This window comes from Streptomyces sp. TSRI0281 (assembly GCF_001905125.1).
Taxonomy (GTDB): Bacteria; Actinomycetota; Actinomycetes; order Streptomycetales; family Streptomycetaceae; genus Streptomyces.
On sequence record NZ_LWLE01000033.1, the window covers coordinates 295,579 to 353,249 of the forward strand.

Annotated in this window: 44 protein-coding genes (2 of these 44 only partly in view); 23 read left to right on the top strand and 21 right to left on the bottom strand. The window is 71.1% G+C overall.

Going from position 1 to position 57,671, the window contains the following annotated elements; genetic code table 11:
* Positions 1-133 carry the 5' end (the start) of a site-2 protease family protein gene (locus tag A6A29_RS30560; protein WP_073725001.1) on the bottom strand. Its footprint begins 677 nt before the window's first position, so 133 of the gene's 810 nt are visible here — the first part of the coding sequence; its start codon is at positions 131-133; its stop codon lies off the left edge, out of view.
* Between the two features lie 414 nt (positions 134-547).
* Between A6A29_RS30560 and A6A29_RS30565 the strand changes: the two genes are divergently transcribed.
* Positions 548-3,970, top strand: a complete 3,423-nt coding sequence (locus A6A29_RS30565) for an AfsR/SARP family transcriptional regulator (protein WP_073725477.1) — start codon at positions 548-550, stop codon at positions 3,968-3,970.
* Positions 3,971-4,115: 145 nt separating this feature from the next.
* On the opposite strand, the gene A6A29_RS30570 is transcribed toward A6A29_RS30565, so the two are convergent.
* The 3 genes from A6A29_RS30570 to panB form a co-directional block, all read right to left on the bottom strand.
* Positions 4,116-4,964, bottom strand: coding sequence for an ABC transporter permease (locus A6A29_RS30570; protein WP_073725003.1), 849 nt, complete (start codon positions 4,962-4,964; stop codon positions 4,116-4,118).
* Positions 4,961-5,974, bottom strand: a complete 1,014-nt coding sequence (locus tag A6A29_RS30575) for an ATP-binding cassette domain-containing protein (RefSeq protein WP_073725005.1) — start codon at positions 5,972-5,974, stop codon at positions 4,961-4,963. The genes A6A29_RS30570 and A6A29_RS30575 overlap by 4 nt, the downstream gene beginning before the upstream one ends.
* A gap of 121 nt (positions 5,975-6,095) precedes the next feature.
* The gene (gene panB, locus A6A29_RS30580; protein WP_073725007.1) at positions 6,096-6,983 is read right to left on the bottom strand and encodes a 3-methyl-2-oxobutanoate hydroxymethyltransferase; all 888 of its coding nucleotides are present in this window, start codon (positions 6,981-6,983) and stop codon (positions 6,096-6,098) included.
* A gap of 171 nt (positions 6,984-7,154) precedes the next feature.
* Here panB and A6A29_RS30585 point away from each other — a divergent pair, with 171 nt between their 5' ends.
* The 4 genes from A6A29_RS30585 to A6A29_RS30605 all read left to right on the top strand — a co-directional run bounded on the left by A6A29_RS30585 (position 7,155) and on the right by A6A29_RS30605 (position 12,437).
* Positions 7,155-8,780, top strand: a complete 1,626-nt coding sequence (locus A6A29_RS30585; RefSeq protein WP_073725009.1) for a DHA2 family efflux MFS transporter permease subunit — start codon at positions 7,155-7,157, stop codon at positions 8,778-8,780.
* A gap of 284 nt (positions 8,781-9,064) precedes the next feature.
* Complete coding sequence (locus tag A6A29_RS30595; protein WP_073725013.1) at positions 9,065-9,721, top strand: TetR/AcrR family transcriptional regulator; 657 nt, start codon at positions 9,065-9,067, stop codon at positions 9,719-9,721.
* Positions 9,722-10,017: 296 nt separating this feature from the next.
* Entirely contained in the window at positions 10,018-10,935 is a 918-nt protein-coding gene (locus A6A29_RS30600) for an endonuclease/exonuclease/phosphatase family protein (RefSeq protein ID WP_073725479.1), read from the top strand.
* Between the two features lie 263 nt (positions 10,936-11,198).
* Positions 11,199-12,437 carry an MFS transporter gene (locus tag A6A29_RS30605; protein ID WP_073725015.1) on the top strand — a complete coding sequence of 413 codons (1,239 nt, stop codon included), beginning with the start codon at positions 11,199-11,201 and terminating at the stop codon, positions 12,435-12,437.
* A 63-nt stretch (positions 12,438-12,500) separates the two neighbouring features.
* Here A6A29_RS30605 and A6A29_RS30610 read toward each other — a convergent pair whose 3' ends face one another.
* The 6 genes from A6A29_RS30610 to A6A29_RS30635 all read right to left on the bottom strand — a co-directional run bounded on the left by A6A29_RS30610 (position 12,501) and on the right by A6A29_RS30635 (position 18,757).
* Positions 12,501-14,255 carry an NAD+ synthase gene (locus A6A29_RS30610; protein WP_073725017.1) on the bottom strand — a complete coding sequence of 585 codons (1,755 nt, stop codon included), beginning with the start codon at positions 14,253-14,255 and terminating at the stop codon, positions 12,501-12,503.
* Between the two features lie 80 nt (positions 14,256-14,335).
* Positions 14,336-15,955: a multicopper oxidase family protein gene (locus A6A29_RS30615; protein ID WP_073725019.1), complete on the bottom strand. Its 1,620-nt coding sequence runs from the start codon at positions 15,953-15,955 to the stop codon at positions 14,336-14,338.
* A 64-nt stretch (positions 15,956-16,019) separates the two neighbouring features.
* Positions 16,020-16,706: a hypothetical protein gene (locus A6A29_RS48260; protein WP_385729616.1), complete on the bottom strand. Its 687-nt coding sequence runs from the start codon at positions 16,704-16,706 to the stop codon at positions 16,020-16,022.
* Positions 16,707-16,809: 103 nt separating this feature from the next.
* Complete coding sequence (locus A6A29_RS30625) at positions 16,810-17,235, bottom strand: CBS domain-containing protein (protein WP_073725021.1); 426 nt, start codon at positions 17,233-17,235, stop codon at positions 16,810-16,812.
* A 125-nt stretch (positions 17,236-17,360) separates the two neighbouring features.
* The gene (locus tag A6A29_RS30630) at positions 17,361-18,080 is read right to left on the bottom strand and encodes a DUF305 domain-containing protein (RefSeq protein WP_073725023.1); all 720 of its coding nucleotides are present in this window, start codon (positions 18,078-18,080) and stop codon (positions 17,361-17,363) included.
* Positions 18,077-18,757, bottom strand: a complete 681-nt coding sequence (locus A6A29_RS30635) for a DUF3105 domain-containing protein (protein WP_073725025.1) — start codon at positions 18,755-18,757, stop codon at positions 18,077-18,079. The genes A6A29_RS30630 and A6A29_RS30635 overlap by 4 nt, the downstream gene beginning before the upstream one ends.
* 243 nt (positions 18,758-19,000) lie before the next feature.
* On the opposite strand from A6A29_RS30635, the gene glnA reads away from it, so the two are divergent.
* The 3 genes from glnA (at position 19,001) to A6A29_RS30650 (ending at position 22,666) form a co-directional block, all read left to right on the top strand.
* On the top strand, positions 19,001-20,362 hold the full coding sequence (gene glnA, locus A6A29_RS30640; RefSeq protein WP_073725027.1) for a type I glutamate--ammonia ligase: 1,362 nt from the start codon (positions 19,001-19,003) through the stop codon (positions 20,360-20,362).
* A gap of 176 nt (positions 20,363-20,538) precedes the next feature.
* A complete protein-coding gene (locus A6A29_RS30645) occupies positions 20,539-21,246 on the top strand; it encodes a histone deacetylase (protein WP_073725029.1) in 708 nt (235 codons plus the stop codon).
* A 64-nt stretch (positions 21,247-21,310) separates the two neighbouring features.
* The gene (locus A6A29_RS30650) at positions 21,311-22,666 is read left to right on the top strand and encodes a hypothetical protein (protein ID WP_073725030.1); all 1,356 of its coding nucleotides are present in this window, start codon (positions 21,311-21,313) and stop codon (positions 22,664-22,666) included.
* Between the two features lie 28 nt (positions 22,667-22,694).
* Here A6A29_RS30650 and A6A29_RS30655 read toward each other — a convergent pair whose 3' ends face one another.
* The 4 genes from A6A29_RS30655 to A6A29_RS30670 all read right to left on the bottom strand — a co-directional run bounded on the left by A6A29_RS30655 (position 22,695) and on the right by A6A29_RS30670 (position 25,689).
* A complete protein-coding gene (locus A6A29_RS30655; protein ID WP_073725031.1) occupies positions 22,695-23,264 on the bottom strand; it encodes a DinB family protein in 570 nt (189 codons plus the stop codon).
* 166 nt (positions 23,265-23,430) lie between these two features.
* Positions 23,431-24,378, bottom strand: coding sequence for a hypothetical protein (locus A6A29_RS30660; RefSeq protein ID WP_073725032.1), 948 nt, complete (start codon positions 24,376-24,378; stop codon positions 23,431-23,433).
* Positions 24,379-24,514: 136 nt separating this feature from the next.
* On the bottom strand, positions 24,515-24,925 hold the full coding sequence (locus A6A29_RS30665; RefSeq protein ID WP_073725033.1) for a hypothetical protein: 411 nt from the start codon (positions 24,923-24,925) through the stop codon (positions 24,515-24,517).
* 173 nt (positions 24,926-25,098) lie between these two features.
* Positions 25,099-25,689 carry an acyl-CoA-like ligand-binding transcription factor gene (locus tag A6A29_RS30670; protein WP_073725034.1) on the bottom strand — a complete coding sequence of 197 codons (591 nt, stop codon included), beginning with the start codon at positions 25,687-25,689 and terminating at the stop codon, positions 25,099-25,101.
* A 147-nt stretch (positions 25,690-25,836) separates the two neighbouring features.
* On the opposite strand from A6A29_RS30670, the gene A6A29_RS30675 reads away from it, so the two are divergent.
* From A6A29_RS30675 to A6A29_RS30685, 3 genes are all read left to right on the top strand, one after another.
* Positions 25,837-27,336 carry an MDR family MFS transporter gene (locus A6A29_RS30675; RefSeq protein WP_079183108.1) on the top strand — a complete coding sequence of 500 codons (1,500 nt, stop codon included), beginning with the start codon at positions 25,837-25,839 and terminating at the stop codon, positions 27,334-27,336.
* A 168-nt stretch (positions 27,337-27,504) separates the two neighbouring features.
* A complete protein-coding gene (locus tag A6A29_RS30680; protein WP_073725036.1) occupies positions 27,505-27,720 on the top strand; it encodes a hypothetical protein in 216 nt (71 codons plus the stop codon).
* Between the two features lie 314 nt (positions 27,721-28,034).
* Positions 28,035-28,823 carry a putative protein N(5)-glutamine methyltransferase gene (locus A6A29_RS30685; RefSeq protein ID WP_073725037.1) on the top strand — a complete coding sequence of 263 codons (789 nt, stop codon included), beginning with the start codon at positions 28,035-28,037 and terminating at the stop codon, positions 28,821-28,823.
* A 94-nt stretch (positions 28,824-28,917) separates the two neighbouring features.
* On the opposite strand, the gene A6A29_RS30690 is transcribed toward A6A29_RS30685, so the two are convergent.
* Positions 28,918-29,445, bottom strand: a complete 528-nt coding sequence (locus A6A29_RS30690) for a pyridoxamine 5'-phosphate oxidase family protein (protein ID WP_241838730.1) — start codon at positions 29,443-29,445, stop codon at positions 28,918-28,920.
* Between the two features lie 110 nt (positions 29,446-29,555).
* Here A6A29_RS30690 and A6A29_RS30695 point away from each other — a divergent pair, with 110 nt between their 5' ends.
* A complete protein-coding gene (locus tag A6A29_RS30695; RefSeq protein ID WP_073725038.1) occupies positions 29,556-32,549 on the top strand; it encodes a bifunctional [glutamine synthetase] adenylyltransferase/[glutamine synthetase]-adenylyl-L-tyrosine phosphorylase in 2,994 nt (997 codons plus the stop codon).
* A gap of 74 nt (positions 32,550-32,623) precedes the next feature.
* Here the strand turns inward: A6A29_RS30695 and A6A29_RS30700 are convergent, their stop codons facing one another.
* Together A6A29_RS30700 and A6A29_RS30705 are read right to left on the bottom strand one after the other, a co-directional pair.
* Positions 32,624-33,553: a phosphatase PAP2 family protein gene (locus tag A6A29_RS30700; protein WP_073725039.1), complete on the bottom strand. Its 930-nt coding sequence runs from the start codon at positions 33,551-33,553 to the stop codon at positions 32,624-32,626.
* A 76-nt stretch (positions 33,554-33,629) separates the two neighbouring features.
* Positions 33,630-34,673, bottom strand: coding sequence for a LacI family DNA-binding transcriptional regulator (locus A6A29_RS30705; protein WP_073725040.1), 1,044 nt, complete (start codon positions 34,671-34,673; stop codon positions 33,630-33,632).
* 370 nt (positions 34,674-35,043) lie between these two features.
* Here A6A29_RS30705 and A6A29_RS30710 point away from each other — a divergent pair, with 370 nt between their 5' ends.
* The 9 genes from A6A29_RS30710 (at position 35,044) to A6A29_RS30750 (ending at position 51,554) form a co-directional block, all read left to right on the top strand.
* Entirely contained in the window at positions 35,044-36,315 is a 1,272-nt protein-coding gene (locus A6A29_RS30710) for an extracellular solute-binding protein (protein ID WP_073725041.1), read from the top strand.
* Between the two features lie 19 nt (positions 36,316-36,334).
* Positions 36,335-37,351: a carbohydrate ABC transporter permease gene (locus A6A29_RS30715; protein WP_073725042.1), complete on the top strand. Its 1,017-nt coding sequence runs from the start codon at positions 36,335-36,337 to the stop codon at positions 37,349-37,351.
* On the top strand, positions 37,348-38,226 hold the full coding sequence (locus A6A29_RS30720) for a sugar ABC transporter permease (RefSeq protein ID WP_073725043.1): 879 nt from the start codon (positions 37,348-37,350) through the stop codon (positions 38,224-38,226). The genes A6A29_RS30715 and A6A29_RS30720 overlap by 4 nt, the downstream gene beginning before the upstream one ends.
* Positions 38,227-38,360: 134 nt before the next feature.
* The gene (locus A6A29_RS30725; RefSeq protein WP_073725044.1) at positions 38,361-40,037 is read left to right on the top strand and encodes a glycoside hydrolase family 13 protein; all 1,677 of its coding nucleotides are present in this window, start codon (positions 38,361-38,363) and stop codon (positions 40,035-40,037) included.
* A complete protein-coding gene (locus A6A29_RS30730; RefSeq protein ID WP_073725045.1) occupies positions 40,022-41,083 on the top strand; it encodes a LacI family DNA-binding transcriptional regulator in 1,062 nt (353 codons plus the stop codon). Before A6A29_RS30725 ends, A6A29_RS30730 begins: the two co-directional genes overlap by 16 nt.
* Before the next feature lie 516 nt (positions 41,084-41,599).
* Positions 41,600-43,327, top strand: a complete 1,728-nt coding sequence (locus A6A29_RS30735; protein WP_073725046.1) for a carbohydrate-binding module family 20 domain-containing protein — start codon at positions 41,600-41,602, stop codon at positions 43,325-43,327.
* 118 nt (positions 43,328-43,445) lie between these two features.
* On the top strand, positions 43,446-48,761 hold the full coding sequence (gene pulA, locus A6A29_RS30740) for a pullulanase-type alpha-1,6-glucosidase (RefSeq protein ID WP_073725048.1): 5,316 nt from the start codon (positions 43,446-43,448) through the stop codon (positions 48,759-48,761).
* A gap of 219 nt (positions 48,762-48,980) precedes the next feature.
* Positions 48,981-51,014 carry an ATP-binding protein gene (locus tag A6A29_RS30745; RefSeq protein WP_073725050.1) on the top strand — a complete coding sequence of 678 codons (2,034 nt, stop codon included), beginning with the start codon at positions 48,981-48,983 and terminating at the stop codon, positions 51,012-51,014.
* A 189-nt stretch (positions 51,015-51,203) separates the two neighbouring features.
* A complete protein-coding gene (locus tag A6A29_RS30750) occupies positions 51,204-51,554 on the top strand; it encodes a 5-carboxymethyl-2-hydroxymuconate Delta-isomerase (RefSeq protein WP_073725052.1) in 351 nt (116 codons plus the stop codon).
* 12 nt (positions 51,555-51,566) lie between these two features.
* Here A6A29_RS30750 and A6A29_RS30755 read toward each other — a convergent pair whose 3' ends face one another.
* The 3 genes from A6A29_RS30755 to A6A29_RS30765 all read right to left on the bottom strand — a co-directional run bounded on the left by A6A29_RS30755 (position 51,567) and on the right by A6A29_RS30765 (position 54,336).
* Entirely contained in the window at positions 51,567-52,289 is a 723-nt protein-coding gene (locus tag A6A29_RS30755) for a TetR/AcrR family transcriptional regulator (protein WP_073725054.1), read from the bottom strand.
* 61 nt (positions 52,290-52,350) lie between these two features.
* On the bottom strand, positions 52,351-53,427 hold the full coding sequence (locus tag A6A29_RS30760; protein ID WP_073725056.1) for a PDR/VanB family oxidoreductase: 1,077 nt from the start codon (positions 53,425-53,427) through the stop codon (positions 52,351-52,353).
* 3 nt (positions 53,428-53,430) lie between these two features.
* Positions 53,431-54,336, bottom strand: a complete 906-nt coding sequence (locus A6A29_RS30765) for a metal-dependent hydrolase (RefSeq protein ID WP_073725058.1) — start codon at positions 54,334-54,336, stop codon at positions 53,431-53,433.
* A 122-nt stretch (positions 54,337-54,458) separates the two neighbouring features.
* On the opposite strand from A6A29_RS30765, the gene A6A29_RS30770 reads away from it, so the two are divergent.
* Together A6A29_RS30770 and A6A29_RS30775 are read left to right on the top strand one after the other, a co-directional pair.
* On the top strand, positions 54,459-55,205 hold the full coding sequence (locus A6A29_RS30770) for a class I SAM-dependent methyltransferase (RefSeq protein ID WP_073725060.1): 747 nt from the start codon (positions 54,459-54,461) through the stop codon (positions 55,203-55,205).
* A 165-nt stretch (positions 55,206-55,370) separates the two neighbouring features.
* Complete coding sequence (locus A6A29_RS30775) at positions 55,371-57,137, top strand: alpha-L-fucosidase (protein WP_198953397.1); 1,767 nt, start codon at positions 55,371-55,373, stop codon at positions 57,135-57,137.
* Here A6A29_RS30775 and A6A29_RS30780 read toward each other — a convergent pair.
* Positions 57,113-57,671, bottom strand: partial view of a response regulator transcription factor gene (locus A6A29_RS30780; protein WP_073725064.1) — the 3' portion only. The gene runs 95 nt beyond the window's last position; only the last 559 of its 654 coding nucleotides appear in the window; its start codon lies off the right edge, out of view — the gene reads right to left on this strand; its stop codon occupies positions 57,113-57,115. The genes A6A29_RS30775 and A6A29_RS30780 overlap by 25 nt on opposite strands.

Consider the following 57,671-nt stretch of genomic DNA (forward strand, 5'->3'; position numbering starts at 1 on the left):
AGAGGAAGACCGCGAAACCGGTCTGCTCGGCGAAGTCCGTCCACACCGCCCAGCCCGAGACCGCGGTGACGGCGACGATCCCGAGGAAGACCGGGCTGATCCTCCGGTCGCTGCGCTTGGCTGCGGTGGTCATCGGCACACAACTCCTGGTGACTGGGCGAGGGCCTTCGACAGTACGGGCGTTGAGGGCAGTAGGGGCGGTACGACCGGAACATCGTGAGCCGGGGCGGTAGTTCCCCCTACGCGCACGGGCGGTGGGTGCCGGGTGACCGGGCGCGGGTGCCGTGCGCGGTGCGGGGTGACCGGGCGCGGTGTGGTGCGGTGCGCGGTCACCGGGCGTGGCGCGGTGCGGTGCCGGGTGACCGGGCGCGGCGCGGTGCGGGGTCACCTGGCGCGGTGCGGGATCGCCGGACGCCGGACCGGCCGGGCTCAGAACCCCCACCCCGGACCCGGCGGCGGACCGGGCGTGGACCCGCTCCGCGGCGCCCGGCGACGCGCGGTGCCGGGCGGCGTGCTCTTCGAGGGGTCCGTCGCGGACAATGGGCCCGTGCGCTACTGCATCCTCGGCACCACCCGGGCACTCCGCGACGACGGCACGGCCGTCGCCCTCGGCGGGGCGCGGCTGCGCGCCCTGCTCACCGTTCTCGCGCTGCGCCCCGGCCGTCCGGTCCCGGCCGGGGTGCTCGTCGACGAGGTGTGGGACGGCGATCCGCCCGTCGACGCGGCGGGCGCCCTCCAGGCGCTCGTGGGCCGGCTGCGGCGCGCGCTCGGCCGGGCCGCCGTCGCGTCGGCGGACGGCGGATACCGGCTCACCGCCGAGCCGGACGCCGTGGACCTGCACCGTTTCGAGCGGCTCGCGGGGGAGGGGACCCGGGCCCTGGAGCAGGGGGACGCCGCCGGGGCCGCCGCGCTGCTGGACGAGGCCCTCGCCCTGTGGCGCGGACCGGCCCTCGCCGATCTGCCGGACCGGGCCGCCGCCGCGTCCCGCTGGGAGGCCCGCAGGCTCGATGCCCGGCGGACCGGGTTCGCCGCGGCCCTCGCCCTGGGCCGGGCGGACGAGGCCCTGCCCGAACTGGCCGCGCTCTGCGACGCCCACCCGCTCGACGAACCGCTCCAGGCGCTGCGGATCAGGGCCCTGCGCGACGCGGGCCGCACGGCGCAGGCGCTGGCGGCGTACGAGGGGACGCGCTCCATACTCGTGGACCGGCTCGGCACCGACCCCGGGCCCGCACTGCGCGCCCTGTACGACGAACTGCTGCACCAGACAGCGCCGGCCGCACCACCGGCACACCCGGCCGCATCACCGGCCCACCCGGAGATCCCGGCCCACCCGGCTCCACGGAAGCACTCCGCACCCCCCTCCCCGCCCCCGCCGCCCCCGGCCGGGAATCTGCGGGCCAGGCTCACCAGCTTCGTCGGCCGGGAGACGGACATCGCCGCCCTGCGCGAGGACCTCACCCGCAGCCGGCTGATCACGCTGCTCGGCCCCGGCGGCGCGGGCAAGACCCGGCTCTCCCAGGAGGCGGCGGAGACGGTCGCCGCCGCGTGGCCGGACGGCGTCTGGATGGCGGAACTGGCCCCCGTCGACGACCCGGACGCCGTACCCGAGGCCGTACTGACCGCGCTCGGTGCCCGCGAGACCGTGCTGCGCGGCGCCGGTGCGGAGGAGTTGCGGGCCGCCGAGCGCGGTGCCGGGGACCCGCTCGTACGCCTCACCGAGCACTGTTCCCGGCGGCGCATGCTGCTGCTCCTCGACAACTGCGAACACGTCATCGAGGCCGCCGCCGCGCTCACCGACCACCTCCTCTCCCACTGCCCGCAGCTCACCGTGCTGGCGACCAGCCGCGAACCCCTCGGCGTACCGGGCGAGTTCGTCCGCCCCGTCGACCCGCTGCCGGACCCGATGGCGCTGCGGCTGCTCGCCGACCGGGGGAACGCCGCCAGCCCCGGTTTCCGGATCGACGCGGACGAGGAGACCGCGGCGGCCGCAGCGGAGATCTGCCACCGGCTCGACGGGCTGCCGCTCGCCATCGAACTGGCCGCGGCCCGGCTGCGGATGCTCAGCCCGCGCCAGATCGCCGACCGGCTGGACGACCGCTTCCGGCTGCTGACCAACGGCAGCCGTACCGTGCTGCCGCGCCAGCAGACCCTGCGCGCCGTCGTCGACTGGTCGTGGGACCTGCTGGACCGTGCCGAGCGCGCCGTGCTGCGCCGGCTGTCGGTGTTCGCGGGCGGCTGTGCGCTCGCCGCGGCCGAGGAGGTCTGCGCCCTGCCCGCCGGACACGGCGCCGCAGCGGACCTCGCGGGGGAGGACGGGGCCTTCGGCCTGGTCGACTCGCGGGACGTCGCCGCGCTCCTGGGCTCCCTCGTCGACAAGTCCCTCGTCGTCGCGGCTCCCGGCGGCGACGGTGAGATGCGCTACCGGCTCCTGGAGACCGTCGGCGAGTACGCCTCCGAGCGCCTCGACGAGGCGGCCGAGCGCACCGCCGTCGAGGGACGCCACCTGGTGCACTTCCGGGAGCTCGCCCGGACCACCGCACCGGAACTCCGCGGTGGCGGACAGCGGGCCGCCATCGAACGCCTGCAGCGCGAGTACGAGAACCTGCGCGTCGCGCTGCGCCGTGCGGTGGCCGCCCGGGACGAGCACGAGGCGCTCTGCCTCGTGCTCTCGCTGGCCTGGTACTGGCTGATGCGCGATCTGCGCACCGAGGCCCGCCACTGGGCCGACGCGGTCGCCGCCCTGGGCCCCGACCCGTTCGCCCCGCCGGGCACCCCGGCCCCCTCGCTCCGGCGGCAGGCCATCGACTCGCCGCCGCCGATGGAGCCCGAGCTGCTCCAGGAGGCGCGGCGGGGGGTCGCCCTGGTCCAACTGGCCACCATGGACCACGCGATGGACCTGTGGATGAAGGGGGACAACCAGGAGCGGCTGCGGGTGATCACGCAGACCTACCGGGCGGGCCAGCCGCAGACCTGCCGTACCCCGGGCCATCTCTGGATGTACGCCGTCATGCTGACCGGCGACGCCGATCAGCTGCACGAGGTGCTGGACGAGACCGTCCGGGCCTGCCGGGAGTTCGGCTTCGCATGGGAGCTGGCCGCCGCGCTCCAGAACCGCGCCAACTTCCTGGCCAACCACGCCGAATCGTCCGGCCGGGCGCGGGCGGACGCCGAGGAGAGCCTGGAGATCTTCGTCCGGCTCGACGATGCGTGGGGCGCCGCCGAGGCGCTCTCCTCCCGGGGCGAGGCCCATGAGCGGGCCGGGCACTTCGCCGCTGCCGCCGAGGACTTCCTGGCCGCTGTCGGCTACGCGGAACAACTGGGCGCCCAGGCCCAGGTCGGGCTGTTGCGGGCCCGGTACGCGGGCATCCTCACCGAGACCGGCCGGGGCGAGGAGGCGGAGGCCATCCTGCGCGAAGTGATCGACGGGGGACGGTATTCGGGGAGCGACGCGACCCCGGCCGCCCGGATGCATCTGGGCCTGTGGCTGGGCCAGGCCGGCCGTATCGACGAGGCCAGGGAGCAGCTGGCCCGGCTGGACGAAGAGTTCGATTCGGAGACGGTGGCGATCTTCGGCGGTTTCGTGCTCGGGGTGCTGGCCTGGCTGGACAACCTCGAAGGCGACCACGCCACGGCGTTGCGGCGGGCCCTGAAGGCCCTGGAGCGGTCGCAGGACCGGCTGTCGCTGATGGTGGCGCCGCAGATGGCCTCCGTCCATCTGATCGCGGTGGCCTGGGCGCTCGGCGGGATCGGTGGCGAGCGGGGCGGCAGGGACGCGGCGCGGGTGCTCGGTCTGCAGGCGGCGAGGCGGCCCGAGGGGCATGTGCCGACGACGACGGAGCGGCGGAATCTGGCCCGCGCCGAGGAGATCGCCCGCGCCGTGCTCGGCGACGCCGCCTATGCGCGGGCGTACGCCGAGGGCGGCGGCCTCACGCTGGACGAGGTCACCGCCCTGGCGGGCATGTACCTGTAGCGGCTGCCCGGTGGCGTCACGCCCGGTGGCGCGGTTGTCCGGTGGTGTCACGCCCGGTGGCGCGGCTTCCCGGGTGTGGCCCGCCCGGTGGGGCGGAGGCCGGAGCGGGCGCAGGGCCGGGTCGCTGCCGGGGGACGCCGCGGGATCAGGTCTTCTTGCGGAACTTGGACACCGCGAGGGGGGCCGTCACCAGCGTGATCACCGTCGCCCAGCCCAGCGTCACCCACACCGAGTGGGCGACGGGCCCGCCCATCATCAGACCGCGTGCGGCGTCCGCAAGGTTGGACAGCGGGTTGTATTCGGTGAACGTCTGGAGCCAGCCGGGCATGGTCTGTGTCGGGGCGAAGATCGAGGAGCCGAACTGGAGGGGCATCAGCACGAGCATCCCCGTTCCCTGCACCGCCTGGGTCGTCTTCATGGACAGTCCGAGCAGGATGAAGATCCACATGATGGCGGCGCCGAACACCGCCGACAGGGCGATCGCCTCGATCAGCCCGAGCACCGACGTCCTGAGCTCCATGCCGAGCGCGAAGCCCATGGCCAGCAGGATGAAGGTGGCGACCATCATCCGGCCGAGCTCGACCACGATCTTCGCGATGAGGACCGAGGAGCGGGCGATCGGCATCGTCCGGAACCGGTCCATGACGCCCTTGCGGAAGTCGTCGTTGACACCGGAGCCGACCGCGGAGGCGATGTTCATGCCCATCATCGCCATCAGGCCGGGGATCAGGTAGTTCAGGTAGTCCTGCCGGTCGCCGCCCAGGCTGCCGCCGACCGAGCCGCCGAAGACGTACACGAAGAGCAGTGTGAAGATGATGGGCATCAGGACCGCGTCGAACATCGACTCGGGGTCCTTCTTGATCTGGAGCAGATTGCGCCGCACCAGGGCCCCGATGTGCCGCAGATTGGCCCGCAGTCCGATCCGGCCCTCGCCGGGAAGCGCCTTCGGCGGTACGGATCCGGTGGGCGTGGGCGTCAGAGTCGCCGTGCTCATGCCGCGACCTCCTCGGGGATCGTGTCGGTCACGGACGGGGACTTCTCACCGGTGATGGCGAGGAACACCTCGTCCAGGCTGGGCAGTGCGGTGGCGACATGGGCGAGGGAGAACCCCCGGGTGCCCAGCAGCCCTATGACGGCGGTGAGCTGCTCGTCGCTGAGGATCGGCACGAGCAGCAGCCCCTCGTCCGGTACGGCCTGTGCGCCCGCGATCCCGTCGAGTCCGGCCTCCCTGAGCGCCTGGGCCATCGCGGCCAGCTGCGCCGGGTCCGAGGGCCGGATCTGGAGGGTGCGGCCGCCGACCTTCGCCTTGAGCTCGTCCACCCCGCCGCTCGCGATGATCTTCCCCTGGTCGATGACCGTCAGCTCGTCGGCGAGCTGTTCGGCCTCCTCCATGTACTGGGTGGTGAGCAGCACGGTCGCCCCCTCCGCGACCATCCGCTGCACCTCGTCCCAGACCTCGTTACGGGTACGGGGGTCGAGCCCCGTCGTCGGCTCGTCCAGATACAGGACGGCCGGGCTGCCGATCATGGAGGCGGCCAGGTCGAGCCGGCGCCGCATACCGCCGGAGTACTCCATCGCCGGGCGCCGGGCGGCGGCGGTGAGCGAGAACCGCTCCAGGAGTTCGTCGGCGCGGGACCGGGCCCGCTTGCGGGACAGGTCGAGCAGGCGCCCGACCATGTAGAGGTTCTCCCAGCCGGAGAGCTTCTCGTCGACCGAGGCGTACTGGCCGGTCAGGCCGATGGTCCGGCGCAGTTGCCGGGGCTGCTTCACCACGTCGTACCCCGCGACGACGGCGTGTCCCGCGTCGGGGAGGATCAGGGTGGACAGGCAGCGTACGAGCGTGGTCTTGCCCGCGCCGTTGGGGCCGAGCACACCGAGCACGGTGCCCTGGCTCACATCGAGGTCCACGCCGTCCAGCGCTTTGGTCGAGCCGTAGTGCTTGACCAGTCCCCGCACCTCGACGGCGTTCGTGCCGTGCCCGGGGTTCTTGTCGGTTCGTGTCATGTCCTCATGGGACCAACCGCCACCGACAGCCCGCCGACATTCCACCGACAGACGGGCGACAGCCCGCCGATGGGGGATGTCGGCGGGCTGTCGGTGATGCGGGAAATGGTCCGCGGTGGGTCTAGTGGAACGCGTGCTCGGGAGCCGGGAACGAGCCGCCCACGACCTCGTCGGCGAACTCCTTCGCCGCGTCGCCGAGCACCTGGCGCAGGTTGGCGTACTGCTTGGTGAAGCGCGGCACCTTGCCGCCGGTCAGGCCGACCATGTCGGTGTAGACCAGCACCTGGGCGTCCGTGTCGGGTCCGGCGCCGATGCCGACGGTCGGGATGTGCAGGGTGCGGGTGACCTCGGCGGCCAGCTCGGCCGGTACGAGCTCCAGGACGACGGCGAACGCGCCCGCGTCCTGCACCGCCTTCGCGTCGCGCAGCAGTTGCTGGGCGGCCTCCTCGCCGCGGCCCTGTACCCGGTAGCCCATCGAGTTGACGGACTGCGGGGTGAGGCCGATGTGGGCCATCACCGGGATGCCGGCCTCGACCAGCAGCCGGATCTGCTCGTGGGAGCGTTCGCCGCCCTCCAGCTTCACCGCGCCGACCCCGGACTCCTTGACCAGCCGGGTGGCGTTGCGCAGGGCCTGGACGGGCCCCTCCTGGTACGACCCGAAGGGCAGGTCGGCGACGATGAGGGCGCGCGTGGTGCCCCGGACGACGGCGGCGGACAGCATGGCGATCTCGTCCATCGTGACGGGCACGGTGGTCTCGTAGCCGAGGTGACAGTTGCCCATGGAGTCCCCGACGAGCATGACCGGGATACCGGCCTCGTCGAAGACGGACGCGGTCATCGCGTCGTAGGCGGTGAGCATGGGCCACTTCTCGCCGCGCTCGGTGGCGGCGGCGATGTTGTGGACGGTGATGCGGCGGGTGCCCTTGCCTCCGTACAGCGCCTTGCTGCTGTCGGCGGGGGGACCGGCGGGGGAGGGGGCGGACTGATTCTGCGCAGCCTGAAGCGACATGGCCAACGGCTCCTTCGTCATCTCGAGGCGCCCTGACGGCGTCCCCGGATCCCCTCCATGGTGGCATCCCCGCGCGGCCGACGGGAAGTGGGCCCGCACCGGTCATCGAGGAGGGTAAAGACTTATCAATACGAGACGGTCTCGTATCGCAAGTGGGTTAGGGTCGTGGCCATGTCCATACCGTCCGGCGCTCCCGTCGCCGTGCCCCATGTCCCGGAAGCGATCCACCGCCGCCGCTGGGCGATCCTCACCGTTCTCATGTTCAGCCTGCTCATCGTGGTGCTGGACAACTCGATCCTCAACGTCGCGGTCAAGACGATCGCCAGCCCCTCGCCGACCGGCATCGGCGCCACCCAGAGCGAGCTGGAGTGGGCGATCAACTCCTACACGCTCGTCTTCGCGGGGCTGCTCTTCACCGCGGGCCTGCTCGGCGACCGCATCGGCCGCAAGAAGGTCCTCCTCTTCGGCATCCTGGTCTTCGGCATCGGCTCCGCTCTGGCCGCGCTCTCCTCCTCGCCCGCCGAACTCATCACCTGGCGCGCGCTGATGGGCTTCGGCGCGGCGTTCGTGATGCCCGCCACCCTCGCCGTCCTGATGAACGTCTTCGAGCGGGACGAGCAGCCCAAGGCCATCGGCATCTGGGCGGGCAGCGTCGGCCTCGGCATCGCCATCGGGCCCATCACCGGTGGGCTGCTCCTGGAGCACTTCTGGTGGGGCTCGATCTTCCTGGTCAACGTTCCCGTGGTGATCGTCGCCCTGGTCGCGATGGCCCTCCTGGTACCGGACTCCCGGGACCCGAAGCCCGGCAAGGTCGACCCGCTGGGTGTCGTGCTCTCCATCGTCGGCCTCGTCCTGCTCGTGTACGGCATCATCCGCGGCGGCGAGCTCGCCGACTTCACCGACACCACTGTGCTCGCCTCGACCATCGGCGGCCTCGTCGTGCTCGCCGGGTTCGTCTGGCACGAGAAGCGCAGCAGCCACCCGGCCATCGACATCTCGTACTTCAAGAAGCCCGCCTTCTCCGCCGCCGTGGCCGCGATCGCCCTGGTCTTCTTCGCGCTGATGGGCGTGACCTTCTTCTCCGCCTTCTATCTGCAGAGCGTGCGCGGTTACAGCGCGCTGGAGTCCGGGCTGCTGATCGTGCCGCTGGCCGCCGCCCAGATGATCTTCGCGCCGCGCGCCCGGCTGGTCGTCGACCGGTTCGGTGCCCGTGCCGTGTGCACCGTGGGCATGCTGCTGGTCGCGGGCGGGCTCGCGGCGTTCGGCCTGTTCGACGCCGGTACGCCGGTCTGGGTGATGTGCCTGGTCTTCTTCGTCCAGGGCACCGGCATGGCGCACATCATGCCGCCGGTCACCGTCGCCGTGATGCAGGCGCTGCCCCGGGAGAAGGCGGGCTCCGGCTCGGCCATCAACAACACCTTCCGCCAGGTCGGCGGAGCGCTCGGCGTCGCCGTGCTCGGCTCGGTGCTGTCCACCGTCTACCGGGGCGACATCGAGGGACACCTGTCCGGGGTCCCGGCCGGGGCCAGGGACGTCGCGGGGGAGTCGATCGAGGCCACCCTGGGGGTCGCCGCCAAGCTGGGCCCGGCGGGCAAACCGCTGATCGCGGCGGCGAACGACGCGTTCATCAGCGCCATGCACGTCACCGCCCTCGGCTCGGCTGCCGTCGCCCTGATCGGCGCCGCGGTCGTCGGCCTGTTCCTTCCGGGACGGCTCCCGGCCCGCGTGGACGGGGCGCCGGCCCGCAGTGGCGCCGACGACGAGCCCGTACTGGAGGGAAAGGCCGCCGGCCGGTAGCCGCGCCACCACCGGCCGGGGGTCCCCCGACGGGGTGGCCCCCGGCCGAACGTCGTCCGGCACGCTCCGGGTCGGCGAGAATCGTGGCGGCGGCAGCGAAGCAGCACGGCCGGACGGCCGGACGGCGCGGCGAGAGGCGGATGCAGGTGCGGGAACAGGATCACGCGGACGACGCGCGGCTCCGTGACGACGCGGGCCGGGCACGACACCGTGACGACGCGGACGGCCCGGACCCCGTACCGGACCCCGTACCGGACCCCGTACCGGACCCCGTACCGGACCCCGTGCCCGATTCCGTACCGGACCCCGTGCCCGACCCCGCGCCGGACCCCGCGCCGGAGCCGGAGCCCCGGCGCGGCCGCCCCCGCAGCGCCGCGGCCGAACGGGCCATCCTGGACGCCGTCATCGGACTCCTGGAGGCCGGGGAGCCCCTGGCCGGCCTGTCCATCGAGCGCATCGCCCGCACCGCGGGTGTGGGCAAGGCCACCATCTACCGGCGCTGGAGCGGCAAGGAGGAGCTCTTCGTCGACGTCCTGCGCGACATGGAGCCCGTCGACCCCGCCGTCTCCGGCACCGCGGGACTCGCCGATCTGCGGCTGCTCCTGGAGTCGTTGCGCACCCGCGGCCTCGCCCAGCGCTCCTCCGTCCTCCTGCACAACGTCTTCGCACAGATGAAGAGCCACCCCAAGCTGTGGTCCGAGTACCAGTGCACGGTGATCGCCCCGCGCCGGGTCGCGATGCTGGCGGCGGTGCGGCGGGCGGTGGACGCGGGCGAGCTCCGGGACGACATCGACGTGGAACTGATCGACGACCTGTTCCTCGGCCCCATGCTCGTACGCACCGTCCACCGCCCCGACGCCGCGCTGCCCGAGGACCTCGCCGACAGCGTCATCCGGGTGCTGCTCCAGGGCCTTGCCCCCGAAGCCGCAGGTCACGGGTGACGCGCCGGGGACCGGTGCCCGTGTGAGTGTTCTGTCACAACCCCGCATGGCCGGGCCCGCACCGGAACCCGCGGCCCCGCTCCGTTCGTCCTGACCTCCGTACGGCCGCCGTCGGCGGCGGGAAAGACACCGCACATCGCCTAGGGTCAAGAGCGCGGCAATGGGCACGGCAAGGCAGTGAGGACAGCGCGATGGTGCAGGCGTACGGAGCGGACACCGGTAACGACAGCGCGGAACCGCAGCGCACCGGGTCCCGTTTCCGGGACCTGCGTGAGCGTTGGTCGGCGGATCGCGGGATGTGGCGGCGCGGGATCGTGCTGGCGGTCTGCTCGGTCCTCCTCACGCTGCTGATGATCTTCCACGCGCAGATGCCGAACGCCGTCGGCAACCTCGGCAGCCTCATCGAGACCTTCCTGCCCTGGATCGCGGTCTTCGTCCCGGTCCTGCTGGTCCTGGGCCTGGTGCGGCGCTCGGCGACCGCGCTGATCGCCCTGCTGCTGCCGGTCGTGGTGTGGCTCAACCTGTTCGGCGGCCTGCTCACCGACAAGGCGGGCAGCGGCGGCGATCTCACGGTCGCCACCCACAACGTCAACGCGGACAACCCCGACCCCGCGGGCACCGCGCAGCAGGTCGCGGGTTCCGGGGCGGACGTCGTGGCCCTCCAGGAACTGCCGGGCGGGCAGGTGGCGACGTACGAGAAGTCGCTCGCCGCCCGCTATCCGTACCACTCGGTCCAGGGCACCGTCGGCCTGTGGAGCAAATACCCGCTGAGCGACACCCGCCCCGTCGACATCAAGATGGGCTGGACCCGGGCGATGCGCTCCACCGTCACCGCGCCGAGCGGCAAGGTCGCGGTGTACGTGGCCCACCTGCCGTCCGTGCGGGTGAAGCTGCACGCCGGATTCACCGCCAACCAGCGCGACGACAGCGCCGACGCCCTCGGCGAGGCGATCGCCGACGAGCCGCTCGGCCGGGTGGTGCTGCTCGGCGACCTCAACGGCACGATGAACGACCGCTCGCTGAACGCCGTCACCGCGCAGATGCGCTCCACCCAGGGCGCCGCGGGCAACGGCTTCGGGTTCAGCTGGCCCGCCTCGTTCCCGATGGCGCGGATTGACCAGATCATGGTCAAGGGAGTCGAGCCGATGTCCTCGTGGACGCTCTCGGCGACCGACAGCGACCATCTCCCGATCGCCGCCCGCATCGAACTCTGACGCAACGGTCCGTTCACCTCGCGGCATAAAACGTCTGCGAGAATTTGTTCCGGATACTTACATAAGGTCCGAGGGCTGCTCCGCCAGGGATGACGGGACGGCCCCGGTCCCAAGATCTCGCCCGCAACGCCGCCGGTGAGGTCGTCGGCGAAGCCCGAGCCGTTGCCCGGCACCGTGCGTGCCCGGGGCAGCGGCTCCCTGCTTGCGCCCCCCCGTACCGCGGTGAACTCCGCCCCCGTACCGCTGTGAAAGGTTCCACCCCCATGCCCGTGGCCCTGCTCGCCCTGGCCGTGAGCGCCTTCGGCATAGGCACGACCGAGTTCGTCATGATGGGCCTCCTGCCCAATGTGGCCGACGACCTGGGAACGTCCGTGCCCACCGCCGGCTACCTCGTATCGGCGTACGCGATCGGCGTCGTCCTGGGCGCCCCGCTGCTCACCGGCCTCGGCTCCCGGATCCCGCGCAAGCGGATGCTCCTGCTGCTGATGGCCCTGTTCACCGTCGGCAACCTGGCCTCGGCGCTGGCCCCGGACTTCGGCTGGCTGCTCGCCGGACGTTTCCTCGCCGGGCTGCCGCACGGCGCGTTCTTCGGCGTCGGCGCGGTCGTCGCCGCCCGGCTGGTCCCCGAAGGGCGTCAGGCACGGGCCGTCGCGACGATGTTCCTCGGCCTCACCGTCGCCAACATCGTCGGCGTCCCCGCCGCCACCCTGCTCGGCCAGCACCTCGGCTGGCGGGCGACCTTCCTGGTCGTCGCGGTGATCGGGCTGTGCGCGATGGCCGCGCTGGCCCGGCTCGTCCCGCGGATCCCGGTCGAGGCACACCAGAACGTCCGCCACGAACTGCGCGCCCTCGGCAACCGCCAGGTGCTTCTCGGGCTGCTCACCGCGGTCTTCGGCTTCGCGGGAGTCTTCGCCGTCTACTCCTACCTCTCGGCCATGACGACGAAGGCGATGGGCTTCGGCGAGTCCTCGGTGACCCTGGTGCTCGCCCTCTTCGGCATCGGCATGACACTGGGCGCGCTGGCCGCCGGACTGCTGACGGACCGGGCGCTGCGCCCCACGCTCTACGGATCGCTGGGCGCGCTCGCCGTGGTCCTGACCGTCTTCCCCTTCGTCGTCCATGTGCAGTGGGCGGCGCTGGTGCTGGTGGTGCTGCTGGGCGGGGTCGGGTTCATGACGACCACTCCGCTCCAGATGCTGGTGATGAACAAGGCCAAGGACGCCCCGACCCTCGCCTCCGCCTCCAACCACTCCGCCTTCAACCTCGCCAACGCGGGTGGCGCGTGGCTCGGCGGTGTGGCGATCGCGGCGGGCTGGGGCTGGACGTCCCCCGCCCTGGTCGGCGCGGTCCTGGCCGTGATCGGGCTGGCGGTGGCGGTCACGGCGGGCGTACTGGACCGCGACCGCACGCCGGGGGCCTCCCGGATCGTGGCGGGCGCGGACCCGCACTCCCGGCGCGACGCGGAGCCCGGAGCCCGCGTCGCGAGCCCGTCCGGCGACTGAGAACGCAGCGACCGCCGCACGGGCCCGGCCCGTACGGCGGTCGCCGCGTCCGTCAGTCCCGGCTCACCGCGACTCGCGCCACCGGTTGGTGATCGGCAGCCGCCGGTCCTTGCCGAAGCCCTTGGGGGAGATCTTCGTGCCCGGCGGGTACTGCCGCCGCTTGTACTCCGCGGTGTCCACCATCCGCAGCGTCTTCGCCACCAGCTCAGGGTCGAACCCGGCCGCCACGATCGCGTCCAGGCCCTGGTCCCGGTCGACGTACAGCTCCAGGATCCGGTCCAGTACGTCGTAGTCGGGCAGCGAGTCCGAGTCGACCTGGCCCGGCCGCAGCTCGGCGCTGGGCGGCTTGGTGATCGACGCCTCCGGGATCGGCGGGGTCTGCCCGCGCTCCTCGGCGGCCCGGTTGCGCCACTTCGCGAGCCGGAAGACGGACGACTTGTACACGTCCTTGATCGGCCCGTACGCGCCCACGGCGTCGCCGTAGAGCGTCGAGTACCCCACCGCCAGCTCGGACTTGTTGCCCGGCGCGAGCACGATCTGGCCCTCCTGGTTGGAGAGCGCCATCAGCATCGTGCCGCGCAGCCGTGCCTGGAGGTTCTCCTCGGCCAGACCGGTCAGCTCCAGCGACGCCATGTACGCGTCGAACATCGGCTCGATCGGTACGGTGCGGAAGTTCAGCCCGGTACGGCGGGCCAGCTCGGCCGCGTCGCCCTTGGAGTGGTCCGAGGAGTACTTGGACGGCATCGAGACGCCGTACACGTTCGGCGCGCCCAGCGCGTCGCAGGCGATGGCCGCGACCAGCGCCGAGTCGATCCCGCCGGAGAGCCCGATCAGCACACTGCTGAACCCGTTCTTCGCGGCGTACGCGCGCAGCCCCACGACCAGCGCCGAGTAGATCTCCTCGTCGGCGTCGAGCCGCTCGGCATAGCCGCCGGCCAGCTCCGGCTCGTACGGGGCGAGGGGCTCCTCGGAGAGCACGACATGGTCGATCCGCAGCCCGTCGTCCACGACCCCGGACGGCGCCTCGGCCGCGGCGGCCGGCAGATCCAGATCGAGGATCACACTGCCCTCGGCGAACTGCGGGGCGCGGGCGATCACTTCACCCTGCTTGTCGACGACGATCGAGTCACCGTCGAAGACCAGCTCGTCCTGTCCGCCGATCATCGCCAGATAGGCGGTGGTGCAGCCGGCCTCCTGGGCCCGCTTGCGGACCAGGTCGAGGCGGGTGTCGTCCTTGTCCCGCTCGTACGGCGAGGCGTTGATCGACAGCAGCAGCCCGGCCCCGGCGGACCGGGCGGCCGGGACGCGGCCGCCGTCCTGCCAGAGGTCCTCGCAGATCGCGAGGGCCACATCGACACCGTGGACCCGTACGACGGGCATCGAGTCGCCCCGTACGAAGTACCGGAACTCGTCGAAGACGCCGTAATTGGGCAGGTGGTGCTTGGCGAAGTTCAGCGCGATCCCCCCGCGGTGCAGCACCGCGGCGGCGTTGCGCGGGGAACCGGAGGGCTGGCCGAAGCGCGGCGCCGCCGACTCCGACCGGTCGAGGTAACCGACGACGACCGGCAGCTCGCCGAAGCCCTCCGCGTCGAGGCGGACGGCGAGCGCACGCAGCGCGTCCCGCGACGCCTCGACGAAGGACGACCGCAGGGCCAGGTCCTCGACGGGGTATCCGGTCAGCACCATCTCGGGGAACGCCACCAGGTGGGCGCCCTGCTCGGCGGCGTGCCGGGTCCAGTGGACGATCGCCTCGGCGTTGCCGGCGAGGTCACCGACGGTCGAGTCGATCTGATTCAGTGCGAGGCGTAGTTGAGGCACGCGGCCCAGTGTAATCGTCTTTCTGACGCGATGTCCTGGCGGGCCCACGAAGAGCCGTCGGGGCCCGCCGGGAACGTCCCTCAGCGGCGGTAGCCGAGGACCGTCATCATGCCCGCCTCCGCGTGGTAGACGTTGTGGCAGTGCAGCATCCACAGACCCGGGTTGTCCGCGTCGAAGTCCACGGTCAGCGAGCGGTGCGGCAGGATGATCGCGGTGTCCTTGCGGGCCCCGGCCGCGTTGCCGGCCAGCGCGAAGGTGTGGCCGTGCAGATGCAGCGGGTGCCACATCGCCGTCGCGTTGTCGAACACCAGCCGGACCCGTTCCCCGGCCTCGACCGGACGCCGCCGGCCGGCGCTGTACGGCTTCCCGTCGAAGGCCCAGTCGTACGCGGCCATGCCGCCGGTGAGCCGGTACTTGAGGGTCCGGTCGGGTGCGCGGGACGGCAGGGCCACGGACTCGTCCGGCACCAGCCGGCCCGCCTCCACCGGCTTCCCGTCCAGTTCCCGGGGCCGTACGGAGGCGGCGGGCGCGGCGCCCGTGCCGGTCCGCAGCAACGCCAGCGCCGACGCCTTCTTGCCCTCGGCGAGCGCGGTCAGCGGGAACACCCCGTCCCCGGCGGTGACCAGCACGTCGTAGCGCTCGCCCATCCCGAGCAGCAGGACGTCGCCCGTGGTGTGCCGGACCGGGAAACCGTCGGTGTGCGTCACGGTCATCCGGTGTCCGCCGAGCGCGACGCGGAAGGCGGTGTCGCCGCCCGCGTTGATGATCCGCAGCCGGATCCGGTCGCCCGGCCGGGCGGTGAAGGACGACGGGTCCTGCGCGGTGCGCCCGTTGACCAGATAGTGCGGGTAGGCGACATCGCCCGCGTCGCCGCCGAGCAGCGTGCTGGTGGCGCCCATCATCATCCGCGAGGGCCCGCCGCCCTTGCCGCCGGGCGGGGTGGAGGGCATGTCCTGCCCGCCGCCGTGATCCATACCGCCGTGGCCCGCGCCGCTGTCACCGTCGCTGTCGCGCCCGTCGGCACCGGTGCCGTGGCCGCCCATGCCCTTGCGCAGCTCGGCGAGGACCGCGTCGGGGGTGGAGCCGTCTACCCCGTCGACCCAGTCGTCGAGGACGAGCACCCATTCCTTGTCGTACGCGAGCGGCTCCTTCGGGTCCTCCACGATCAGCGGGGCGTACAGCCCGCGGTCCTGCTGGACGCCCGAATGCGGGTGGAACCAGTACGTCCCCGGGTGCGGCACCGCGAACCGGTAGGTGAATTTCGCCCCCGGCGCGATGTCCCGCTGGGTGAGTCCGGGGACCCCGTCCATGTCGTTGCGCAGGGCCAGACCGTGCCAGTGGAGCGAGGTCGGCTGCGGCAGGTGATTGGCGAGGGTGAGCGCGAGGGTGTCGCCCGCGGTGACCCGGACCTCACGGCCGGGCAGCCGGTCCCCGTACGCCCATGAGCTGACGGTGCGCCCGCCGCCGAGGTCGAGGCGGGCCGGGGTGGCGGTGAGCGAGACCTTCCGTACGGGACCGGAGCCCCGCTCGGCCTCGGCCGCCGCGACCTCCTTGCCGTCGGGCGAGACGTAGAGGTCACCGGCTTCGGCGCCGGAGGACGTACCGGTCGACGCGTCGCGGGAACAGGCGGCCAGGGCTCCGCCGGCGGCGACGGCGAGGGTGGCGCCGAGCACGGCGCGTCGGGTGGGCTGCGTGGACATGACTGAGTGCACCTCTGGATGAAGTCGTGTGCTGGGGGAGAAGGGCGGAGGTGAACGCCCACTCCTAGATACGCAGCACCGACAACCGGGCGAGCACGGCCTTGCGGGGCGGGGGGTTCGGCCACAGGGCCCGCAACGGCCGCGCGCCGGCGGCCACGCCGAGCGGGCGGTCCGCCGACCGCAGCCCGAGCAGCCAGGAGCCGAGCAGGGCCAGGCCCCAGGCGCCGAGCACGGCGAGACAGACCGACAGCGGATCCATGCCGCTCATCGGCGCGCTGCCGGGGGAGCGCGCTTCGGTAGCCGGACCGCCGGGGGCGGCATCGGCACGGGACGCGTCGTCCGGGGCGGCACCGGCTGACGGGTGCACCACCGCATCCGCACGCGCCGGGACATCCGCGGCCACCGGGGCATCCGCGGCCACCGGGGCGCCCGCAGGCACCACCGCATCCGCACGCGCCGGGACATCCACGGCCACCGGGGCATCCGCGGGCACCGGGACATCCGCGGCCACCGGGGCGCCCGCACGCGCCGGGACATCCGCGGGCACCGGGGCGCCCGCGCGCGCCGGGACATCCGCAGCCGCCGGTGCATCCGCGGGCACCGCGTGCGGCGCATGTGCGGAGGGCTGCCCGGACGGGGCGCCGTGCTCGGCGGAATGCCCGACCGTGTGCATGGTCACGATCCCGAAGAGCAGCGCGGCGAGCAGCATCAGCTGCCCGTACGTCGCACGCCTCTTCCCCTGACCGGCCATGCCTCGCACCCTACCCCTACCGGGTATACGGGCAAGCGGAGGCCCCGGCCCGCCCTTCACCCGAAGGAGGGACCGGGCCACCGCACGCTCCGGGAACGGCGGCTCAGCCGCGCGAGTAGACCTTCTCCGCCCAGCCCGCGATCTGCTCGTCGGAGAGATGCTGCGCCAGGTCGGCCTCGCTGATCATGCCGATCAGCATCTTGTTCTCGACCACCGGGAGCCGGCGGATCCGATGGTTCTGCATCTCCTCCAGCACCGCGTCCACACCCGCGCCGGCGTCGATCCAGCGCGGCGTGCCCTGGGCGAGGTCGCCCGCGGTCACCTTCGACGGATCGTGGCCCTTGGCCACACAGTCGACCACGATGTCCCGGTCCGTGAGGATGCCGACCATCCGGTCCCGCTCGCCGTTGGCGGAGATGGGCAGCGCGCCCACGTTGTGCTCGCGCATCAGCTGCGCGGCACGGTCCAGCGTCTCGTGGGCCGGGATCCACTGGGCCCCGGAGTGCATGATGTCTTTGGCGGTCGTCATGGGGTTCCTCCTGCGTGCCGATGGGCACTGCCGTACGGCCCCGAGCGAACCCATCGTCATGGGCCCGCCCGGAGCGCGCGACCGCTGTCACCCGTTCGGGTGCGTACGGGCAGTGCCGCGGCGCCTCAGGGGCGCGGCTTCGCCCCCCGCGCCGCCAGCAGGTCGGCCATCAGGTCCAGCTCGGACCGCTGGGCCTCGACCATGCCCCGCGCGAGCCGCCGCTCCGCCGGTACGGTGCACAGCTCGGCGCACCCCTCGGCCATGGCGACGCCGCCCCGGTGGTGGTCGGTCATCAGCCGGAGGTAGAAGACCTCCGCCCGCCGTCCGTCGAGCGTGCCCAGCCGCCCCAGCTCGGCCTTGGTGGCCATGCCGGGCATGAGGGCCCCGCTCCCGGCGGCGGACCCGGGCATCCCCGCCATGTCGTGCCCCGCGTGCCCGCCGCCGTCCGAGGACATCCACCCCATGGGGCGCTGCCCTTCCGGGGTCACCTTGGGCAGCTCCCACAGGTCCAGCCAGCCGAGCAGCATGCCCCGCTGGTTGGCCTGCGTCTGGGCGATGTCGTAGGCGAGCCGGCGCACCTCCTCGTCCTTCGTGCGGTCGCGCACGATGAAGGACATCTCCACGGCCTGCTGGTGGTGGACGGCCATGTCCCGTGCGAAGCCCGCGTCGGCGGATTCGGCCGACGGCACGGTGATCCGCGCGGCTCCCGTCCCCTCCGGCCCGTCGTCGCGTGCGGAGGCGACCGTCGCCGCCCCCGCGAAGAGCAGTGCGAGCACCACGGCGGAGCCCGCCACCCACTGCGTACGCCGCGTACGCCGGGCGCCGCCGTCGGGCTCCGGGGTCACTGGGGCGCCGCCAGCCCGCCGGTGCAGGGCGCGCCCGGCTCCGGCGTCTGCGGACCCTGGACGTACTTGGCGAAGAACTGCGCCACCCGCCGGTCCTCCGCGCTGTCCACGGTGACCTGCTTGCCCCAGGCGCTGAGCATGATCGCCCCGGCCTGGCCCTCGTACGGGCTCATCAGCGAGTACGGCGTGGAGCCGACCCGCGCGGCGAGCTTCCTCACATCCGCGTCGGACGCCTTGTCGTTGTACGTGACCCAGACCGAGCCGTGCTCCAGGGAGTGGACGGCGTTCACGTCGGGGAGCGCCTTTTCGTATACGTCGCCGTCGCAGTTCATCCACGCCTGGTTGTGGTCGCCGCCGACCGGAGGCTTCATGGGGTACTCCACCGCACCGGCCACATGGTTGCGGGTCAGCTTCTTGGCGTCCCAGGTCTTCTCGTCCTTGACCGGCTCGGCCGCCGGTGCCTTGTCGTCCTTCTCGGTCTGCTTGGCGTCCTGCGCCAGGCCGTCCTCCTTCTTCTCCTTCGCCTCGGACTTCTCCAGCAGCATGTAGGAGCCGAAACCCACCAGACCGGCCACGACGACGGCACTCAGGACTATCGCGACGGTCCGGGTACGGCGGTCGCGCGTGCGGTCGTCGTTGCGCATCTGCTCCATGCGGGACCTGTGGTCGAAGCTCATGTCGTCGAGTCCTTCTGCGAAGGGGCTGGAAGAGACGGAACCGGTCCGAGGACCGGTGCGCACAGGCCGGTCACGAGGCCGCTGCGACCCGCGCACACCATGGGCGCCGATCGTAGTGGGTGGCCGAGTGCTCTCTCTCACACCGAGTGCGTAATCTGGGGGAAATCCCGGGTCGTGATACTGGAGTTTCTCCCCTACCCCGGGCGGTGGTGCACGGACCGTCTGAACTGCAAGGATGTGGCTATGGACAAGCAGCAGGAATTCGTCCTCAGGACCCTTGAGGAGCGCGACATCCGCTTCGTGCGGCTGTGGTTCACCGACGTCCTCGGGTTCCTGAAGTCCGTGGCCGTGGCGCCCGCCGAGCTGGAGCAGGCGTTCGACGAAGGCATCGGCTTCGACGGCTCGGCCATCGAAGGCTTCGCCCGGGTGTACGAATCGGACATGATCGCCAAGCCGGACCCCGGTACGTTCCAGATCCTGCCGTGGCGCGCGGAGGCCCCGGGCACGGCCCGGATGTTCTGCGACATCCTGATGCCCGACGGTTCGCCGTCCTTCGCGGACCCGCGCTACGTGCTCAAGCGCATCCTCGCCAAGACCTCCGACCTGGGCTTCACCTTCTACACCCACCCGGAGATCGAGTTCTTCCTGCTGAAGGACAAGCCGGTCAACGGCACCCGCCCGACCCCGGCCGACAGCTCCGGCTACTTCGACCACACCCCGCAGAACGTCGGCATGGACTTCCGCCGCCAGGCGATCACCATGCTCGAATCCATGGGCATCTCGGTCGAGTTCAGCCACCACGAGGGCGCCCCCGGCCAGCAGGAGATCGACCTGCGGTACGCGGACGCGCTCTCCACCGCCGACAACATCATGACCTTCCGCCTCGTCATGAAGCAGGTCGCGCTGGAGCAGGGCGTGCAGGCCACCTTCATGCCGAAGCCGTTCTCGGAGTACCCGGGCTCGGGCATGCACACCCACCTCTCCCTCTTCGAGGGCGACCGCAACGCCTTCTACGAGTCGGGCGCCGAGTACCAGCTCTCCAAGGTCGGCCGCTCCTTCATCGCGGGCCTGCTCAAGCACGCCGCGGAGATCTCCGCCGTGACGAACCAGTGGGTCAACTCCTACAAGCGCATCTGGGGCGGATCGGCCCGCAGCGCCGGCGCGGGCGGCGAGGCCCCCTCGTACATCTGCTGGGGCCACAACAACCGCTCCGCGCTCATCCGGGTCCCGATGTACAAGCCCGGCAAGACCGGCTCGGCCCGCGTCGAGGTCCGCTCCATCGACTCCGGCGCCAACCCCTACCTGACGTACGCGGTGCTCCTCGCCGCGGGCCTCAAGGGCATCGAGGAGGGCTATGAACTCCCGGCGGGCGCCGACGACGACGTGTGGGCGCTGTCCGACGCGGAGCGCCGCGCGATGGGCATCGAGCCGCTCCCGCAGAACCTCGGCGAGGCGATCTCGCTGATGGAGAAGAGTGAACTGGTCGCCGAGACCCTCGGCGAGCACGTCTTCGACTTCTTCCTGCGCAACAAGAAGCAGGAGTGGGAGGAGTACCGCAGCGAGGTCACGGCCTTCGAGCTGAAGAACCTGCTGCCGGTGCTGTAGGGACGCCCCGTCACACATCCGGCCGCGGGCCGGCGGTTTCGTACCGTCGGCCCGCCGTCGTTTCCTCCACCGCGTTCCCCGCGCCCTGGCTACGATGGCGGCGACCGGGCCCCGCCGCTGTGGATCACGAATCCGGCCCGGTGACCGCCACGCATCGGTGAGGACGTGCCTGCCGGATGAGGGTGAATCCCCGAGTCATCGACACCGCCGGGGCCGCCGGGCCCGTACAGCGGGTCTGGTACACGGCGTACGGCTCCAACACGCACAGGGACCGGCTGGCCCGCTACCTCGCGGGAGGGAAGCTTCCGGGAACGGACCGGACGTATCCGGGATGCCGTGACCCCCGGCCGCCGACCGCATCGGCTCCGGTCGAACTCGTGGGGCAGGTCTACTTCGCCACCGAATCGCCCGTGTGGACCGGGGGCAGAGCCTTCTACGATCCTCGGGCCGAAGGACGGGCGTTGGCGCGGGCCCACCTCGTGACGGTGGGGCAGTTCTCCGACATCGCCGCACAGGAGATGTACCGGGAGCCGGGTGTGGACCTGGACCTGTCGGAGGTCATGGAGCGCGGCAGGGCCGTTCTCGGACCGGGCAGATACGAGACGCTCGTCTGTCCGGGCACACTGGACGGCTGTCCGGTGCTCACCTTCACGGCCCCCTGGGGTGTGCGCGACATCGCGTGGAACAAGCCTTCCGCCCCGTACGTGAGATTCCTGTCCTCCGGTCTCGTCGACGCGGGCGCGTGGGACGTCCGGACCATCGCGGAGTACGTGGTTTCGTGCCCCGGAGCGGCCGGTGCGTGGAAGGCCGGGGAAGTCGCGGAACTCATCGGAGAACAGGGCGACATCGGGCTTCCGACGCGTCCCGACGCCGGGCCTCGATGAGGCGCCCCCAAAGCCGTGACCTCGGTCTCCGGAATGCGGCACACTCGTCACGAGGGGGTTTCACATGACGGAGACGCAAGGCCTTGAGAGCGATGGCTTTGAAGACGAATTTGACTACGATGCCTGGGACGACGATTCCTGCGAGTTCGAAGAGCCGGTAACCACTTACGCCGAGGCGGTTGCCGCCCTCAGGGCCAGAGCCCGAGTGCGTGCGGACGTTACGGTGAACTGGAATGGCGGACGCGGGCAGCGTGACGATGCGCGCATCATCTTCTCGGGGCCGACGCGAGGATCGGACCACAGAGTCCGTTTCCGCTCCGCTTCCCAACTGGGCGCTTTCTCAAGAATTCTTGAATCCGCCTGCCCGATACCGGGTCGGCAGGCGCTGTGGTACGAGCGGGACGGCATCATCTCCGCCCGCCTCGTAGGTGACTACGAAAGTCTCCCCTGGGCCGTCGCGCGCTCCGAGAAATGGAACGTCCGGTGGAAGGACATGAAGACCGAGGGTCCGCTGCGCGACGACTTCCTGGGGAATCTCGCTCACCGGGGCGCCTTCCTCTGCGAGGAGCCTCCGGTGCCGCCGGCCGTCGACGCGAGGAAGATCCGCATCACTCAATCCGACGGGGCGTTGGAGGTGCTCTACCGGAGGAGGTTCCCGCAGTCGCTCTCCGTGGCGTTGGAGCTCAGTGGGTTCTCCTTCCCCAACCCCACGAAGGCCGAAGAGGCACTGGTTGAGTACGGCACGAGTTACTGCCACGAGATCGCCAGGAATGCCGGAGTATCGCTGCGTCTGTGGAACCCCGATTACGCGTTGAATGGTCGCTCGAACCGTGACAGGGCGGGGAGAGTGAAGTTCCCCGTACGCACATACGATGCCATTCCGGCAGAAATGTACGCGGCTGCGGCTTCAACGGGGCGCGATGCCCTCGAAAGGTACCTGAAGTATTATCAGGTGCTGGAGTTCTATATGGGAAGGGCGGCCGACGCCTGCGCCTCGGCCCAGGGGAAGAATGTGAACAAGGCGTCTTCCCCCTACGGGAAAAGACTGCTCGGCGTGGAGCGGGGAAAGCTTGACGCGGTCATCGATGCCGCGCTGACCACCGCACAGGTGACGGGGCATCTGGTGGGTGACCGGCTGCTTCCGGATCTGAGCAATCCGCAACTCATCACGGGGGTGCACTGTTTGCCGGTCGGCGCGGCCTTCCAGCCGGTCGCCGGAACGGATTACCGGCCCCATGTATCGGAGCGTGTCTACGATCTGCGATGCAGAATCGTGCATGCGAAGGAGAGCGGCGGCGGGAAGCGTCCGGACGTCATTCTCCCCGCCGGCCGTGAAGCCAGGGATCTGGGACCCGATATTCAGCTGGTCGCGTTCCTTGCCGAGCGCGCCCTCCGGCACTGGGCGACTCCGCTCACCTGAGGGCGCCCGCCGGGGATCTTGACCGTGGCTACTGGCCCACTCGTCCGTCGACGCACTCGCGCAACAGGTCGGCGTGCCCGCAGTGACGGGCGTACTCGTCGATCCTGTGCACCATCAGTTCCCGAACCGCGATCCCGTCCTTCCCCAGACGCTTGCCCAGATCCGGGTGCTCGGCCAGCGCGGCGTCGAGTGCGGCCTGTTCGCGTGCCAGGTCGGCGTACGCGGCGTCGACCTCGGGCTGCTCGGCGACAGCCAGGTCGAAGTCCGCGTCCTTCCTGCCGTACAGCTTCGGCAGCGGATCACCGTCGCTGATCCAGTTGCGCCAGTCCCGTTCCACTTCGGCGAGGTGCCGAACCAGGCCGAGCAGCGACATCGTCGACGGGGGCACCGACCGGCGGGCCAACTGCTCCGGGTCCAGGCCCTCGCACTTCATCCGCAGGGTCATGCGGTAGCCCGACAGGAAGTCGAGCAGCGTCGCGAGCTCGCCGTCCGGGCCGGCGCCCTGATTGTCGCGGGGGTCGTCGTCCGGGTCCGCCCACATGTCGGGGTAGACGGTGGCCCGGGTCCAGCGTGCGGGTTGGTCGCTCATGCGTCGCATGCTCGCCCGTGGGGGCCGAGTACGCCAGTTCTTTTCGTTCCCGGGGCGCGTAGGTCCCCGTACATCCCGCTCGGCTTGGAAGGGCATGACCGTAGGGCGGGGCCGGCCGCCGTGCCGGTCGCCGCGGGCCGCCCGGTGTCGCTACGGCTGACGGTGAACCCCGGAATCACTCCCGGCCGTTGACGGTCGCGGCGTAGCGCAGGCTGATCCCGATGTTCTTCGCCACTTCGGCCAGTTCCGCCGCGTTCTTGTCGATCTCCACCTTCTCGTAGGCACTCTCGACGGCGAACCAGACACCCACCACATTGGTGGACCGCATGCAGTCCACGTCGGCGAGGGCGGTGGTGATCTCGCCGGGAGTGGGTGCCGTGGACCGGGTCCACCGGGGGTCCGCCTCGGCGTCCATAGGGGTGGCGTAGTCGTACCCCTGCTTCTTCATACAGGCCGACCATTTCCGGAACGCGGACAGAACCCTCTTGTCGCGCAGTGAGCGCTGCATATTGCCGATGTTGATGCGGATCACCAGATCGGATTCCTGGATGATCACGTTCTTGGAGATCAGTTCGCGGTCGACCTCACCGAAGCAGCCCCCCTCCGGAATCGGCATGCCGCGGTGGACGGCGGGCGGTGCGGAACTCTTGGCCGGGGAGGGGCTGCCGGGCTGTCCCGGCTCTCTTTCTCCCACGAGCACCGCGTTCCCGGCGGCGGACAGCGGGGGTTCCGCCGGAGCCTTCTGCTGGGGTCGGGGGTTGTGGTAGCCGAATCGTTCGGCCACTTCCGGGTCGCTGATGTAGCGCTGCTCGGACTGGGTGTTCGGCGTCCGATCGTCACGGACCGGCACAGGGAATGCGAAGTCGAAGCCGAATCTCTTCATGCAGCGCGACACCAGCACCTGCCGGGCGTGCTGGATCGTGTTGTTCTGGTCGGTGTCGAGCAGATACGGCTCGATGGGAAGCTGCTTTCCCTGCATTCCCGTCATCTGCGGAGTGGCGCCGATACGGGGCGCTTTCGCCGGGGGCGGTCCGGCTCCGGGAGCGGAACAGGCCGCTGCGAGGATTCCGGCGGCGGCCAGCGTGGTGGCCGCCCGTAGGGGCAGTCGGGCGCGGTCATGCATGGGATGAGGTCCTTGTACTGAGCGGGGTCCACCGGTCGGCCGCGGCCGGCCCCGACGATCCGGGCCGGCCGCGGAGGGTGCGTGCCGCGGCACGCGGGCCCGAGATGATCCAGAAGGAGGAACTCGGGCGCGGCCCCTAGATTCCCCAGCCCTGCGAGGCGTTGTTGTCGCGCAAGATCTCCGGGAAGTCCGCACGTGTCCCGGAATTGATGGTGAAGCACGCTATCTTACAATTCCCGTCGGAATTGTAATAGATATTCAGAGGCCCCCCGCCCATGTTCTCCGCGGCTGCGGCGTGGTTCTTCACCTGGACGCCGCTGCCGCTCCCGTTTCCACCGCCGAACTTCATGTCGCTGGTGTAGTTGCCGCTGTACGGGGCGCCGTAGAAGGATCCGTAGCCGTACTGGCTGGAGTTGTAGAAGAGACAGGCGTCGCCCGAGACGCAATTGCCGGACCCGCTGGCCATTGCGGGCGTTGCGCCGAACGATACGAGGCCGATTGCGGCCGTGGCGACCGCGACAGAAAGCGCCTTCTTGATGACTCGCACGGAAAATCCCTTGATCGGAGACGATTCGGGTGATGTATTTTCGGTGAGTGAGTGCATCGGTGATTATTTATTCTGCCTGATCCCGCGTCAAGCGATCTCTTCTTCCTGAAATTTGTCAGAAAGTGAGTACGAAGGATTTCGGCAGGGCGCGCCCAAAGGCTGTTCCCGGCGGTTCACGCGAAGCCGCGGGCCATCTCGTCCAGGATCTCCTCGATCACCTCGGCCGGCTGCCGGGCCCGGTCCTCCTCGATCCACATGCGCATCGCGATCCGCATCGAGGACAGGAAGGCCGCGGCGAGGACCATCGGCCGCACCGCTCCGTCGGGGGGACCCGGGCGGGCGGCCACCGCGTCCGCCAGGTCCCGTTCCATCGCGGCGTGGTTGGCCAACTGGCGGGCGAGGAGGGACGGGTGGCGCATGGCCAGCCGGGTGCGTACCGCCCACTCGCGCTCCGGCGGGGCCACCCGCTCCGTGAAACGGGCCATCGCCGCCCGCAGCGCGGTCCAGGCGGGCTCATCGGCGGGGCGCTCGCGCACGGCCTGGACCAGGCCTCTTATCTGCTGCTCCTCCCCGTACAGGAGGGCGTCCTCCTTGTTCGTGAAGTAGTTGGAGAACGTTCTGCGGGAGATCCCGGCCGCGTCGGCGACCGCCTCCACCGTCACATGGTCGAAGCCGTGCTCGACGGTCAGGCGCAGCGTCGCCTCGTGCACGGCCTGCCGGGTGGCTTCCTTCTTGCGTTCCCGCAGTCCCACAGAACTCTCCATGCGGCCAGTATCTACCCGCTGGGCATTATTGCGCAGTGAGCAAAATTGCCCACTGTGCATGTATGGTGAAGCCTTCCCTTTCCTGCCCAGACCCTCCGGAGGTTGCGCGTGAGCGCACAAACGGCCGCGCCGACCGATGTCGCGCCGATGGATCACCGCCACGTACTGCGGGCCCTGAGCGGGCTGCTCATCGTGCTGTTCGTGGCGATGATCAGCAGCACGGTGGTCTCGGTCGCGCTCCCGCAGATCATCGGCTCGCTCAACGGCACGCAGTCGCAGTACACCTGGGTCGTCACCGCGACCCTGCTCGCCTCGACGGCCTCCACCCCGATCTGGGGCAAGCTCGCCGATCTGTTCAGCAAGAAAATGCTGCTCCAGATATCCATCGGCATCTTCGTCGTCTCGTCGGTCGCCTGCGGTTTTGCTCAGTCCACCGAGCAGCTGATCGCCTTCCGCGCCCTCCAGGGCCTCGGCATGGGCGCCCTTCAGGTGCTCGTCCAGGTGATCATCGCCGCGATGATCAGCCCCAAGGAGCGCGGCCGCTACAACGGCTACCTGGGCGGCGTCATGGCCGTCGCCACCGTCGGCGGGCCGCTGCTGGGCGGCTTCATCACCGACGCGTCCTGGCTGGGCTGGCGCTGGTGCTTCTTCGTCGCGGTGCCGTTCACGCTCCTCGCCTCCGTGATGCTCGGCCGCACCCTGCACCTCGCCGAGGTGCGCCGCCCCGAGACCAAGGTCGACTACCTCGGCGCCACCCTCATCGCCGCCGGGGTCAGCCTCCTGCTGCTCTGGGTCACCTTCGTCGGCAACGACTTCGACTGGCTCTCCTGGCAGACCGCCGCCATGGTCGGCGCGAGCGTCGTGATCCTGGGCGCGGCCGTCCTGGTCGAAGCCCGGGTCAAGGAGCCGGTCGTACCGCTCCATGTCGTACGCCGCCGGGACCCCGCCCTCGCCATCGTCGCGAGCCTCGCGGTCGGTATGGCGATGTTCGGCGGCGCGGTCTTCCTCGGCCAGTACTTCCAGATCGGCCGCGGCTACTCGCCGACCGAGGCCGGACTGCTCACCATCCCGCTGATGGCCGGAGTGCTCGTCTCCTCGACCGTCGCCGGACGCATGGTCTCCAAGACCGGCAAGGTCAAGCCGTACATCATCACCGGTGTCGTCGTGCTCACCCTCGGCTTCCTGGGGCTGTCCACGATCGACCACGAGACCAACCTCGTCCTCGTGTCGTTCGGGATGCTCGCCGTCGGCATCGGTGTCGGCATGTCGATGCAGAACCTGGTCCTGGTCCTCCAGAACACGGTCCCGCTCAGCGAACTCGGCGCGGCCAGCGGGGCGATCACCTTCTTCCGCTCGCTCGGCGGCACCATGGGCGTCTCGGTGCTGGGCGCGGTACTCGCCAACCAGGTCGCCACGAAGATCACCCATGGCCTGAAGGAGCTGGGCATCGACCCGGCGGCCTCAGGGTCGGGCGGCTCGACCCTGAACGTGGCGGCCATGCCGCCGCAGGTCCAGGAGGTCGTACGCGCCGCGTACGGCGACGCGACCGGCCATATCTTCCTGATCTCGGCGGCCATCGCGGTGATCGGTGTGGTCGCGTCCCTGTTCCTGACCTCCACGAAACTGCGCGACAGCGTGGATCTGTAGCCCCGAAGCCTCCGTGACGTGGGGCCTCCATGGCTGTGCCCCGTGCCGTCGAGGCGCGGGGCACAGCCATGTCCACGACCCGCCGCCGGCGGCTGCGTGACCTTGCTGGGCCTCGGGGCGCGGGCGACAATGTCCCCACGTGGGGTGTGGACAACGGGGGAATCACTCATGACGGAACTACTGGTGCTCTTCGGCGGGTTGACGACATTGGCCGTCGTGCTGATCGTGAAGCTGCTCGTCAGGTCCCGGCGCCGTACGGAGAATTTCGACGGCCTGGAGATCGAGCGTCAGCACCGGGAGGGAATCCGGCACATCAAGGCAGCCAATCGCTCGTCGTCGGTCCACAACCGGTTCTTCGACGGCGGCCGCGAGACACATCGGTGACAGGTACACCGGTGACAGCGGCATATCGGTGACAGCGGCATACCGTGACAAGGGCCGCTGACGAACGCCCCTGGCAGGGCCCGTGACCTGCGCCGGAGAGCCGGCACATGGCTCCGGCGGGCCGCGAGAACACGCGCTCGACTGGGGTAGTGTGACCCATCCCCGCACGGGGACCGCCCCGACAAGGGGGCCGACCGAGGAGGTGAGACCCATTACCGCTGGATCAGGCTGGGTGCTCACCTCTCACGATCGCGTCGTCCCACCGGCATAAGCGATCGCGGAGCGCCCATCGGCTTCCCGAAAGGCTCCGCTTCATGTCGGTCTTCTCTTCGCAGTCCTTGCTCTCCTCGATCGCCACCACGCTCCGTACCGCCGGCTGCGTCTTCGCCGAGGACGAGGCCGGACTCCTCATCTCCACCGCCGAATCCCCGGCCGCCCTCTCCGCGATGGTCGAACGCCGGGTCGCCGGGTTCCCTCTCGAACACGTCCTGGGCTGGGCCGAGTTCTGCGGCCGGCGCATCGCCGTGGACCTCGGTGTCTTCGTGCCCCGCCGCCGTACCGAGTTCCTGGTCCGGCAGGCCGTTGCCCTCGCGCCCGCGCAAGCGGTCGTCGTCGACCTCTGCTGCGGATCGGGTGCGCTCGGCACCGCGCTGGCCGCGACCCTGGACCGGGTCGAACTGCACGCCGCCGATGTCGAACCCGCGGCCGTACGGTGTGCCCGGCGCAATGTGGGCGGCCTCGGGCAGGTCTACGAGGGGGACCTCTTCGCCCCGCTGCCCGGCTCGCTGCGGGGCCGGGTCGACATCCTGCTCGCCAATGTCCCCTACGTACCGACGGACGACGTCGAACTGCTGCCCGCCGAGGCGCGCATCCATGAGCCGAGGGTCGCGCTCGACGGCGGCGGGGACGGACTCGATGTCATGCGCCGGGTGGCGGCCGAGGCGCCGCGGTGGCTGGCCCCCGGCGGCAGTCTGCTGGTCGAGACGAGCGAGCGGCAGGCGGCGCGGGCGGCGGAGACCGTGGGCGGCAGCGGACTGATCCCGCGCCTGGTGACCTCCGAGGAGCTGTACGCCACCGTCGTCATCGGGACCCTGCCCGGGTGATCCGGGACCCTGCCCGGGTGGGGTCGCCTCCGCGCAGGGAAGGGGCCGCACCCGGGCGGGGCGGGGCGGTGCGGTGCAGGGGAGGACGTGGGTGTCAGCCGAACTGCCACCGCGTCTGGCTGAACGGCTCGCCCTTGCCGAAGCCGAAGGCCGTGCGCGGGGCCACCGCGAACACGTCCGCGCGCCCGGACTCCCCGTTGACGAACGCCCCGTCGCTCACCTCGAAGTGCCAGTCACCGCCGTACTTCGCCTCCCACGCCTCGGCCAGCGAGCCCAGCCTGCTCTCGTCCGTCACCCGCTCCGCCCGGCCCTCGACGACCACGTCGAAGCCGGTGTCCAGCGTGTTGGCGCCGGTCGTCAGGACGACCTCCGGATTGGCGAGCAGATTGCGCGCCTTGCGCTCGGTGGGACCCGTACAGAAATGCAGCGCACCGTCCCACCAGACCCCGATCAGCGGTGTGACGTGCGGGCGGCCGTCCGGGCGGACCGTGGACAGCCAGTACAGCCGTGCCGCGTCCAGCAGGGCCACCCCCTCCTGCCAGGGACGGGCCGTGGCATCTTTGCTGCTGAACCGGGCGTCCAGCTCGGTCACCGGGGTGTTCGGCGGCATGGTTCCTCCCATATTTCTTCCTCGGTATGCGGACTGCGCCCCGGCTCCGGATTCATCGGTGCGGGACAACCCTTAGGCTCGAACCGGTGTGATTCTCAGGGTCGGCGGGCAGGAGAGCGCGGATGTCAACGGTGCCGGGGCGCAGAAGCAGTACGTTCACCCGACTGCTGCGGCACGGATTCACCGACCCGTCCGCCGCCGAACAGATGCTGGACCTGGACGCCCTCTCCTCCGTACGGTCCGATCCGGTCCTGCTGGAAGCGCTCGGCGCGACCGCCGACCCCGATCTCGCGCTGCGCGGCCTCGTACGGCTGGCCGAGGCGGAGGAGGCCGACGAACGGCAGGTCCTGCTCGACACCCTGGTCACCGCCAAGCCCCTGCGGGACCGGCTGCTCGGCGTTCTCGGCGCCTCGGAGGCGCTGGGGGACCATCTGGCGCGGCATCCGCGGGACTGGCAGGCACTCGTCACGTACGAGGCCGTGGATCTGCACCCCGGGGTCGCCGAGTTCGAGCAGGGGCTCGCCGACGCCGTCGACCCGGACTCGCTGCGCGTCTCCTACCGCCGGTGCCTGCTGGGGATAGCGGCCCGCGACGTGTGCGGGACGACCGACCTGGCCGAGACCGCCGCCGAGCTGGCCGACCTGGCGACCGCGACACTGCGGGCGGCGCTCGCCATGGCCCGTACATCCGCGCCCGCCGACGCCGCGCAGTGCCGGCTCGCCGTCATCGCGATGGGCAAATGCGGCGGACACGAACTGAACTACGTCTCCGACGTCGACGTGATCTTCGTGGCCGAGCCGCTCGGCGGGGCCGACGAGAACGGGGCCGTGCAGGCCGCCGTCCGGCTCGCCGCCCACCTGATGCGGATCTGCTCCGACACCACCGTCGAGGGCACCATCTGGCCCGTCGACGCCAACCTCCGCCCCGAGGGCCGCAACGGGCCGCTGGTGCGGACCCTGTCCTCGCACCTCGCGTACTACCAGCGCTGGGCCAAGACCTGGGAGTTCCAGGCGCTGCTGAAGGCCCGGCCCGTCGCCGGGGACCCGGAGCTCGGCGCGGAGTACGTCGAGGCCGTCTCCCCGCTCGTGTGGCAGGCCGCGGACCGGGAGAACTTCGTCCCCGACGTACAGAAGATGCGGCGCCGCGTCGTGGACAACATCCCGGCCGACCGGGTGGAGCGGGAGCTCAAGCTCGGCCCCGGTGGACTGCGGGACGTGGAGTTCGCCGTGCAGCTGCTCCAGCTGGTGCACGGACGCAGCGACGCCGGCCTGCACAGCGGTACGACGCTGGAGGCGCTGCGGGCGCTCGCCGAGGGCGGGTACGTGGGCCGCGCGGACGCCGCGCAGCTCGACGAGGCGTACCGCTTCCTGCGCTCCATGGAACACCGCATCCAGCTCTACCGGCTGCGCCGTACCCACCTGGTCCCCGAGGACCCGGCGGACCTGCGGCGGCTCGGCCGCTCCCTGGGGATGCGCACGGATCCGGTGGCCGAGCTGAACAAGGCGTGGAAGCGGCACGCCTCCGTCGTACGGCGGCTGCACGAGAAGCTGTTCTACCGGCCGCTGCTGGACGCCGTCGCCCAGCTGGCGCCCGGCGAGTCCCGGCTCAGCGCGAAGGCGGCCGGAACCCGGCTCGAAGCCCTCGGGTACGCGGACCCGGCCGCCGCGCTGCGGCACCTGGAAGCGCTGTCGTCCGGGGTGTCGCGCAAGGCGGCCATCCAGCGCACGCTGCTGCCGGTGCTGCTCAGCTGGTTCGCGGACTCCGCCGACCCGGACGCCGGACTCCTCGGCTTCCGCAAGGTGTCCGACGCGCTCGGCAAGACCCCGTGGTATCTGCGGCTCCTGCGCGACGAGGGGGCGGCGGCGGAGAACCTCGCCCGGGTCCTGTCGGCCGGCCGCCTCGCCCCCGACCTGCTGCTGCGGGCCCCGGAGGCCGTCTCGATCCTCGGCGACCCGGAGGGGCTGAAACCGCGCACCCGGAACAACCTGGAGCAGGAGGTACTGGCCGCGGTCGGCCGGGCCGGGGGCGCCGAGTCCGCGGTGGCCGTGGTCCGTGGCGTACGGCGGCGGGAGCTGTTCCGTACGACGGCGGCGGACATCATCGGCTCCTACGGCACCGAGGAGAGCCCCGCCGAGGCCGATCACGGCGCCCTCGTCGACCGGGTCGGCTCCGCGGTCACCGATCTGAACGCCGCCACGCTCTCCGGCGCGCTGCGCGCCGCCGTACGCGAACAGTGGGGCGACACCCTGCCGACCAGGTTCGCCGTCATCGGGATGGGCCGCTTCGGCGGTCACGAGCTGAACTACGGCTCCGACGCCGACGTCCTGTTCGTCCACGCGCCGCGCGAGGGCGTCGGCGACGAGGAGGCGAGCCGGGTGGCCAACACGGTGGTCACCGAGATGCGCAGACTGCTCCAGCTGCCCACGGCGGACCCGCCGCTCCTGATCGACGCGGATCTGCGGCCCGAGGGCAAGAGCGGTCCGCTGGTGCGCACCCTGAAGTCGTACGAGGCGTACTACCGGCGCTGGGGACTGGTGTGGGAGAGCCAGGCCCTGCTGCGGGCCGAGCCGATGGCGGGCGACGCGGAGCTGGGGCGCAGCTTCGTCGACCTGATCGATCCGCTGCGGTATCCCAGGGAGGGCCTGGGGGAGGACGCGGTCCGTGAGATCCGCCGCCTCAAGGCCCGGATGGAGTCCGAGCGCATGCCGCGCGGCGCCGACCCGACGCTCCACACCAAACTGGGGCGCGGCGGGCTGAGCGATGTCGAGTGGACGGTGCAGCTGCTGCAGATGCAGCACGGCTGGTCGGTGCCCGGACTGCGCACGACCCGTACCCGTGAGGCGCTGGCCGCGGCGTGCGCGGCGGAGCTGATCCCGGCCGAGGAGGCCCGGACCCTGGACGACGCGTGGGTGCTGGCGACCCGGGTGCGCAACGCGGTGATGCTGGTACGGGGGCGGCCCGGCGACACGTTTCCGTCCGACGGGCGGGAGATGACGGCGGTGGGGCGCTACCTGGGGTACGAGCCCGGACACGTCGGCGACATGCTGGACGACTACCGGCGGATCACGCGCCGGGCGCGGGCGGTGGTGGAGGAGCGGTTCTACGGGGCCGCGTGACGGGTTCCACGGGCGTGACGGGTTCCACGGGGCCGTGCGACCGGGTTGTGCGGGGCCGTGTGACGGGGGAGCCGTCAGCGGCGGCCCGAGGGCTCCGGCACCGGCCGGCGGTCCCGTGCGGGCACACTCGCCGTCAATCCCGTCAGGTGCCCCCGGCCGGACGGCACCAGCTTCGGCAGCCGGTTCGGCAGCGATCCGTACCAGGCGTAGGAGACCGCGAAGCCGAAGGCCAGGCAGACCATGCCGCCCACCGCGTCCAGCCAGAAGTGGTTGGCGGTCGCCACGATCACGACCAGGGTGGCCGCCGGGTAGAGCAGGCCCAGGATGCGCGCCCAGGGCGCGGAGGCCAGCGCGAAGATTGTCAGACCGCACCAGAGCGACCAGCCGATGTGCATGGACGGCATCGCCGCGTACTGGTTCGACATGTTCTTGAGGTTGCCCGAGGCCATCGAGCCCCAGGTCTGGTGCAGCATCACCGTGTCGATGAAGTTCTCGCCACTCATCAGACGGGGAGGCGCCAGCGGATACAGGTAGTAGCCGAGCAGGGCGACCGCCGTGGTCGCGAAAAGCACCAGCCGGGCCGCCGCGTAGCGGCCGGGGTGACGGCGGAACAGCCAGATGAGCACACCGATGGTGATGACGAAGTGCAGCGTCGCGTAGTAGTAGTTCATCGCGACGATCAGCCATGTCGCCGCATTGACGGCATGGTTGACGCTCTCCTCGAAGGCGAGGCCCATCGACTTCTCCACCGACCAGATCCAGTCCGCGTTGCTCAGCGCCGCGGCCTTCTGCTCGGGCACGGCGTTGCGCACCAGTGAATACAGCCAGTAACTGACCGCGATCAGCAGGATTTCGAACCAGAGACGTGGACGGCGCGGAGACCGCAGTGTGCGGAGCTTCGCGAGTACGCTCTTCCGCTCGGCCTCGGGGGACGCCTCGTCCCCATGGGGTGACGTGGTGTCCGCCGACCGGCCTTCCTGTGTTTTCACGTGCGATTCACCCATAGGCACAGAGTCTGCCAGATACGTCCCCCTCCGCCCGATCATCCTCCGGTCGGGTTCCGGTCGCACATCCTGCACCTCAAGGACGAGGGTGGGACCCTGAGAGGGCTCCGGGTCCCGACGCCGTCGAACCGCGAACCACCAGCTCAGGCATGAAGACGAACTCGCTGTGGGGAGCCGGGGTTCCGCCGATCTCCTCCAGGAGGGTGCGCACGGCCGCCTGGCCCATCGCCGTCACCGGCTGCCGGATGGTGGTCAGCGGCGGATCGGTGAACGCTATGAGCGGCGAATCGTCGTACCCCACCACCGACAGATCGCGCGGCACCTGGCGCGACAGCCGGCGGGCCGCCCGGATCGCGCCAAGAGCCATCATGTCGCTCGCGCACACCACCGCCGTGCACCCGCGCTCCAGCAGCGCCGACGCGGCGGCCTGACCACCCTCCAGCGTGTACAGAGAGTGCTCGATCAGCTCCTCCACCTCGTCCGGGGCGAGGCCGAGCTGCTCCCGCATCGTGGCGTGGAACCCCTCGATCTTGCGGAGCACCGGGACGAAGCGCTTCGGGCCGACCGCGAGGCCGATCCGCTGGTGTCCGAGCGCAACCAGGTGCGTCACCGCGAGCCGCATCGCCGCCCGGTCGTCGGGGGAGATGAAAGGTGCCCGCACCTTGGTCGAGAAGCCGTTGACCAGGACGAAGGGGACGCCCTTGGCGCGCAGTTGCTCATAGCGCTGCATATCGGCCGAGGTGTCCGCGTGCAGTCCGGAGACGAAGATGATGCCCGCGACGCCGCGGTCGACGAGCATCTCCGTCAGCTCGTCCTCGGTGGAGCCGCCCGGACTCTGGGTCGCCAGTACCGGTGTGTACCCCTGCCGGGTCAGCGCCTGGCCGATGACCTGGGCCAGCGCCGGGAAGATGGGGTTGTCCAGCTCGGGCGTGATCAGGCCGACCAGTCCCGCGCTGCGCCTGCGCAGCCGTACGGGACGTTCGTAGCCGAGGACGTCGAGCGCCGCGAGGACGGATTCGCGGGTGGCCGCCGCTACACCGGGCTTGCCGTTCAGGACTCGGCTGACCGTAGCTTCGCTGACCCCCGCCTGAGTTGCGATGTCGGCAAGCCGTGCGGTCATGGAAGGCGACTGTACCGGGCCGGTGTCGGATTGCCCACTGTGCACGGGATTCGGGCGCGAGGCCCCTTCCCGTCCGGTGGTGACGGTGCTCGCACGGACGTCCGTAGCAACTTCTTGCAAGCTCTTGCGGACCTCCGATGCGGACTGCGATCGGATCGTCGCACTACGGATGCACCGGGTGTGGCCTGCTCTGCCAGCGGGTAGGGGCTGCCGTCAAGAGGGTTGACGGCAACCTTGAGGACACGCGAATGTAACGATCGCCGGACCTTGCAGAAATCTTCCGCAAGGTCTTTCGGTCGTCTTTCATCCTTGTTACGTTCACGTCGACCCGGCGCCGCGACGGAGCGGTACGGCAGTTGAAGGAGTTCAGATGCGACGTGGCATAACGGCCACCGCCCTGGTCGCGGCCCTGGCGCTCGCGGCGACCGCCTGCGGCAGCGACGACGAGTCCGGCGGGAGCAAGAGCTCGGGCGAGCTCTCCGGCACGGTGACCTGGTGGGACACCTCGACCGTCGGCAGCGAGGACAAGGTCTTCAAGAAGCTCGCCGAGGGCTTCGAGAAGGAGCACCCCAAGGTCGACGTCAAGTACGTCAACGTCCCCTTCGGTGAGGCGCAGAACAAGTTCAAGAACGCCGCCCAGGCCGGCGCCGGCGCCCCCGACGTGATCCGCTCCGAGGTCGCCTGGACCCCCGAGTTCGCGGACCTCGGCTACCTGGCCCCGCTGGACGGCACCTCCGCCCTGAAGAACCAGGACGACTTCCTCAAGCAGGCCGCCGCGTCCACCAAGTACAAGGACAAGACGTACGCCGTCCCGCAGGTCATCGACTCCATGGGCGTCTTCTACAACAAGAAGATCTTCAAGGAGGCCGGTGTCGATGTCCCCACGACCATCGACGACCTGAAGACCGTCTCCAAGAAGATCAAGGACAAGACCGGCAAGACCGGCCTCTACCTCCGCGGCGACGACGCGTACTGGTTCCTGTCCTTCCTCTACGGCGAGGGCGGCGACCTGGTCGACGCGGGCAACAAGTCCGTCACCGTCGACCAGCCCGAGGGCGTCAAGGCGTTCAAGGTCGTCGAGGACCTCGTCGAGTCCGGTGCGGCCAAGACCGACGCCACGGACGGCTGGGAGAACATGCAGTCGTCGTTCAAGGACGGCAAGGTCGCCATGATGATCAACGGCCCGTGGGCCGTCGCCGACACCCTCGCGGGCAATGAGTTCAAGGACAAGGACAACCTGGGCATCGCCCCGGTCCCGGCCGGTTCCGCCGCTCAGGGTGCCCCGCAGGGCGGCCACAACCTCGCCGTGTACGCGGGCTCCAAGAACCTCGACGCCTCCTACGCCTTCGTCGAGTACATGACGTCGGTGCAGAGCCAGGCCACGACGGCCGGCGAGCTGAACCTGCTGCCGACCCGTACCTCCGCGTACGCCAAGCAGGAGGCCGTGGACAGCGAGATCGTCGGCTTCTTCAAGCCGGTCGTCGAGACCGCCGTCGAGCGCCCCTGGATCCCGGAGACCGGCAGCCTCTTCGCCCCGCTCGTCACCGAGTACACCAAGGTCCTCACCGGCCAGACCACGCCGGAGAAGGCGGCCTCCGCGACCGGCGACTCGTACCGCAAGCTCCTCAAGGGCTGGAAGTAACAGGAAGGTTGGCCGACTGATGGCTGTCCACACCAGCCAGTCGGTGGCGAAGGCCGCGGACGACGACGTCGTCCGCGGCCCCAGCCGCGGTACTGGTAACCCCCCGCCGCCGGGTCCGCTCCGGCGGGCCATGTCGACCCACTGGTACGCCTGGGTCATGGTCGCCCCGGTCGTCCTCGTGATCGGCGTGATCATCGGCTACCCGCTGGTCCGCGGCATCTACCTGTCGCTGACCGACGCCAACGAGCGCAACGTCGCGCGGTCCATCGGGGTCAACGAACTGCCCGCCACCTACAAGTTCGTGGGTGCGGACAACTACGTCGACGCCCTGACGGGTAACCAGTTCCTCGGCACGCTCGGCTGGACGCTGGTGTGGACGGTCTCCTGCGTGGGCATCACGTTCTGCCTCGGCATGGCGCTGGCCAACATCCTCAACCGACGCATCGCCGGACGCTCCGCCTACCGCATGGCCCTCATCCTGCCCTGGGCCATCCCCGGCTTCGTCTCGGTCTTCGCCTGGCGCTTCCTCTACAACGAGGACCGCGGGCTGCTCAACAAGATCCTCGGCGGTGCGGGCATCGACGGGGTGCCGTGGCTGAACGACCCCACCTGGGCCAAGTTCTCCGTCATCGCGGTCAACGTCTGGCTCGGCATCCCGTTCATGATGGTCGCCCTGCTCGGCGGACTGCAGTCCATACCCTCGGAGCAGTACGAGGCGGCCGAGATGGACGGCGCCACCGCCTGGCAGCGCTTCCGGCACATCACGCTGCCCGGGCTGCGCCCGGTCTCCACCACGGTGGTCCTGCTCTCCACCATCTGGACCTTCAACATGTTCCCGGTGATCTTCCTGCTGACCCGCGGCGGACCCGGCGAGGCCACCCAGATCCTCGTCACCCAGGCGTACAAGTTCTCCTTCGAGATCAGCCCGCGCGACTTCGCGCAGTCCTCCACGTGGGGCGTGCTGATCCTCGTACTCCTGATGCTCTTCGCCGTGGTCTACCGGCGAGTCCTGCGCACCCAGGGAGACAACTGGTGACCACCGTGACCGAGCACTCCGGCCGGCACGCCGTCCGCAAGCCGCGCCTGCGCGGCGACCGTTCGCCGTTCGCCTCCGTGGCCCTGCACCTCACCCTGATCATCGCGTCCGTCATCGCGGTCTTCCCGGTGCTGTGGGTCCTGCTGACCTCGCTCAAGCCCGCCCAGTACGCCACGACGACGGACTTCTTCCGCGAGACCACGTTCGTCAACTACACGAACCTGATCAGGGACACCGAGTTCCTGAGCTGGTTCGGCAACTCCGTGATCATCGCGGGGCTCTCCACCGTCATCGGTGTGTTCGTCTCCGCCACCACCGGCTACGCCGTCAGCCGCTTCCGCTTCCCCGGCAAGCGCGGGCTGATGTGGACGCTGCTGATCACACAGATGTTCCCGGTCGCGGTCCTCATCGTGCCGATCTACAACATCATGTCGAGCGTCGGCCTGCTCAATCAGCCCGCCGGCCTCGTCATCACCTACCTCACCATCTCGGTGCCGTTCTGCGCCTGGATGATGAAGGGGTTCTTCGACACCATCCCGCGGGAGATCGACGAATCCGGGCAGGTCGACGGACTCACCCCGTTCGGCACGTTCTGGCGGCTCATCCTGCCGCTGGCCAAGCCCGGCCTCGCGGTCACCGCGTTCTACTCCTTCATCACCGCCTGGGGCGAAGTGGCGTACGCCTCCGCCTTCATGGTCGGTGACGAGAACCTCACGCTCGCCGGCGGACTGCAGAAGTTCGTCAACCAGTACGGGGCCCAGTGGGGCCCGATGACCGCGGCCTCCGTGCTCATCGCGATCCCGGCGGCCCTGGTCTTCCTCTTCGCGCAGAAGCACCTGGTCACCGGTATGTCCGCCGGAGCAGTCAAGGGCTGACCCGGAAGGGGGCCGACGGTCTTCGGCCCCCTTCCCGCCACCCGCACGACCCGCACCACCGCATCCGTCACGGCGGCGCCGGATCCCCGACCCGGTCCCGGCGCCGCTCCCCACCCAGACACCCCAGGGACGACATGACCCAGCACCTCGCTGCCCCCTCCACCGGCACGTCCGACGACGCCCCGGGCCACCGCACCGGCTGGTGGAAGGACGCGGTGATCTACCAGGTCTACCCACGGAGCTTCGCCGACGGCAACGGCGACGGCATGGGCGATCTCGCGGGCGTCACCGCCCGGCTCCCGTACCTCAAGGACCTCGGTGTCGACGCCGTCTGGCTCAGCCCCTTCTACGCCTCGCCGCAGGCCGACGCGGGCTACGACGTCTCCGACTACCGGGCCATCGACCCGATGTTCGGCAGCCTCCTGGACGCCGACGCCCTGATCCGCGACGCCCACGACCTGGGCCTGCGCATCATCGTGGACCTGGTGCCCAACCACTCCTCCGACCAGCACGAGTGGTTCAAGCGCGCCCTGGCCGAGGGCCCCGGCTCCGCCCTGCGCGACCGCTACCACTTCCGCCCCGGCAAGGGCGCGGACGGCGAACTCCCGCCCAACGACTGGGAGTCCATCTTCGGCGGCCCGGCCTGGACCCGGACCACCGGCCCCGACGGCACCCCCGGCGACTGGTACCTCCACCTGTTCGCCCCGGAGCAGCCCGACTTCAACTGGGAGCACCCGGCCGTCGCCGACGAGTTCCGCTCGATCCTGCGCTTCTGGCTCGACATGGGCGTCGACGGCTTCCGGGTGGACGTCGCCCACGGTCTCGTCAAGGCCGAGGGCCTGCCCGACCTCGGCGGCCACGACCAGCTCAAGCTGCTCGGCAACGACGTCATGCCGTTCTTCGACCAGGACGGCGTGCACGAGATCTACCGCAGCTGGCGCACCATCCTCGACGAGTACCCGGGCGAGCGGATCGCCGTCGCCGAGGCATGGACCCCCACCGTCGAGCGCACCGCGAACTACGTGCGCCCCGACGAGATGCACCAGGCGTTCAACTTCCAGTACCTGTCCACCGCCTGGGACGCCGCCGAACTGCGCACGGTCATCGACACCTCGCTCGAAGCGATGCGGCCGGTCGGCGCCCCCGCCACCTGGGTGCTCTCCAACCACGATGTCACCCGGCACTCCACCCGGTTCGCCAACCCGCCCGGCCTCGGCACCCAGATCCGTACCCCCGGAGACCGCGAGCTCGGCCTGCGCCGGGCCCGTGCGGCGACCCTGCTGATGCTGGCCCTGCCCGGCTCCGCCTACGTCTACCAGGGCGAGGAGCTCGGCCTGCCCGACGTCACCGACCTGCCCGACGAGGTCCGTCAGGACCCGTCGTTCTTCCGCGCGGCGGGCCAGGACGGCTTCCGCGACGGCTGCCGGGTGCCGATCCCGTGGACCCGCGAGGGCAGCTCGTACGGCTTCGGCACCGGCGGCAGCTGGCTCCCGCAGCCGGCCGGCTGGGGCGACCTCTCCATCGAGGCGCAGACCGGGGCCGAGGGCTCCACGCTGGAGCTCTACCGGGCCGCCATCGCCGCCCGGCGCGAGCACCCGGGGCTCGGCGCGGGCACCGCGGTCGAGTGGCTGGACGCCCCCGAGGGCGTCCTGGTCTTCGGCCGGCCCGGCTTCGTCTGCACCGTCAACACCACCGGCGCCCCGGTGCGGATGCCCGCCCGCGGCAACGTGCTGCTGGCCAGCGCCCCGGTGACCGTCGACGGCGCCGAGGCCGTGCTGCCCGCCGACAGCACCGTGTGGTGGACGGTGTGACTCTGCCCGCACCCAGGACCGGTCCGGCGCCGCGGCTCTCCGACATCGCCGGACAGGCCGAGGTCAGCGAGGCGACCGTCAGCCGGGTGCTCAACGGGAAGCCGGGCGTCGCGGACACCACGCGTCAGCGGGTGCTCGCGGCGCTCGACATCCTCGGCTACGAACGGCCCGTGCGGCTGCGGCAGCGCAGCGCCGGACTGATCGGGCTGGTGACACCCGAACTCACCAACCCGATCTTCCCGGCCTTCGCGCAGTCCGTCGAACAGGTCCTGGCCGGGCACGGCTACACCCCGGTGCTCTGCACCCAGCTGCCGGGCGGCGCCACCGAGGACGAGCTCGTCGAGCAGCTCGTCGAACGGGGCGTCGGCGGCATCGTGTTCCTGTCCGGGCTGCACGCCGACCTGTCGGCCGACCCGGCACGGTACGCGGCGCTCACCGAGCGCGGCGTACCGTTCGTCCTGATCAACGGCTACAACGAACGGATCAGCGCGCCGTTCGTCTCGCCCGACGACACCGCCGCCGTGCGGATGGCCGTGGGGCACCTGGCGGACCTGGGTCACCGCAGGATCGGTCTGGCGATCGGGCCGCAGCGCTACGTCCCCTCCCGCCGCAAGCGCGACGGCTTCCTCGACGCGTCGGCCTCGGTGCTCGGACTGCCCCGGGCCGAGGCCGAACTCCTGGTCTGCTCCACGCTGTTCAGCGTGGAGGGCGGCCAGGTCGCGGCGGGCGCCCTGCTGGACCTGGGCTGCACCGGCATCGTCTGCGGGAGCGATCTGATGGCGCTCGGTGTGGTGCGGGCGGCCAGGGGGCGGGGGCTCGACGTCCCCCGTGATGTCTCGGTCGTCGGCTTCGACGACTCGCAGCTGATCGCGTTCACCGACCCGCCGCTGACCACGGTGCGCCAGCCCGTGCAGGCGATGGCGGCGGCGGCGGTGGGCGCCCTGCTGGAGGAGATCGGCGGCAGCCCGGTGCAGCGCACGGAGTATGTGTTCCAGCCGGAGCTGGTGGTACGGGGGTCGACGGCGGCGGTGGTGCGCGCCGTCTGACCGAGGGCGGAACCGCCCGCCGTACGGGAGAGACACCGGACGTACGGGAGAGGCATCGGTCGTGCAGGAGACACCCGCCGCACGGGAGAGGCGTCGGTCGTACGGGAACGGGAGAGGCCCCTGACGTACAGGAGAGGCACCGGGAGTCGGCCCAGGACGGGCCGGCGGGGAGTTACTCCGGGTGCCTCTCCTGCCGTGACCGGCCCGGCCGGCCGGGCGCGTGGGGCCCGGCGCCGAGGCGGCCGGGACCCCCGGCCGACCGGGCCGGAGTCCGGATGAACTTTACCTTCCCGCAATAACTTGCGAAAGACTTTGCAGGCAGGAAACTGCCTGATTTCGTGGATGTGAGCGGGAGATGTCCAAAGGGTTGACCGAGGCGGAGCGGGCTCGTACGGTCTGCTCCGCGGCAAGGTTTGCATTCTTGCAGCAAGAACCTTCAGGAGCCTTGAGGGCACGGCGCGTTGCCACGTGAGGCTGCACCGTCACCCGCGTTTCCCCCACAGCAGGAGGAAAGACATGGCACGCAGACCCCTCTCTGCCGCACTCGCACTCGTGGCAGGCGCCGCTGTCCTCGCCGTCCCCGCCCAACTCGGCGCGGCGGACACCGCACAGGCCGCCGGTCCGGGCGACAAGGACGTCACCGCCGTGATGTTCGAGTGGAAGTTCGACTCCATAGCCAAGGCGTGCACGGACACCCTCGGTCCGGCCGGCTACGGCTTCGTCCAGGTCTCGCCGCCCCAGGAGCACATCCAGGGCGGTCAGTGGTGGACCTCCTACCAGCCCGTCAGCTACCGGATAGCCGGCCGGCTCGGCGACCGGAACGCCTTCGCCGCCATGGTGAACACGTGTCACGGGGCGGGCGTCAAGGTCGTCGCCGACGCCGTCATCAACCACATGTCGGCCGGCTCGGGCACCGGCACCGGCGGCTCCGCCTACGGCAAGTACGACTACCCGGGCATCTACTCGGTCAACGACATGAACGACTGCCAGTCGCCGATCACCAACTACGGCGACCGCGGCAACGTACAGAACTGCGAACTCGTCGGCCTGGCCGACCTGGACACCGGCGAGGACTACGTACGCGGCAGGATCGCCGGGTACCTCAACGACCTGCTCTCCCTCGGCGTCGACGGCTTCCGGATCGACGCGGCCAAGCACATGCCCGCCGGTGATCTCGCCGCCATCAAGTCCCGGCTGAGCAACCCCGGTGTCTACTGGAAGCAGGAGGCCATCTACGGCGGCGGCGAGGCCGTCTCGCCCTCCGAGTACCTCGGCACCGGCGACGTCCAGGAATTCCGCTACGCCCGCGGCCTCAAGCAGACCTTCCTCAACGAGAACCTCGCCAACCTGAAGAACTACGGCGAGGGCTGGGGCTTCATGGAGTCGGGCAGGTCGGCGGTCTTCGTCGACAACCACGACACCGAGCGCAACGGCGAGACGCTGACCTACAAGAACGGCGCCGACTACACCCTCGCCCATGTGTTCATGCTGGCCTGGCCCTACGGCTCCCCGGACGTCCACTCCGGATACGAGTGGTCCGACAAGGACGCCGGACCTCCCAACGGCGGTCAGGTCGGCGCCTGTTACAGCGACGGCTGGAAGTGCCAGCACGCCTGGCGCGAGATCTCCTCCATGGTCGGCTTCCGCAACGCCGCCCGCGGCCAGGCGGTCACCGACTGGTGGGACAACGGCGCCGACCGGATCGCGTTCGGACGGGGTGCGAAGGCGTACGTCGCCATCAACCACGAGGGCTCGGCCCTGACCCGTACGTTCCAGACGTCGCTGCCCGCCGGTGACTACTGCGACATCCAGTCCGGCAACGGCGTCACCGTCGACGGATCGGGCCGGTTCACCGCCACGCTCGGCGCCAACACCGCCGTCGCGCTGCACGCGGGCGCCCGCACCTGCACCGGCGGCGGTACCGGCCCGACCGACCCCGGTACGGGCCGGTCCGGCGCCTCCTTCGGCGTCAACGCCACCACCCAGCCCGGCCAGAACATCTACGTCACCGGCGACCAGCAGGCCCTCGGCTCCTGGGACCCCGCCAAGGCGCTGAAGCTCGACCCGGCCACGTACCCCGTCTGGAAGCTCGATGTGAGCCTGCCCGCCGGTACGTCCTTCGCGTACAAGTACCTCCGCAAGGACGCGGGCGGCAACGTCACCTGGGAGAGCGGCGCCAACCGCACCGCCACCGTCCCGGCCTCCGGCAGGTCCGCGCTGACCGGCGACGTCTGGCGCGGCTGACCCCGCCTCGGCCGCGTCCGGGCGGGCCGGGGGTGCACCGCGGTGCACCCCCGGCCCGCCCCTCGGTACCCGTCCCACCCCGTTCCCACCCCGTGCGAATTCGAGGAGTACCCGCCCCGTGTCCCGAACAACCCTCCGGCGGGGGGCCGTCGCCGCACTCTGCGCGGCGCTGCTGCCCGTCGTCCCGGCGGCCTCCGCGGCCGCGTCGCCCCGGCCACCGGCCCCGCCCTCGGACGCCGCACTGGCCCGTGAGCCGGCCCGGCACGACCTGACCCGCGAGCAGTTCTACTTCGTGCTGCCCGACCGCTTCGCCAACGGCGACACCTCCAACGACCGCGGCGGGCTGACCGGTTCACGCCTGGACACCGGGTACGACCCCACCGACAAGGGGTTCTACCAGGGCGGCGACCTCAAGGGCCTGACCGGGAAGCTCGACTACATCAAGGGCCTCGGCACCACCGCCATCTGGCTCGCCCCGATCTTCAGGAACCGGCCCGTCCAGGGCACCGGCAAGGACGCCTCGGCCGGCTACCACGGTTACTGGATCACCGACTTCACCCAGGTCGACCCCCACTTCGGGACCAACGCCGACCTGGAGAAGCTGATCGACAAGGCCCACGCCAAGGGCATGAAGGTCTTCTTCGACGTCATCACCAACCACACGGCCGACACCGTCGACTACGCCGAGAAGGAGTACGGCTACAAGCCCAAGGGCGCCTACCCCTACCTCGACAGGAACGGCCGCCCGTTCGACGACAGCCGGAAGATGGCGAAGGTCGACCAGGACGCGTTCCCGTACACCCCGAAGACCACGGTGAACGCCGGGACCAAGAAGCCGTCCTGGCTCAACGACCCCACGATGTACCACAACCGGGGCGACTCGACCTTCGCCGGTGAGTCGGCCGAGTACGGCGACTTCTCCGGGCTCGACGACCTGTGGACCGAGCGGCCCGAGGTCGTCACCGGCATGGCGGAGATCTACGAGAAGTGGGTCCGCGACTTCGACATCGACGGCTTCCGCATCGACACCGTCAAACACGTCGACCTGGACTTCTGGACCCAGTGGGCCACCGCGCTGGACACCTACGCCGCCGAGCGGGGCCGGGACGACTTCTTCATGTTCGGCGAGGTGTACTCCTCCGACACCGCGATCACCTCGCCCTACGTCACCCGGGGACGGCTCGACGCGACGCTCGACTTCCCGTTCCAGGAGGCCGCCAGGCAGTACGCCTCCCAGGGCGCCCCGGCCTCGAAGCTCGCCGCCGTGTACGGCGACGACTACCGCTACACCACCGACAAGGCCAATGCCTACGAGCAGGTGACCTTCCTCGGCAACCACGACATGGGCCGCATCGGCACCTTCCTCGAACAGGACAACCCGAAGGCCGACGACGCCGAACTGCTCCAGCGGGCCCGCCTCGCCAACGAGCTGATGTTCCTCGCGCGCGGCAACCCCGTCATCTACTCCGGCGACGAGCAGGGCTTCACCGGCGCGGGCGGCGACAAGGACGCCCGCCAGCCCCTCTTCGCCTCGAAGGCCGCCGACTACCTCGACGACGATCAGATCGGCACCGACCGTACGCACGCCACGGACGCGTACGACACCGGCCACCCGATCTACCGCTCCATCGCCCGGCTCTCCCGGCTGACCAAGGAACACCCGGCGCTGCGCGACGGCGTGCAGACCGAGCGCTACGCGGAAGGCTCCGTCCACGCCTTCTCGCGCACCGGCACCGAGCGGTCCAACGAGTACGTCGTCGCCACCAACAACGGCACCGGACCGCGGACCGTCGAGCTGGCCACCGAGTCCGCGCACATGAACTTCCGTACGCTGTACGGCGGTTCCGGCACGGTCCGCAGCGGCGGCGACAAGAGGATCACCGTCACCGTGCCCGCGCTCTCCAGCGTCGTGCTGCGCGCCGACAAGCCCCTCGGCTCCCCGGACGCCCGGCCCGCCATCACCCTGAAGGCGCCCGCCGCCGGAGCCACCGGCACCGTCGAACTGACCGCGGACACCGACGGCGGACAGCTCAACCGGGTCGTCTTCGCCGCCCGGACCGGCAACGGCAAGTGGCGCACCCTCGGCTCCGCCGACCACGCCCCGTACAAGGTCACCCAGCACCTGGACGCCTCCGTGAAGGCCGGGACGCCACTGCGGTACAAAGCCGTCGTCGTGGACCGCGCCGGGCGCACGGCCAGTGCGCTCGCCGCGACCACCGCGGGCCAGGCACCGCCCGCCGAGAAGCCCGTCGCCGTCGAACGCGACTACGCCGTCGTCCACTACAAGCGCGCGGACGGCGACTACGAGGGCTGGCAGCTGAAGTCCGGCGACACCTCCGGCGACTTCATCGGGCGCGACGCCTACGGCGCGTTCGCCTGGATCAAGCTCGCCGAGGGCACCTCCTCCCTCCCGTACACCGTCGAGAAGGCCGGAACCGCAGACGGCCCGCAGCGCACCGTCGACCTCGCGAGGACCGGACAGGTCTGGATCGAGCAGGGCAAGGACGGCCAGAACACCGAGGCACCCGAAGCACCCGGTCAGGACACCACCAAGGCCGTCCTCAACTACCACCGGGCCGACGGCGACTACGACGGCTGGGGGCTGCACACCTGGACCGGGGCCAAGAACCCCACCGACTGGTCCAAGCCGCTCCAGCCGGTGAGGAAGAACGCCTACGGCGTCACCTTCGAGGTGCCGCTCACCGACGGCGCCACCTCGCTCAGCTACATCCTGCACAAGGGCGACGAGAAGGACCTCCCCAGCGACCAGTCACTCGACATCGCCACCCACGGGCACGAGGTCTGGATGCTCGGCGGGCAGCCCGGCTATCTGCTGCCGCAGGCTGGCGGCGTTCCCACTCCCGACCTCACCAAGGCCGAGGCCCAGTGGATCGACTCCGGCACCGTCGTCTGGAAGGTGAAGGCCACCGACGCCACCAGCCAGCAGCTCGTGTACGCCACGGACACCCCGATCTCCGTCGTCGACGGCGCCCTCTCCGACGAGGGCCGGTGGCTGCGCCTGCGTACCGCCACCCTCACCGACGCCCAGAAGGCGAAGTACCCGCACCTCAAGGACTACCCGGCGTTCACCGTCGACGCCCGCGACCGTGACCGGGTCCGCGCATCCCTGCGCGGCCAGCTCATCGCCACCCAGCGGGCCGCGAACGGCGCCCTGCTCGCCGCCACCGGAGTGCAGACCGCCGGTGTCCTGGACGACCTGTACGGGAAGAACGCGAGCGGCGCCGCCCTCGGACCGGTCTTCCGGCACGGCACACCCACCCTGTCGCTGTGGGCACCCACCGCCCGTACCGTCTCGCTCGAACTCGACGGCCGCACCGTCCCGATGCGCCGCGACGACCGCACCGGCGTCTGGTCGGTCACCGGCAGCAGGAGCTGGAACGGCAAGCCCTACCGGTACGCCGTGCGGGTCTGGGCGCCCAGCGTGCAGAAGACCGTCACCAACAAGGTCACCGACCCCTACTCCACCGCCCTCACCACCGACTCCGCCCGCAGCCTCGTCATCGACCTCGCCGACCCGAAGCTGGCCCCCAGCGGCTGGTCCGGCCTGAGGAAGCCCGCCGCCGTACCACTGCGCGACGCCCAGATCCAGGAGCTGCACATCCGCGACTTCTCGGTCGCGGACCGCACCTCCCAGCACCCCGGCCAGTACCTCGCCTTCACCGACACCCGGTCGGACGGCATGAAGCACCTGCGGCGGCTCGCCGACGCGGGCACCAGCTATGTGCACCTGCTGCCCGCCTTCGACATCGGGACGATCCCGGAGAAGAAGTCGGACCAGCAGGCGCCCGCCTGCGACCTGTCCGTGTACGCCCCCGACTCCGAGGAACAGCAGGAGTGCGTCGCGAAGAGCGCCGGTAAGGACGCCTTCAACTGGGGCTACGACCCGCTGCACTACACCGTCCCCGAGGGCTCCTACGCCTCCGACCCCGACGGCACGAAGCGCACCGTCGAATTCCGCCGGATGGTGCAGGGCCTCAACGGCTCCGGACTGCGCACCGTCATGGACGTGGTCTACAACCACACCGTCGCCTCCGGCCAGGACGACAAGTCCGTCCTCGACCGCATCGTGCCCGGCTACTACCAGCGGCTCCTGGAGGACGGCACCGTCGCCACCTCGACCTGCTGCGCCAACACCGCGCCCGAGAACACCATGATGGGCAAGCTCGTCGTCGACTCGGTCGTCACCTGGGCCAAGGAGTACAAGGTCGACGGCTTCCGCTTCGACCTGATGGGGCACCACCCCAAGGCCAACATCCTGGCCGTGCGCAAGGCACTGGACGGGCTGACCCCCGCCAGGGACGGCGTCGACGGCAAGAAGATCATCCTGTACGGCGAGGGCTGGAACTTCGGCGAGATCGCGGACGACGCCCGCTTCGTCCAGGCCACCCAGAAGAACATGTCCGCGACCGGCATCGCCACCTTCTCCGACCGGGCCCGCGACGCCGTCCGCGGCGGCAGCCCCTTCGACGAGGACCCCGGCGTCCAGGGCTTCGCCAGCGGTCTCTACACCGACCCCAACACCTCCCCGGCCAACGGCACCACCGCCGAGCAGAAGGCCCGCCTGCTGCACTACCAGGACCTGATCAAGGTCGGCCTCACCGGCAGCCTCGCCGACTACACCTTCACCGACAGCACCGGCCGTACGGTCAGGGGCTCGGCCGTCGACTACAACGGGGCGCCCGCCGGATACGCCGCCGAACCCGGCGACGCCCTCGCCTACTCCGACGCCCACGACAACGAGACGCTCTACGACACGCTCGCCTTCAAGCTCCCGGCCGGCACCTCGGCGGCCGACCGGGCCAGGATGCAGGTCCTGGCGATGGCGGCGTCCACCCTTTCGCAGGGACCCTCCCTCTCCCAGGCGGGCACCGACCTGCTGCGCTCCAAGTCCCTGGACCGCAACTCCTACGACAGCGGCGACTGGTTCAACGCCCTCCACTGGGACTGCCGGGACGGCAACGGCTTCGGACGGGGCCTGCCGCCCGCCGCCGACAACAAGGACAAGTGGTCCTACGCGAAGCCCCTGCTGACCTCCGCCGCCCTCACCCCGGGCTGCGCGCAGATCGACGGCGCCTCCGCCGCGTACCGGGACCTGGTCACCATCCGGGCCACCGAGAAGGAGTTCGGCCTCACCAGCACCGAGCAGGTCCAGGCGGCCCTGTCCTTCCCGCTCTCCGGCAAGGACGAGACACCCGGCGTGATCACGATGCGCCTCGGCTCACTCGTGGTCGTCCTCAACGCCACGCCCGCCGCCGCGAGCCAGCACCTCCCGGCCCTCGCCGGCACCGCCTACGCCCTGCACCCCGTCCAGGCGGGGGGCGCGGACTCTACCGTCAAGAAGGCCTCGTACGAAGAGAAATCGGGCAGCTTCACCGTCCCAGGAAGGACGGTCGCCGTCTTTTCGGCGCGCTGACCCCGACAGGTCTACGGTGACGGCATACGTCGGCGGAGGAGCCGCGAAACAGCTGGACACCGTGCGCATCCGGCCCTGCCGCTCCGGCCGGTCCCGGTTCCGCCCCCGCTCGGGGAACGGGGCCGGGACCGGCCGGTCCGGGCAGCGGGGGGCGCTGCCGGGCATCCGCTGCCTCACCGGCGGACCCCTGCCCCAGCGCGCCGGACGGTGATGAGGACCATGGTGGGAAACCTTCCCGAGGAGACGAGCAGCTTCGTCGGGCGGAAGGCCGAACTGGCCCGGCTGGAACGGGCCCTGGCCACCCACCGGCTGACCACCCTCACCGGCCCCGGCGGCGTCGGCAAGACCCGGCTCGCCGTCCGGGGCGCCCGGCTCGCGGCGGACCACTACCCCGACGGCGCCTGGTGGGCCGACCTCTCCCCGCTCTACGACGACAGGCTGCTGCTCCCCACCGTCTCGGACGCGGTCGGGATCGCCGACCACACGCTGAGGATGCCCGTCGACGCACTGTGCGAATGGCTCGTCGACAAGCGGCTGCTGCTCGTCCTCGACTCCTGCGAACACCTGCGCACCGCGTGCGGCCATCTGCTGGGCGAGATCCTCACCACCTCACCCGGCCTGACCGTCCTGATCACCAGCAGGCAGCCGCTGGGCACCCGGGGCGAATTCCTGCTGGACGTACCGCCGCTGCCGGTCGACGGGGCCCCCGACGCCCTGCGCCTCTTCGAGGACCGGGTGCGGGCCGCCGACCCCGGGGCCACCCTCGACGCACCGGGCGAGGCCGCGGCCGTCGCCGAGATCTGCCGCCGCCTCGAAGGCATCCCGCTCGCCATCGAGCTGGCCGCCGCGGGCACCGCGGCGCAGAGCGTCGAGCAGATCGCCGCCCGTATCGGCTCCCGCCTGGACACCCTCAACGACGATTCGCTGTGGCCGCCGCGCCACCGCGCCCTGCGCACCACCATCGGCTGGAGCCACGAACTCTGCACCCCGCTGGAACGCCTCCTGTGGGCGCGGCTGACCCCCCTGCGCACGGACTTCGACGAGGAGGTCGCCCGTGAGGTCTGCGCGGCGGGACCGCTCACCCCGGACGGCGTCGGCGAGGCGCTGCGGGGTCTGGTCGCCAAGTCCGTCGTGAAACAGGACGGGGAGCACCACCGGATGCTCGACACCCTGCGCGAGTACGGGCGGATGTGGCTCGCCGAACTCGGTGAGGAGCGGGCCGCCGCCGACCGGCACGCCGCCTTCTTCCTCGGCCTCGCCCGCCGCGCCCACGCCGGCTGGACCGGTCCCGAGCAGGTCTCCTGGTACCACCGGATCGCCGCCGCGCACCTCGACCTGTGCGCGGCTCTCGACCATCTGCTCGCCCACGACATCCGCGCGGCCCAGGAGATGACCGGCCGGGTCGGATTCTTCTGGAGCTGCTGCGGGCACCTGTCCGAGGCCCGTGTGTACGCCGGGAGAGCCCTGGCGGCGGGCCCGGCCGGCGGCCCCGACCGGACGAGGCTGCGATGGGTGCACGGGGTCGCGGCCCTGCTCCAGGGCGACTTCGTGACCGCCGAGCGGCTCGGCGCGCGCTGTGTCGCCGAGGCCAGGCGCGACCGGGACGACGAGGGCCTGCTCAGTGCCACCTATCTGTCCGGCCTGACCCATCTCATGACCGGACGGCCCCGGACGGCTCTCGACGAGGTCGGGCGGGTGCTTTCGTACACCGGGGCGGTCCCCGCCGAATCCGCCTACCGGCTGCGCTGCCGCCTCATCACCGTCTTCGCCATGACGGCGCTGGACAGACTCGCCGAGGCCGCGGAGGCCGCCGTCCGCCTGCGGACCGTCTGCCAGGCGCAGGACGAGTACTGGATCCGGTCCTACGTCGACTACCAACTCGCCCTGATCTCCCTGCTCCAGGGCCGCCCGGGGGAATCCGCCACGCACGCCCGGTCGATGCTCGCGGGCAAGCACCGGCTCGGGGACAGCTTCGGCGTCGCCCTCGGTCTGGACATCCTCGCCGCCGCCGTCGCCGCCCAGGGCGCGGGCGCCCAGGCGGCCAGGATCTACGGCACCGGGCAGGCGTACTGGCGGATGGTCGGCCACCCGCAGCGCGGCACACCGGAGCTCGGCCCGGTCCGCGAGACCTGCGAGCGGCAGGCACGGGCGGCCATCGGCGACGCCGCCTACCAGCGCGCGTTCGACCGGGGGCAGACGGACAACGCGGAGGTCGGACTCGCCGCCGCCCTCCAGAGCGAGCTGCTGACCTGACGCGAGGGGGCTGCCGACCTGACGGGGGCGGGCCGCTTGCCTGAGGCGAGCGCGCCGCTGACCTGACGCGAGCCCGCCGCTGACGCGAGGGGCAGGCTGCCCTTGTGCGGGCCCGACGATCAACGTAAAGGTGGGTTCCGACAACCGGCAGGACCGGCCCCCACCACCCCCGCACCTCAGGAGCGCTTGATGCCGCAGATCACCGTCGACTACTCCGCCGAGCTCGACGACACCTTCGACCGCCGCGGCTTCGCGCTCGCCCTGCACCCGCTGGTCGCCGGGACGGTCAGCACGAAGATCCCCAACTGCAAGACCAGATTCCGCCGGGTCGAGGACTCCGTGGTGGGCGACGCCGCGACCGGTGACGTCATCGTCCATGTCTCCATCGGCATGCTGGCGGGCCGCACCCCGGAGATCAAGAGCCGGCTCACCGCGTCCGTGCTCGATCTGCTGAGCGGCTATGTGAAGCCCACCGAAGGACTCGCCCTGCACACCTCCGCCGAGACCCGCGACCTGGACCCGTCCTATCGCAAGAGCTGACCGCGTGTCGCGCTACGGCAGCCGCTGCGGGGGCACGGCGGGTACGGCAGGCGCCAGGGCGGAGAGCCGCGCCAGCAGATCTGCGAACGGGCCGTCCGCCGGCTCCTGGGCGAGGACCCGCAGCACGATGCCCGCCATCTCCTGGTCGTACGCGGCACTGACGGCGGCCAGTGCCGCGAAGTCGTGCACCAGCTGCGTCTCCAGCTCGGCCCGCGGAACCCGTCGGCCGTCCAGCCAGATCAACGCCGTCGCCTCGGCCAGTGACACCCAGGACCGTACGACCAACTCCAGCCGTGCGGGCGGCACTTCGACACCCAGGTGGGCGATGATCTGCTCGTAGGCGGCCTGCCGGACCCCGTCGATCATGGCGTTCGCCGTCGAGGAGCCCACCGCGGGCCCGCCGCGCATCAGCGCCCAGAACCCCGGCCCGTGCTCGTCCACGAAGTCGAAGAACCGGCCCATCACCCGCAGCAGCCGTGCGCCCAGGGGGCCTTCCAGCGGCTCCAGGAAGCGGGCCGCCAGCTCGTCGGCGGCCCGCCGCAGCGCCGCCTCGTACAGGCTCTGCTTCCCGGGGAAGTAGTGGTACACCAGTGGCCGCGAGATGCCCGCGGCGGCGGCGATCTCGTCGATCGACACGTCGTCGGGGGAGCGGTGGCTGAACAACTCCAGCGCGACGCCGATCAACTGCTGCCTGCGCTCATCGACGCCCATCCTGCGCCGCACCCCGGTCGTCATGCCAACAGCCTATCCGGGGCGGGCCGCAGAGATCGCCGGGCCCTGTCCATGGACCGGGGCCCTACAGGTCCAGCACCAGCCGCTCGCCGCGGCAGCGCGAGACGCAGATCAGCATCGAGTCGTCGCGCTCGGCGTCCGTCAGGAGCTCGTCGCGATGCTCGATCCCGCCCTCCAGAACACGCTGTCGGCACGTCCCGCAGAAGCCCTGCTCGCAGGAGTACGAGACGGACGGCAGCTCCGCGCGCACGGCGGCCAGGACCGACTGGCCGGCGGCTACCCGCACCGTGCGGCCCGAGCGGCGCAGCTCCACCTCGAAGGAGCCGGTGCCCGCCGCGCCGGACGCCGCCGGGGCGAAGCGCTCCAGGTGCAGGGTGCAGCCGTCCGGGAGCGCGGCGCCGACCGCGTCCATCAGGGGCTCGGGTCCGCAGCAGTGGACCGCGGTGCCGGGCGCCGTCCCCGCCAGGAACGCGGCGGCGTCCGGGTGGCCCGCCTCGTCCTGCGCGACGACGCTCACCCGGTCCCCGTCCGCGCCGAGCTTCTCGATCTCGTCCAGGAACGGCATCGAGGCGCGGGACCGGCCGCCGTACAGCAGCCGCCACGGGGCGCCGGAGGCGGCGACGGCGCGCAGCATCGGCAGGACGGGGGTGATCCCGATACCGCCCGCGACGAACACGTACGCGGGCGCGTCGGCCAGCGGGAAGCGGTTGCGCGGGCCGCGGATCTCGACCTCCTCGCCCTCGTGGAGCTGGGCGTGCACCTCCTGCGAGCCGCCCCGGCCGCCTTCGACCAGCCGGGTCGCGACCGTGTACGTACCGGGGTCGTCCGGGTCGCCGCAGAGGGAGTACTGCCGCACCAGACCGGACGGCAGCACCAGGTCCAGATGGGCGCCGGGTTCCCAGCGGGGCAGGTCGGGTCCCTCCAGCCGGAGCTGGACGACGCCGTCGGCGGCCATGGTCCGCTCGGTGACCAGCAGCCGCCGGGTGACGGTGGAACGGCGCCCGGAGCGGCCCGATACCGGTTCCGCCAGGGCGGGCATGGGCCAGAGCGGGGACTTCGCGATGCGGTGCCGCAGGGCCCGCCTGGCGAGCAGGGCGGCGCCGGTGGCCAGGACGACGGTGCGCAGGCGGGGCAGTGCCATGGGTCAGGGGGTTCCCGTCGTACGGGCCTCGGCGGCCAGCGCCGCGGGCGATTGGGCGAGATAGTCGACTGCCTGGGCCGTGCTGCCCTCCTGCGAGGGGTGGTAGGAGCGGCTCAGATAGCTGGGGACGGACCGCAGGATGGCCCCCGTGCTGGGCAGCGTGCCCTGCTTGCCGCTGTCGCGGAACGCCTTGAAGGAGGCTTTGCCGTCGAGCAGGCTCGGGTCGTTCTCCATGAAGAAGCGGACGCCGCGCTGCCACAGGAAGAGCAGCGCGGAGAACGCCGTCGCCCAGGTCCGCAGCCGCCGCCGGTAGCCGCCGTCGACATGCATGAACACGTCGAAGGCCACGGACCGGTGCTCGACCTCCTCGGCACCGTGCCAGCGCAGCAGGTCCAGCATCGTCGGATCGGCGCCCCGCCGGTCCAGGGCCTCGGCGCTGAGGATCCAGTCGCCGAGGAACGCGGTGTAGTGCTCGATCGCGGCGATCGTCGCCACCCGCTCCATCAGCCACCACTTCGAGGCCCGGCCGGGCGGCAGCGTCCGGTCACCGAGCAGCTTCTCGAAGAACCAGTCGACCTGGGCGGTGTACGGGGTGGGGTCCAGGCCCTGCCGCTTCAGATGGGGCAGTACATCGTCGTGGGCCTGCGAGTGCACGGCCTCCTGGCCGATGAACCCGATGACGTCCTGGCGCAGTTGCTCGTCCTGGATGTACGGGAGGATCTGCCGGTACACCCGGATGAACCAGCGCTCCCCGGCCGGGAGCAGCAGATGGAGCACATTGATGGTGTGTGTGGTGAACGGGTCGCCCGGCACCCAGTGGAGGGGGGTCCGGTCCCAGGCGAACGAGACCTGGCGGGCCTTGAGCGGCGTCCGCTCCGACGCGACCGCCGCTGGCTGCGTGTTAGACATGCTGTCAATGTACTGACGGGTATGCGGGGGGAACAGGGGCGTGCGGGGAATTTTCGTGTACGAGGTTCCCCGGGCGGCCCCGGGGCCTCCGCCGGGGGCGGGCGTCGGGCGATGATGACCGTATGACGACTACCTCACGTGCGCGTTCCTTCGACGCGGCGGCTGCCGCCTATGGCGCGAGCAGGCCCTCGTACCCACCCGTACTCCTCGACGCGGTCGAGGAGTTGGCCGGGTTCGCGCTGGCCGGTGCGCGGGTCGCGGACATCGGTGCGGGCACCGGGCTGGGCACCGCGCTCCTGCACGCGCGCGGGAGCCGGACGGTGGCCGTGGAGCCCGGTGACGGGATGGCCGAGGAGTTCCGCCGCAGGCTCCCCGGGGTGCCGGTCGTCCGGGGTGACGGCAACCACCTGCCGTTGCGATCGGGCTCCGTCGACCTGCTCACCTATGCCCAGTCCTGGCACTGGACCGATCCGGACCGCTCGGTCCCGGAGGTCCGCCGGGTCCTGCGGCCCGGCGGGGCGCTCGCCCTGTGGTGGAACGACTCCGACCCGACCGTGCCGTGGATCGGTGAACAGGACGCCCGGCTGCGGAAGTTCTTCGGCGCGGCCGAGACCCGGTACGACGAGCGGGCCCGGTTCCGCGGCCTGCCGGACGGCATCGCCTTCGGCACTCTTCGGCTGCCCTGGAGCCGTCGGGTACCGCTCGATGTGCACCTGGCCAACCTCGGCAGCTACTCCGACTTCCTGGTCGCCGATCAGGAGGAGGTCCGGGACTTCCTCGCCCGGGAGCGCGAGCTGCTGGCGGGGGTCTTCCCGGACGGCACCGTGGAGGAGACGTACGTGGTCAGTCTGGCCGTGGCGCGGCACTGAGCCGCCGGGGGGCTCCCGGGCGTCACCGAGCCGGCCGGGGGCCGCGGAGCCGATAGGTGGGATCTCTGTGGTGGGCACCCTTCCCGTGTCCCCCTCCATGCGGCAGCATGCGCATGTCGGTACCCGAGAGATCCGACCAATCCTGGTCGGGAATGGGAGGGAACCATGGCACGACGCACCCGTGTGCTCAGCGCGCTCGCACTGGCGGCGGCGACCGCGCTCATCCCCGTACAGGCAACGGCACAGGTGACGGCGCAGCCGACCGGACCGGCGACCGGACCGGCGACCGGACCGGCGACCGGACCGGCGTCGGCTCAGCGCTCCGCACCGCCGGGCGGCCCCTGCACCGCGCCCGTGAGGCCCGCCCCGCAGCTGGCCGTCGAGGCGTGCGACAGCCCGGAACGGATCATCGAGAAGGCCGCGAACATCGTCCCCACCCGCGGTCAGCTCGCCTGGCAGCAGCGGGAGATCACCGCCTTCACCCACTTCGGGATGAACACCTTCACCGGGCGCGAGTGGGGCTCCGGCACCGAGGACGAGAAGCTCTTCGCCCCCGGCGACATCGATGTCGACCAGTGGATGCGCGCCTACCGGGCGGCCGGTGCCGAGCAGGTCATGCTCACCGCCAAGCACCACGACGGCTTCGTCCTCTACCCCAGCCGCTACACCGACCACTCGGTGGCGCTCAGCCCCGGCAGCCCCGACGTCGTCGGCGCCTACGTCAAGGCCGCCCGCCGGGCGGGGCTCAAGGTCGGCCTGTACCTCTCGCCCTCCGACGGTGCCGAACTCCCGCACGCCTGGCACGCCCGGTGGGTCGGGACGATCCGTGAGAAGCAGGCCGAGGGCAAGCCGCTGAGCCTGCCCGAACGCGTCGCCCTGGAGGACGGCGACCGCGCCCCGGCCGGCGAGGGCCGCTTCGGCAACGGCAGCGCCGTCACCGAGCGCACCATCCCCACCCTCGTCCCGGGCGACGACCGCGCCGACGCCGTCAGGCGCGGCGGGCTGCCCACCTTCACGGTGCGGGCCGACGACTACGACGCGTACTACCTCAACCAGGTCTATGAGCTCTTCACCGAGTACGGGCCGATCGAGGAGCTGTGGCTGGACGGCGCCAACCCCTGGTCCGGCTCCGGCATCACCCAGAAGTACGACGTCAAGCAGTGGTTCGACACCATCAAGGCCCTCTCGCCGAACACCGTCGTCTTCCAGGGCCCGCAGGGCGTGCGCTGGGTCGGCAACGAGAACGGCATCGCCCGTGAGACCGAGTGGAGCGTCACCCCGCACACCACCGACCCCTGGACCGGACTCGGCAGCCTGCCCAACGACTCCACCGACCCGGACATCGGCTCCCGGGACCGGATTCTGGCCCCCACCACCAAGTACCTCCAGTGGTACCCGGCCGAGGCCGACGTCTCCAACCGTCCCGGCTGGTTCTACCACCCCGAGCAACAGCCCAAGACCCCCGCGCAGTTGATGGACCTGTACGAGAGGAGCGTCGGCCGCAACGCCTCGCTCCTGCTGAACGTGCCGCCCGCCCCGGACGGCCGGATAGCCGACGCGGACGTCGCCTCGCTCACGGCCTTCGGCAAGGCGGTGCGCACCACGTACGGCACCGATGTGCGCAAGCGGGGGCCGGGGCCGTACACCTTCGACCGCGTCGCCGTCCGCGAGGACATCCGGCGCGGACAGCGGGTGGAACGGTTCGCCGTCGAGGCCCGGATCGGCGGGTCCTGGCAGCGGATCGCCGAGGGCACCACGATCGGCCACCGGCGCATCCTGCCCCTGCCCGCACCGGTCACCGCGACGGCGGTACGGGTGAAGGTCCTCGCGTCCCGGGCCGCGCCGCACCTCGGCGCGACCACGCTCCACCTCGGCGCGACGGCCTTCCCTCCCGGTGCCACGGCCCCTCAGGAGCCGCCCCGGTCGAGGTAGGCGAGCACCGCGAGAACGCGGCGATTGTCGTCGTCCGACGGCGGCAGCCCGAGCTTCCCGAAGATGTTCGAGGTGTGCTTGGCCACCGCCCGCTCCGTGATCACCATGTGCGAGGCGATCGCCGCGTTCGAGCGGCCCTGGGCCATCTGCTCCATGACCTCGCGCTCGCGCGGGGTGAGACCGCCCATCGGCTTGTCCTGCGAACGGCGTGACAGCAGCTGCGAGATGACCTGCGGATCCATCGCCGTACCGCCCGCCGCGACCCGGCGGACCCCGTCGATGAACTGGTCCGCGTCGAAGACCCGGTCCTTGAGCAGATAGCCGATGCCGCCGTTGCCGTCCGCCAGCAGCTCACGCGCGTACAGCTGCTCCACATGCTGCGACAGCACCAGCACCGGCAGTCCGGGCCGCGCCCGCCGGGCGGCCAGCGCGCACTGGAGGCCCTCGTCCGTGTGGGACGGCGGAAGCCGGACGTCGACAACAGCGACGTCCGGCTTCAACTCGGCCAGGGCCCGGGTCAGTTCGGGCCCGGTC

Excerpts from the sequence above, each read along its gene's own strand:
- glnA (WP_073725027.1), top strand. The coding sequence starts at position 19,001 with ATGGACAAGCAGCAGGAATTCGTCCTCAGGACCCTTGAGGAGCGCGAC.
- A6A29_RS30690 (WP_241838730.1), bottom strand. The coding sequence starts at position 29,445 with ATGGGAGGAACCATGCCGCCGAACACCCCGGTGACCGAGCTGGACGCC.
- panB (WP_073725007.1), bottom strand. The coding sequence starts at position 6,983 with ATGTCGCTTCAGGCTGCGCAGAATCAGTCCGCCCCCTCCCCCGCCGGT.
- A6A29_RS30575 (WP_073725005.1), bottom strand. The coding sequence starts at position 5,974 with ATGACACGAACCGACAAGAACCCCGGGCACGGCACGAACGCCGTCGAG.
- A6A29_RS30745 (WP_073725050.1), top strand. The coding sequence starts at position 48,981 with ATGGTGGGAAACCTTCCCGAGGAGACGAGCAGCTTCGTCGGGCGGAAG.
- A6A29_RS30680 (WP_073725036.1), top strand. The coding sequence starts at position 27,505 with ATGACGGAACTACTGGTGCTCTTCGGCGGGTTGACGACATTGGCCGTC.
- A6A29_RS30570 (WP_073725003.1), bottom strand. The coding sequence starts at position 4,964 with ATGAGCACGGCGACTCTGACGCCCACGCCCACCGGATCCGTACCGCCG.
- A6A29_RS30660 (WP_073725032.1), bottom strand. The coding sequence starts at position 24,378 with ATGCATGACCGCGCCCGACTGCCCCTACGGGCGGCCACCACGCTGGCC.
- A6A29_RS30670 (WP_073725034.1), bottom strand. The coding sequence starts at position 25,689 with ATGGAGAGTTCTGTGGGACTGCGGGAACGCAAGAAGGAAGCCACCCGG.
- A6A29_RS30625 (WP_073725021.1), bottom strand. The coding sequence starts at position 17,235 with ATGACGACCGCCAAAGACATCATGCACTCCGGGGCCCAGTGGATCCCG.
- A6A29_RS30675 (WP_079183108.1), top strand. The coding sequence starts at position 25,837 with ATGGATCACCGCCACGTACTGCGGGCCCTGAGCGGGCTGCTCATCGTG.
- A6A29_RS30655 (WP_073725031.1), bottom strand. The coding sequence starts at position 23,264 with ATGCGACGCATGAGCGACCAACCCGCACGCTGGACCCGGGCCACCGTC.
- A6A29_RS30650 (WP_073725030.1), top strand. The coding sequence starts at position 21,311 with ATGACGGAGACGCAAGGCCTTGAGAGCGATGGCTTTGAAGACGAATTT.
- A6A29_RS30585 (WP_073725009.1), top strand. The coding sequence starts at position 7,155 with ATGTCCATACCGTCCGGCGCTCCCGTCGCCGTGCCCCATGTCCCGGAA.
- A6A29_RS30635 (WP_073725025.1), bottom strand. The coding sequence starts at position 18,757 with ATGAGCTTCGACCACAGGTCCCGCATGGAGCAGATGCGCAACGACGAC.
- A6A29_RS30755 (WP_073725054.1), bottom strand. The coding sequence starts at position 52,289 with ATGACGACCGGGGTGCGGCGCAGGATGGGCGTCGATGAGCGCAGGCAG.
- A6A29_RS30645 (WP_073725029.1), top strand. The coding sequence starts at position 20,539 with ATGAGGGTGAATCCCCGAGTCATCGACACCGCCGGGGCCGCCGGGCCC.
- A6A29_RS30770 (WP_073725060.1), top strand. The coding sequence starts at position 54,459 with ATGACGACTACCTCACGTGCGCGTTCCTTCGACGCGGCGGCTGCCGCC.
- A6A29_RS30695 (WP_073725038.1), top strand. The coding sequence starts at position 29,556 with ATGTCAACGGTGCCGGGGCGCAGAAGCAGTACGTTCACCCGACTGCTG.
- A6A29_RS30710 (WP_073725041.1), top strand. The coding sequence starts at position 35,044 with ATGCGACGTGGCATAACGGCCACCGCCCTGGTCGCGGCCCTGGCGCTC.
- A6A29_RS48260 (WP_385729616.1), bottom strand. The coding sequence starts at position 16,706 with ATGGCCGGTCAGGGGAAGAGGCGTGCGACGTACGGGCAGCTGATGCTG.
- A6A29_RS30775 (WP_198953397.1), top strand. The coding sequence starts at position 55,371 with ATGGCACGACGCACCCGTGTGCTCAGCGCGCTCGCACTGGCGGCGGCG.
- A6A29_RS30705 (WP_073725040.1), bottom strand. The coding sequence starts at position 34,673 with ATGACCGCACGGCTTGCCGACATCGCAACTCAGGCGGGGGTCAGCGAA.
- A6A29_RS30715 (WP_073725042.1), top strand. The coding sequence starts at position 36,335 with ATGGCTGTCCACACCAGCCAGTCGGTGGCGAAGGCCGCGGACGACGAC.
- A6A29_RS30700 (WP_073725039.1), bottom strand. The coding sequence starts at position 33,553 with ATGGGTGAATCGCACGTGAAAACACAGGAAGGCCGGTCGGCGGACACC.
- A6A29_RS30605 (WP_073725015.1), top strand. The coding sequence starts at position 11,199 with ATGCCCGTGGCCCTGCTCGCCCTGGCCGTGAGCGCCTTCGGCATAGGC.
- A6A29_RS30735 (WP_073725046.1), top strand. The coding sequence starts at position 41,600 with ATGGCACGCAGACCCCTCTCTGCCGCACTCGCACTCGTGGCAGGCGCC.
- A6A29_RS30750 (WP_073725052.1), top strand. The coding sequence starts at position 51,204 with ATGCCGCAGATCACCGTCGACTACTCCGCCGAGCTCGACGACACCTTC.
- A6A29_RS30760 (WP_073725056.1), bottom strand. The coding sequence starts at position 53,427 with ATGGCACTGCCCCGCCTGCGCACCGTCGTCCTGGCCACCGGCGCCGCC.
- A6A29_RS30600 (WP_073725479.1), top strand. The coding sequence starts at position 10,018 with ATGTGGCGGCGCGGGATCGTGCTGGCGGTCTGCTCGGTCCTCCTCACG.
- A6A29_RS30725 (WP_073725044.1), top strand. The coding sequence starts at position 38,361 with ATGACCCAGCACCTCGCTGCCCCCTCCACCGGCACGTCCGACGACGCC.
- A6A29_RS30765 (WP_073725058.1), bottom strand. The coding sequence starts at position 54,336 with ATGTCTAACACGCAGCCAGCGGCGGTCGCGTCGGAGCGGACGCCGCTC.
- A6A29_RS30685 (WP_073725037.1), top strand. The coding sequence starts at position 28,035 with ATGTCGGTCTTCTCTTCGCAGTCCTTGCTCTCCTCGATCGCCACCACG.
- A6A29_RS30615 (WP_073725019.1), bottom strand. The coding sequence starts at position 15,955 with ATGTCCACGCAGCCCACCCGACGCGCCGTGCTCGGCGCCACCCTCGCC.